This window comes from Pseudomonas sp. 210_17 TE3656 (genome assembly GCF_054821965.1).
Genome location: NZ_JBTRBC010000001.1, coordinates 1,177,358 through 1,235,028 on the forward strand (window position 1 = coordinate 1,177,358; position 57,671 = coordinate 1,235,028).

Here is a 57,671-nt window from a genome sequence, read left to right on the forward strand (position 1 = left end):
TGCAAGGCTGGCCAACCCTTATCGAGCGAGCGCTGGACAACCTGCTGCGCAATGCCCTGCGCTTCAATCCACCCGGGCAACCGATCGAAATCACTGCGGTACGGGACAACGAGCGCATCGTGCTTAGCGTGCGCGATCATGGGCCGGGGGTGGCTGAAGAACACCTGGCGCAATTGGGCAAGCCGTTCTTCCGAGCACCGGGACAGAGCGCTGCAGGCCATGGCCTGGGGCTGGCCATTGCGCGCAAGGCGGCGGAGCGCCATGGTGGGAGTCTGACGCTGGAGAATCACCCGCAGGGCGGGTTTGTTGCCAGGCTGGAGTTAATGAGTACCTGACCTGGAATCGCATCGCGGGGCAAGCCCGCTCCCACAGGGCGATGTAGAGCCGGTGGGAGCGGGCTTGCCCCGCGATAAGGCCGGTCAGCCCCAGGCCGTAACGAAATCAGCCGTGGCCAGCACCGGCGCCGTACGCGGCTCGTTCAGCGGCGTCCCCAGGTACAGGAAGGCAATGATCTCTTCGTTATCCGCCAGCCCCAAGCCCTTGGCCACATGCTTGCTGTATGCCAGATCCCCGGTACGCCAGACTGCACCGATGCCCTGGGCATGAGCCGCGAGCAGAATGCCATGCGCAGCACAGCCCGCAGCCAGACGCTGTTCCGAGGCTGGCACTTTGAAGTGATCCTGCAAACGCGCAATCACCACCACCAGCAACGGCGCACGCAATGGCATGGCCCGGGCCTTGTCCAGAGCCGCCTCACTGGCGTCACCTTCAATTTTCACCGCTTCGGCCAGCAGTGCGCCCAGCTTTTCACGCCCCTCACCCTCGACCGTCAAAAAGCGCCAAGGCCGCAACTGGCCATGATCTGGCGCCCGCAACGCGGCCTGAAACAGACCCTCGCGCTGTGCAGCATTGGGCGCGGGTTCCACCAGGCGTGGTACGGAAACACGGTTGAGCAATGCGTCGAGAGCCTCCATCGGCTACCCCCTAAAGAGAAATGTGCAGCTATTCTAGCGTTTACTTAAAAAGGTCCATAGGTAGAATGGCGCCCTTCGTTTACGAGTCAGAGCAGATCACATGGCGTTGCCGACCTTAAGGATCATTGGTTTCATCATCGGCATCTTCCTGATCACCCTGGCGATCAGCATGGTCGTGCCGATGGCCACCCTGGTGATCTTCGACCGTACCGGCGACCTGCCGTCGTTTCTCTGGGCCAGCATGATCACCTTTGTCGCCGGCCTGGCCCTGGTTATCCAGGGGCGCCCGGAACATGTGCACCTGCGCCCGCGGGACATGTACCTGCTGACGGTCAGCAGCTGGCTGGTGGTGTGCATCTTCGCGGCCCTGCCGTTTCTGCTGACCCAGCACATCAGCTACACCGACGCCTTCTTCGAAAGCATGTCCGGCATCACTGCGACCGGCGCTACGGTGCTCAGCGGCCTGGACAACATGTCGCCAGGTATCCTGATGTGGCGCTCGCTGCTGCACTGGCTCGGCGGCATTGGTTTTATCGCCATGGCCGTGGCGATTCTGCCGCTGCTGCGCATCGGTGGTATGCGCCTGTTCCAGACTGAATCCTCGGACCGCTCCGAAAAAGTCATGCCGCGTTCGCACATGGTCGCCAAGTCGATCGTTGCGGTGTACGTCGGCTTTACCGCCCTGGGCGGCGTGGCGTTCTGGCTGGCGGGCATGAACGTGTTCGACGCGATCAACCATGCCATGTCGGCAATCTCCACCGGTGGTTTCTCCACCTCCGACCAGTCCCTGGCCAAATGGGACCAGCCCGCGGTGCACTGGGTTGCGGTGGTGGTGATGATCCTCGGCAGTATGCCCTTCGCGCTCTACGTGGCCACCCTGCGGGGTAACCGCAAGGCATTGATCAAGGACCAGCAGGTCCAGGGCCTGCTGGCCATGCTACTGGCCACCTGGCTGGTGCTCGGCACCTGGTACTGGGCCACCACCGACCTGCACTGGCTGGATGCCTTGCGCCACGTGGCACTGAACGTCACCTCGGTAGTGACCACCACCGGCTTTGCCCTGGGCGACTACAGCCTGTGGGGCAACTTCTCGCTGATGCTGTTCTTCTACCTGGGCTTTGTCGGTGGGTGTTCCGGCTCGACTGCCGGCGGGATCAAGATCTTCCGCTTCCAGGTGGCTTACATCCTGCTCAAGGCCAACCTTAATCAGCTGATTCACCCGCGGGCGGTGATCAAGCAAAAATACAACGGCCACCGTCTGGATGAAGAAATTGTCCGCTCGATTCTGACGTTCTCGTTCTTCTTCGCCATCACCATCTGCATCATCGCCTTGCTGCTGTCGTTGCTGGGTGTGGACTGGATGACCGCGTTGACCGGCGCAGCCAGCACGGTCTCCGGCGTCGGCCCGGGCCTGGGTGAAACCATTGGCCCGGCCGGTAACTTCGCCACCCTGCCGGATGCGGCGAAGTGGATCCTGGCGGCCGGCATGCTGCTCGGACGCCTGGAGATCATTACGGTGCTGGTGCTGTGTATGCCGGCGTTCTGGCGTCACTGACCGAGGCTTCGTCGCCCTCTGCACACGACGGGGCCACTGCACTGGCCCCCATCCGTGTCCGGTACTCGCCGGGGGTGGCATCGAACCAGCGGCGAAACGCCCGGAAAAAGTTGCTCGGATCGGCAAACCCCAGCAAATACGCAGTTTCCAGCAGGGTCATGTTGGGCTGCGCCAGGTACTGCTCGGCAAGCTCCCGGCGGGTATCGTCGAGCAGGGTCTGAAAACTGGTGCCCTCTTCCTGCAGACGTCGCTGCAAGGTGCGCTGGGAAAGATGCAGGGCCTGAGCCACTGTCTCGCGTTTGGGTTCACCCTGGGGCAACACCCGACACAGCACCTGGCGGGCCCGATGGGTTACCCGGCTTTCGGAAAATCGCGCCAGGTACTCACCGGCAAAGCGATCATGCAAGGTGGCCATGGCTTCGTTGGCGGTCGGCAGTGGTGCTTCCATGTCGGCACGTTCGAACACCAGCGCATCGAAGGCAGCGCCAAACACCAGCGGCGCATGAAAGGCAGTTTTGTAGGGCGTCACATCCTGTGGCTGCGGCCCCTGGATCAACACCCGCCGAGGTTGTATCACCCGCCCGCTGAGCCAGCTGCACAACGACAACGCACACGCCAGCGAGGCTTCGGCGCTGTGCCGGGTGGGCGGTAGATGATCGCCGTGAACGGTGAGGATCAATGCGTAACCGTCCGGTTCCAGACGGAAGCTCAGATCGGAACTTTCGGCAATGATGCGCTGGTAGCGCACCAGGCGCTCGAACCCTTCGGCCAGGGTGCGGCTCGACATCAAGGCGTAACCGACCACATGGAATGACGCCGGACGGACTACCCGGGCCATGTTCAGGCCAATGGCCTGGTTGCCGGAAAGATCGACCGCCAATTGCCACAGACGGGTCATGGAGTCTTGGGTAAAGCGTGCGTCGGGGTCGTCCAGCGCGGCGAAATCCAGGCCGAGTTGTTTGAACATGGCACGGCAATCCAGCCCTTCCAGCTCGAGTGCCTTGACGATCCCTGATGCCCAGCTTGCTGACGTGGTTCTCTCGCTCATGGCTGGCTTCTTATGTTCGAACTGACCGCTCCTGCGGCGAACTCAAAGGATACTCAATTGGCGCTTATTGTCACTGTCTGACAATTTAACTCACTCTAGACTCAGTTCAGGCTCCACGCCGTCTATCTTCATCAGTATCGAGCGCTTCAGGAGCTGGGCCGTGAACAGAGATCAGCCATTTCGCAGTTTTTCCGAGTTCTACCCGTATTACCTGCAAGAGCACAGCAACCCGACGTGCCGACGCCTGCACTTCGTCGGTACCACCCTGGTCATCGCCCTGCTCGCCTACACCCTGGGCAGTGGCAAGTGGGCGGTATTGTTGGCGCTGCCGTTTGCCGGCTACGGATTTGCCTGGGTCGGCCATTTCTTTTACGAGAAAAACCGCCCCGCCACCTTCAAACACCCGCTCTACAGCCTCATTGGTGATTTCGCCATGTACCGCGACATGTTGCGCGGCAAAATAACGTTCTGATTTCGGCCTGCAAGGCCAGAAACGCGTCCTCAGCGGCCACTGCCCCGACAGACGGTAACGGTAGAGTGGGTTGCACAGCCCCTACACCCGGAACGCCGATGAACCAGCAGGCCCGCTTCACCCACATGCAGGATGGCACCCAGCAGGACTGGGCGATCATCGCCAGTGATTTTCGGGCCTACGCCAGCCAGCTTGCCGAACGGATCCTTGCTCACCTGCGCCTGCTCGATGGTGATTTCGGCGGTTTCCCCATCGATCGCCTCAGCCATTCGCTGCAAACCGCCACCCGCGCCTGGCGCGACGGACGTGACGAGGAATACGTGATCTGCGCCCTGCTTCACGATATCGGCGACACCCTGGGCAGCTACAACCACGCCGATATCGCTGCCGCCATCCTCAAGCCTTTCGTCAGCCCGGAAAACCTGTGGATGGTGGAAAAGCATGGTGTGTTCCAGGGCTACTATTTCTTCCACCACCTGGGCATGGACCGGCACCTGCGCGAGCAATTCCAGGCGCATCCGCAGTATCAGCAGACCATCGAATTCTGTGCCCGCTACGATGCCGCTGCCTTCGACCCCGGCTACGACAGCCTGCCGCTGAGTTTTTTCGAGCCCATGCTCAAGCGCTTGTTCGCCCAGCCGCGCCAGTCGATCTACAAGGCCGCACTGCAATCGTTGAGCGCGGACGCCTGAGTCAACGCGGCTCGAGCCATTGCACATCGGCCAGACGCTGCGCCTCGCGCGCCTGGGCGTCGGCCAGACGGTACAACTCGATGCTGCCGTCCCAATGCTCGATCAGCGCCGTGCATGACTCGACCCAGTCACCACAGTTCAAATAGTCGACTTCGCCGACCTTGCGGATTTCGGCATGGTGAATGTGCCCGCAGACCACGCCATGAAAGCCACGCTTGACGCACTCATGGGCAATCGCCTCTTCGAAATCACTGATGAAGCTGACTGCGGTCTTGACCTTGTGCTTGAGGTACGCCGACAACGACCAGTAACCATAGCCATAACGGGCACGCCAATGGTTGAGCCAGCGGTTGAGGGTCAGGGTGATTTCGTAGGCTGAATCGCCGAGAAAAGCCAGCCAGCGGTGGTAACGGGTGATCACATCGAACTGGTCGCCGTGAATCACCAGCAGGCGCCGGCCATCGGCGGTCAGGTGCTCGGCCTGATCGACCAGGCGGATATTGCCCAGCACCAGCTTGGAGTAACGCCGCAGGAATTCGTCGTGATTGCCGGTGACGTAGATCACCTCGGTGCCGCGCTTGCTCATGGTCAGCAAGCGGCGGATAACGTTGCTGTGCGCCTGCGGCCAGTACATGCCGCTGCGCAGCTTCCAACCATCGATGATGTCGCCGACCAAGTAGATCTGATCGGCCTGATAGCCCTTGAGGAACTGCGACAAGTGCTCGGCCTGGCAATCGCGCGTTCCCAGGTGCACGTCTGAAATCCATAAGGTGCGCACACGTTGCTTACGCGAGGGTTTGACTAGCTCGGCATGGCTCATGGGCTGGCTCCGGGGCAGTTTTGCCGAGCGTGCCAGCGGGCAATGAAACGAATGTGACGAAAACACGTCGATCTGATGACACCCCCGGCGCCTTGCCTGACCCTGTACACTGCGGCCACTGCCCGGAGGACACGGCAATGAGCAGCGGCTCGATTCTCTCCCTGCGTCACTACACACACGACCTGATAGCCCACAGCCATGAGCATCCGCAACTGGTGTTCGGCTTGCGTGGGCAACTGGACTTCGAACTTGACGGTCGCGGCGCGCGGATCGAGCGTCAGGGTTTGATTGTGGTGCCGGGTGGTGCCCACCATACCTGCGGCAGTGTCAGTGGCAGCCATTGCCTGGTCTTTGATGTGCCGGGTGACGCCTGGCTCGAACGCAGCCTGGGCGAACAGGCCGCGGCTAGCCAGCGGTTGCTGGAACACCGCGGTTCGCTGATGCTGAACAACCACCAGCAGCAACTGGTCGACTGGCTGGCGGCCGGCCCGGTGGACAACCCGCTGATTGCCCAACAGGGCGCAGTGTTGCTGCTGGCCAGCCTGAGCAACGCACCAGACCCGGTCTGCGTACAGAAGCAACTGCCCTTTGCCAGCTTCGACGCCTACATCGAGCAAAATGCCGCTTACCCGTTGCAGGTTGCCGACCTGGCCTGTCTGGCCGGGCTTTCCAGTGCTCGCTTGCATGCGCGCTTCATCGCCGAAGCGTCGATGACGCCCATGGACTACATCCGCCAACGCCGGTTGCTCAAAGCGCACAGGTTGCTGGCCGAGACGGACCTGGCCATCGGCGAAATCGCCAGCCGGGTCGGCTACAGCTCGCAGAGCGCCTTCTCCGCCGCCATGCTCAAAACGTTTGGCCGCGCGCCTCGGGCACTGCGCCGCGAGTCTGGCGACAACTGACGCGAGGAACGCGACAGACACCGAGGGCATTGTCCTCTTACACTTTTATCGCGGGGCAAGCCCGCTCCCACCGGCCTTACATCGACCTGTGGGAGCGGGCTTGCCCCGCGATATCATTGTCTCAAGGGATCACCATGAACCATCGCACCGCCCTCGGCGCCTTGCATATCGGCGCGCTGTTCTTCGGCCTGACTGGCGTCTTCGGCAAACTGGCCCAGGCGGCACCGTCGATCATCGTTTTCGGCCGCGCAGTCTTCGCCGTACTGGCGCTCGGCCTGTTTGCCCGTTTTGCGCAGAAAGCCTGGCAACCGCTGCAAGCTCAGGACTGGCGGCGTCTGCTGCTGGGAGGCGTGTTGCTGGCCGGGCACTGGGTGAGCTTTTTCATTGCCGTCAAAGTCGCCGGCGTGGCAATTGCCACCCTGGGCTTTGCCAGCTTTCCGGCCTTCACCGTAATCCTTGAAGGCCTGCTGTTTCGTGAGCGGGTTCGCAGCAACGAAATCATCCTGGTACTGCTGGTAAGCATCGGTCTGGTGTTGGTCACCCCCGACTTCGATCTGGCCAGCCAGGCCACCGGTGGCCTGCTCTGGTCCTTGCTGTCAGGCTTGCTGTTTTCGTTGTTGTCCTTGACCAACCGGGCGTCCAGCGCCCGCATTCCGGCCGTGCAAGCGGCGTTGTGCCAGAACGCGGTGGTCGCTTTGTGCCTGTTGCCGGCCGCTGCGCCGGCGCTGACCGAAGTCGCGGCAATGGACTGGCTGTGGATCGGCTTGCTCGGTGTGTTCTGCACCGGTGTTGCCCACAGCCTTTTCGTCGCCAGCCTGGCAGTGATCAAAGCGCGCACTGCGGCGGTGGTGTTCGCTCTGGAGCCGGTCTACGGCATTGCCCTGGCCTGGTTGATCTTCGCCGAAGCGCCGACCCCGCGCATGCTCTTCGGTGGCGCGCTGATCATCCTCGCCATCGTCATCTCCAGTCGCCTGGCCGCCAGCAACCAGGTCAGCAAGGCGGCTACCGCCGAAGGCTGAGGCCGATCACGGACGGTCGCTGTGACCCAGGTCGCGCTGCGGATCGATCTGGTCGCGTACGCGCTGCTTGAGCACCTTGGCTTCGGGGAAGCCACCATCGGCCTTGCGCTCCCAGATCTGCACACCGTCGCAAGTGATGCGGAAGGTTCCGCCTGTGGCGGGCTCAAGGGCCACCCGGGCGAGGTCGTCACTGAATGTGCTGAGCAGTTCCTGGGCCAGCCAGGCGGCACGCAGCAGCCACTGGCACTGGGTGCAATAGGTAATGACAACTTCGGCTTTATGGGCATTCATGGGTGACAGACTCCTGACAGGCGGGGGCGCTTATACTAGCGGTCTTTAGCCTTAGCTCCGAGAGCCAAGATGCACCGTTTGCTGTTGAGTCTGTTGCTGATCGTCGTTTCCTTCCCACTCCTGGCCGCCGAACCACCACGACCGAAAATCGGCCTGGTGCTGTCTGGCGGTGCCGCCCGTGGCCTGGCCCATATCGGTGTGCTCAAAGCCCTGGAAGAGCAAGGCATCAAGGTCGATGCCATAGCCGGCACCAGCATGGGTGCGGTGATCGGTGGCCTGTATGCCTCCGGCTACAAGGTCGACGAGCTGGAAAAGCTCGCCCTCGGCATCGACTGGCAACAGGCACTCTCCGATGCGCCACCGCGCAAGGACGTGCCGTTCCGGCGCAAGCAGGATGACCGCGACTTCCTGGTCAAGCAGAAGCTCAGTTTCCGCGACGACGGCAGCCTCGGCTTGCCGCTGGGGGTGATCCAGGGGCAGAACCTGGCCCTGTTGCTGGAAAGCCTGTTGGCCCACACCAGCGATACCCGCGACTTCGACAAGCTGCCGATCCCGTTCCGCGCGGTGGCCACCGACATCGCCAGTGGCGAAAAGGTCGTGTTCCGCCGCGGTCACCTGCCCCAGGTGATTCGCGCCAGCATGTCGATTCCCGCCGTATTCGCCCCGGTCGATCTGGATGGCCGGCTGCTGGTCGATGGCGGCATGGTCGACAACATCCCCCTTGATGTCGCCCGCGAGATGGGTGTGGATGTAGCGATTGTGGTCGACATTGGCTCACCGCTGCGTGATCGCAAGCAGTTGGCAACCGTGGTCGATGTACTCAACCAGTCGATCACCCTGATGACCCGACGCAACTCCGAGGAGCAACTGGCCCAACTGCACCGCGACGACATCCTGATCCAGCCGCCGCTGGCCAGTTTCGGCGTCACCGATTTTGGCCGTGCCGAGGAAATGATCGATGCCGGCTACCGCGCCGCCCGAGCCCTGGACCCGCGCCTGGCCGCACTCAAACGCCCCGACAGCAGCGATGCCGAACTGAATGTCGCGCGCTCGCCGAGCCAGCGCACGCCGGTCATTACTGCCATCAGGATCGAGAACGACTCGAAGGTCAGCGACGACGTTATCCGCTTCTACATTCGCCAGCCGATCGGCGAACCCCTGGAGCTGGGGCGCCTGCAGACCGACATGGGTACCCTGTACGGCCTGGACTACTTCGACCGGGTTCAATACCGGGTGGTGCACAAGGGCAGCGACAACACCCTGGTGATCAACGCGCGCGGTCGCCGCGGTGGCACCGACTACCTGCGCCTGGGCCTGAACCTGTCGGATGACTTGCGCGGCGACAGCGCCTTCAACATTGGCGCCAGCTATCGGGTCAACGGTATCAACGAGCTGGGCGGCGAGTGGTTGACCCGAGCACAGATCGGCGATCAGCAAGAGCTGTACAGCGAGTTCTATCAACCGCTGGATGCCGGCTCACGCTACTTCGTCGCGCCTTATCTGGACCTCGGTTCGCAGAACATCGAGTCCACGCTGGACGACGACCCGATTGCCGAATACCGCCTGGAACGTTACGGCTTCGGCCTGAACCTGGGGCGCCAGATCGGTAACAGCGGCGAAGTACGCTTCGGGGTCGGCCAGGCCTGGGGCAATGCCGAAGTACGTATTGGCGATCAGGATCTGCCGCACTTCAGTTTCAACGAAGGTTTCTATGAGCTGAAGTATTCGTTCGACACCCTGGACAACGTCTACTTCCCGCACAGCGGGGAAGACATCAGCCTGACCCTGCGCCAGTTCGAACCGGACCTGGGCTCCGACCAGCGTTACCGGCAGTGGAACTTCAAACTGGACAAAGCCCTGAGCAGCGGCGCCAATACTTGGGTGTTGGGCACCCAGTATGGCCGGACGCTGGATGACGCCGAGGTGGTGACCTCAAGCTTTGTGCTCGGTGGCGCCCGCCAGCTGTCAGGCTTTCGCCAGGACTCGGTGTCCGGGCAGAACATGAGCCTGATGCGCATGGTCTACTACCGCCGGCTGACACCACGTGCCTACCTGCCGCTGGACTTCCCGCTGTACGTGGGTGGCTCGCTGGAGCGCGGGCGGGCCTGGAACAATGACAACGAATTCGACAGCGGCTACATCAATGCCGCCAGTGTTTTCGTCGGTTTCGAGACGCCGCTGGGCCCCCTGAACTTCAGTTACGGGGCCAACAGTGAGAATCAGAAGGCGTTGTACCTGAACCTGGGTCACACCTTCTGAGGCAGGTCAGGACTTTTCCAGGTTGGCCAGGATGCGCGCGTGGACCTTCATGCACACGCGCAACTCCTCTTCGTCGACACCGGTGAAGAGTTCGACGCGCAAGGCATTGGCAATGGTTTCGATCTGCTCGATCAAGGGTTTGGCCGGAGGGCACAGGAGGATCTTTTTTGCCCGCCGATCTTCCACTACGGCCTGACGCCGCACCAGCCCCTGAGACTCGAGGCTGTCGAGCAAACGCGCCAGGGTTGGCCCCTCGACACCCACACTCTGGGCCAGTTCGCGCTGGGTCGGCGCCTCGTCGAATCGGGCCAGGTGCAGCAACACCAGCCAGCGGGCCTGGGACAGATTGAGGCCGGCCAGGCGGCGGTCCAGTTCGGCACGCCAGCCCCGCGACATCTGGGCCAGCTGCATTCCGAAGCGGTGGTGATCGGTCAACGGCATAGAAAACTCATCATCAGAACTAATTATTAGTCAGCTAACCATGCTCCTGCGCAACAGGCAAGGCTCCTCACGGTTCAATCTGTCTGACAATCGTTATAAAAGATGACAAAACACCGTCTACATCTCGAATTCAGCGGCTAACGCCGCTCGAACGCAGTATAGAACCCCTTCCGGTACACGGGCACCGAACTGCTCGGCAATCGCCGATACCGGGGGTAATTCGCCCTCGCCATCAAGGAAAGCATCCTGCACTTCGGCGAGCAGGTCTTCCGGCAAGTCCAGAGCCTGCTCCAGCGACAGCTGCTGACGGCCAATGGCCTCGGCGAGCATGCTGTAGACGTTCTTTTCACTGCAGTTCAACTGCCCGGCGATTTGCGCCGGGGTCATGCCGGCACGGGCCAGGCTGGTGAGCTCGTGGCGCAGGTCGGCAACCTGCGGTGGCGCCTCGGCGGCACCGCCCAGTACGTCGAGGAACGCCGCGCCGTAGCGCTCCAGCTTGCGCGCACCGACGCCACTGACCTGGGCCATTTCGCTGAGGCTGCCCGGCTGGCTGCGCAGCATCTCCAGCAAGGTCGAATCGGGGAAGATAACGTAAGGCGGCACGCCATGCTCCTCGGCCAGCTTACGCCGCAGCGCACGCAGCGCTTCCCATTGTTCGCGCTCCTCGCCACGCACCAGCTGACTGGCCGGGCTGCCGCCGCTACCGCTGCTTTTGCTGCTGGTCTGCGGCTTGAGGTCGCGGCGCAACTCCAGGCTCACTTCTCCTCGCAACAAAGGTCGGCAGCTGTCGGACAGGCGCAGGCCGCCATAACCTTCCAGGTCGATATCGGCCAGGCCGCGGGCGACCAGCTGGCGGAACAACGAGCGCCACTCGCCCTCGGAGCGGGCCTTGCCGACGCCGTAGACCGCCAGTTTTTCATGACCGAAGTTACGGATTTTTTCGTTGTCCTTGCCCAGCAAGACGTCTACCAGATGACCGACACCGTAGCGCTGACCGGTGCGGTACACCGCCGACAGGGCCTGGCGCGCAGGTTCCGTGGCGTCCCAGGTTTGCACGCCATCGATGCAGTTGTCGCAATGCCCGCAAGGCTGCGGCAGTTCTTCATCGAAATAGTTGAGCAGGATCTGACGGCGGCAGCGGGTTTCTTCACAAAGGGCGAGCATGGCGTCGAGCTTGTGTTGCTCGATGCGCTTGTGGCGCTCGTCACCCTCGGAGTTTTGCAGCATCTGCTTGAGCATCACCATGTCCTGCAGCCCGTAGGCCATCCAGGCATCGGCTGGCAGGCCATCGCGGCCGGCGCGACCGGTTTCCTGGTAGTAGGCTTCCAGCGACTTGGGCAGGTCCAGGTGGGCAACGAAGCGCACGTTGGGTTTATCGATGCCCATGCCGAAGGCGATGGTGGCGACCATGATCAGGCCTTCCTCATTGAGGAAGCGGCGCTGGTTCGACGCGCGGGTCTCGGCAGGCAGGCCGGCGTGATACGGCAGCGCCGGAAAACCCTGGTCGCACAGGTAGGCGGCGACATCGTCGACTTTCTTGCGTGACAGGCAATAGACAATACCGGCGTTGCCGCGACGCTCACTGAGGAACGCCAGCAACTGCTTGCGCGGCTGCTCCTTGGGCACGATACGGTAGAAGATGTTCGGCCGGTCGAAGCTCGACAGGAAACGCTCGGCATTCTGCAGGTGCAGGCGCGTGACGATTTCTTCGCGGGTGCGCATGTCCGCCGTGGCGGTCAGGGCAATACGTGGCACCTGCGGGAACAGCTCGGCCAGTTGCCCCAGTTGCAGGTACTCGGGACGGAAGTCGTGACCCCATTGCGATACACAGTGGGCTTCGTCGATCGCGAACAAGGCGATATCCAGGGTACGCAGGAAATCCAGCATGCGCGGCTGCACCAGGCGTTCCGGTGCCAGGTAGAGCATCTTCACTTCGCCACGGCGAATGCGCCCGGCAAGCTCACGCTGCTGCTCAGCGCTCAGGGTCGAGTTCAGCGAAGCGGCCGCCACACCCAGTTCATCGAGGGTTGCCACCTGGTCTTCCATCAGCGCGATCAGCGGTGACACCACCACTGCCAGGCCCGGGCGCAACAGCGCCGGTACCTGGAAGCACAGGGACTTGCCGCCCCCGGTGGGCATCAGTACCAGCGCATCGCCACCCTTGGCCACGCATTCGATGATCGCCCCCTGGCGTCCCCGAAAGCTGTCGTAGCCGAAGATGTCCTTGAGGACGCGCTGAGCCTGTTCGAGCATAAAAACTCCATAAATCGCAGAACCATCCTGGCCACAGGCTGGATGAAAACCTTCCCCGCCACACCTGAAAATGCGTAAGCGGCTTTTACCTGACCTGCCGTTCCAGCATGGCCAGATACAAAATCCGGGCATTATACCCGAGCGTCGCCTCGCACAGGGCGCTCTGCGATAGGCGTCATCTTTGCCTCGCAAGCGCCGCAAGATGCTAGAATTCGATCATCGTTTATTCCCAAGGTAGCCCTGTAATGTCCTTCGCCGAGCAATTGAACCGCCTGCAAGCCTTCCTCGACGCCGACGAGCTGCACGAAGAAGCGCTGGACTACGTTGCCGCCCACGGCTACCTGACTGCATTGTCGATTGGTACCGAGGTGGTTCCCGAGCGCGAATGGATCGACGCCCTGTTCGCCGAAGAGCCGCATTACAAGGACGCCGCCCAGCGTGAAGAGATCGAAGCCACGCTGATCCAGCTCAAGGCGCACATCGCCCGTCAGTTGGCCAGCGACGAGGAATTCGAACTGCCATGCGACCTGGACCTGGGCGATGAGCCGGACGATTCCGACCTGCGCGGCTGGTGCATCGGCTTCATGGAAGGCGTGTTCATGCGCGAAGAAGCCTGGTTCGAAACCGCCGAGGAAGAAGTCAGCGAGATGCTGCTGCCGATCATGGTCGGTTCCGGCCTGTTCGACGAACAGCCTGAATTCGCCGACATCGCCAGCGACGCCAACCTGATGGACGACATGATCGTGCAGATTCCAGAAGCGCTGACCGCGCTGTACCTGCTGCAGCACGCGCCTGACGAAAAACCTGCACCTGCATTGCTCAAGCCACGCCACCACTGAGTCGGCGTCAATGCGCTACCTGCTGCTGGCCACCGGCTGGCTCAGCGTCGCGCTGGGAGTGATCGGCATCTTCCTGCCGGTGTTGCCGACCACTCCTTTTCTGCTTCTGGCAGCGGCCTGTTTTGCCCGCAGCTCTCCGCGCTTTCACCATTGGCTGGTCAATCACCCGCGGCTTGGGCCGTGGATTCGTGACTACCTCAGTGGTGAAGGCATCCCGCTCAAAGGCAAGGTCTATGCGATTGCCTTGATGTGGCTGAGCATTGGCCTGTCCTGCTACCTGGTGCCGTTGATCTGGGCGCGCGGATTCATGCTGACCAGTGCGGTACTGGTCAGCATTTACATCCTGCGGCAGAAGACCCTGCGTCGACCGTCCTGATCTGCCCCGCCGTTACACCGTATCGACCTTCAACGAATGATCATTGAGCATCCCGTTGATGATGGTCGCGGTGTCCTGCCCGGCAGCAATCACACCGCCCGCTCCCGCCGTCACCCCATAGTGCTGAGCCAGGTTGACCCCCGCCAGGTCAATGATCTGGCTCGGCGCAGCCCCCGCCACCGCACTCACCTCGATGGTCGACACTACCCCGGCGCCACTGCCAGTGACCTTGAAGTGCAGATAATCATCCAGTGACGCCGATGTCGCGTTTTCTCCCTGAAGCAACTGCGACAGGTCGAGCCGATCTGTACCCGGGGTGAAATCAGTGACGACATCACGCCCGCTATTACCCTGTTGCCAGAGGAAAATATCGTTACCGTCGCCGCCCGTGAGGGTGTTGTTCCCCGACCCGCCGATCAGCACATCGTTACCGCCTCCCCCGTTCAACGCATCGTTGCCCAGGCCACCTCTGAGCAGGTTGGCATTGCCATCGCCGGTCAAGCTGTCGTTGTAGTCCGAGCCGATCAGGTTCTCGATTCCGCTCAAGGTATCGGTCCCCGCCCCGCCGGTATTCTGCGCGGCAAGGTTCGCCAGGCTTACGGTCACGCCGCTACTTGCACCGGCGTAACTGGCGGTATCGATACCGGCACCACCGTTGAGCTGGTCATTGCCGCTGCCGCCGATCAGCAAGTCATTGCCGTCACCGGCGTTGAGGATGTCGTTACCATCGCCACCGATCAGCACATCATTGCCGGCACCGGCATTGAGGGTGTCGCCGCCCGTCCCGCCCAGCAAGGTGTCATGACCATCGGTCCCGGTCAGGACATTACCTTGCTGATAAGTGATATCGACGTTGCCAGTGCCGGTACCGCCATGCCCGTCACTGACCGTATAGGTGCCGTTGTAGGTTTGATTCTGGGCGTCGGCGTAGTCGACGGTCATGGTCAAGGCATATCGTTCCAATCCGTCGGCATTGCCTCCGGCAGGATTGAGCAGGTTGACCACGTGGATGCTGTACACCCCGTCATGACCGGCGGTGAAGCTTTTGCCATCGGCAACGCTCTGATAAACGCCATTCTCATCCTTCCACTCCATCAGGATGTTGTCGACGGGGCGGCCGTGTTCCAGTTTGAGCGTCTCTCCTTTTTTCAGCGTGACCGTCAGAACGTCCTCGGCATTGGCACCACTGGAGAGCGCGCCCAGATAACCATTGACCAGCAGCGCTGCCGTGGTGGTGTTCGAAGCGGTGCGGAACGAACTGCGCGGCAAGTCCTTCAACTGGTTGGCCAAGTTACTGGACGATCCCGAGAAGCTGACTGAGGGCGTGCCATTGCCAACCGTGAACCCGGCCCCTTTGGCCGCCCAATTGGTCGTGAAGCTAATCGGTGATGCGCTGAGCAAATCGTTGTTGGCATCGCTGTCGTTGGCCAGCAGTGCTTCAGCCGGTACGGTAATGGTGCTGGAGAGGATGTTGGTGATGATATGGTCAGCGCCAGCCACCGGCGCGGCATTGGAGTAGACGTTAACCACCAGGTTGGCACTGCTCAGGTCGCCATCGTTGTCACTGGCAGTGAAGCCGAAATTCTCGGTCACGGTAGTACCGGTGTCTTTCGGCGGGGTGTAGGTGAACTCGCCGGTATCCATGTCAACCAGCAAGGTACCGCCCTTGATGGTTTTGATGTTGAAGGTATTGGTTGCGGTGTCGAAGGAACCGCGATCGACACCGCTGGCGCTGTAGCTGCCCTGGCCTTTGGGGTCATAGGTGTAAGTCGTACCATCGACCAGCAATGCTTTGATAAAACCGCCATCGGCGCCGAACGTGCCGCCACTCATCAGGCTGCCGGTGATGGGCGCACCTTGCACCGTACCGGACAACACCTGATTCAACGCATTCAGGTCGGTAACTACCACAGCGTTGGTATTGGTATGCGTGCTGCCGTCATACGCCAGCGGGTTGAGATTGCTGGCATTGACGCCGTCACCCAGCCCAATGGCGTAGGACTTGATCCCGTTGCTGTCGAGGAAGGACTTCCAGGCAGTCTCATCGTCAGTACCGATGCCTTGTGAGGTCGAGGACGGGTTGCCGTCGGAGAAGAAGTAGCCGATGTTCTGCGCGCCGGTCAAACTGCCACCGTTGGCGAAGGCCGACTTCGCCTCGGCCACCGCATTATCGTAGTTGGTGCCACCACCCGCCGACAGCCCGGCAACGATCTGCTTGGCCTGGGCGACCGATACCCAGACTTCGGATTGTTCAGATGCTGAGGAACTGAAGGTGACGATCTGGACTTTGACGTCGCCCATTTCGTCATACTTGTCCAGCAAAGCGCTGATGGCATCCTTGGCCAGTTGCAGACGGGTCTTACCCTCGACACCGGATTGATCGTTCATACTGCCGGATACGTCGACGATCAGCAGCAGGTTGGTATCGATCTGCCCCGGCGTCACCGAACGCTCTGCCCCCACCACCGCGGCTACATCGTCAACGATGTTTACATCCAGGGTTGCCTGGGCAGTGCTGCCGTCTTTATCGGTTGCCGTGACAGTGATGGGCTCGTTGAGGTTGTTGATGCCATTGGCATTCGCATGGCTTTCGCTGTCCAGCAAGGTGTAGGTGTAACTGACCACGCCGGTACTGGCGTTGTACCCGGTGATGGTCAACGAATTGCCAAAGGGCGTCGTACCCGTTTGCGGGAAGCCGGCAACATTGCCGCCGCTGACTACGGTGATGCCCCCTACAGTCAGGGTTTGCAGACCATCCGGGGCAGTCACGGTGAAGCTGCCCGTGTGGGTTAACGCTGGCGAATCCGGGCTGCTGCCGTCGCTGAGGTTTTTTTCGTAGACGGTCAGTTCGCCACCGTTGACACTCAGACCATCGATGACCACCGGATGGTCCACGCTGCTGACATCGATCTTCAAGGTCGCCGTGCTGCTGTCGCCGTCGGCATCCTTGAGGGTGTAGGTGAAGTTTTCGACACCACTAACGCCACCTTTCAGATTGATGAAATCCGGATCGTTGGTGTGCAGCGTGTAGGTGTAGCTGCCGTCGGCGGCCAGGACCAGGGTGCCGTAGGTGCCGGTGATGGTTTGCGGGGTGATGGGGCCGCTGGCGATGCGGTCGGCGCCCTGCACATCGTTGGTCAAAACGTTTCCGGTCAGGGTCTGCTGAGCTTCGGTCGCTGTGGTCGTGTTGGTGTCGTCGTACGCCTTGGGTGCGTCGTCGACGATATTGATATCGATGGTGGCACTGCCCTTACTGCCATCGGTATCGATCGCGACCACCTCGATTTGCTCGACCAGGGTGTTGCCGCTGGTGTGGCTTTCATTGTCCAGCAAAGTGAACGTGCCGACGATTACCCCGGTGCTAGGGTCGTAGCTGTGGATGGTCATCGAGTTGCCCAGCGGCGTGGTGCCGGTCAGCGGCAATGCGCTAACCACTCCGCCACTGACCAGGGTGAGGCCACCGATGGTCAGGGTTTGCAGACCGTCCGGTGCGACCACGGTAAAGGTGCCGCCCTTGGTCAGCGCCCACTGGTCCGGGCTGCTGCCGTCGCTGAGGTTTTTCTCGTAGAAGGTCAGCTCGCCGCCGCACAGGTCCAGACCATGGATCTCTACCGGATCGTTGAGGTTGCTGACATCGATCTTCAAGGTCGCCGTGCTGCTGTCGCCGTCGGCATCCTTGAGGGTGTAAGTGAAGTTTTCGACACCACTAACGCCGCCTTTCAGATTGATGAAGTCCGGATCGTTGGTGTGCAGCGTGTAGGTGTAGGAACCATCGGCGGCGAGCACCAGGGTGCCGTAAGTGCCGGTGATGGTTTGTGGGGTGATGGGGCCGCTGGCGATGCGGTCGGCGCCTTGCACATCGTTGGTCAAGACGTTGCCGGTCAGGGTCAGTTGAGCTTCCGTGGCGACGGTGGTGTTGGTGTCGTCGTACGCCTTGGGTGCATCGTCGACGATATTGATATCGATGGTGGCACTGCCCTTACTGCCATCGGTATCGATCGCGACCACCTCGATTTGCTCAACGAGAGTGTTGCCGCTGGTGTGGCTTTCATTGTCCACCAAGGTGAACGTGCCGACGATTACCCCCGTGCTCGGGTCGTAGCTGTGGATGGTCATCGAGTTGCCCAGCGGCGTGGTGCCGGTCAGCGGCAATGCGCTGACCACTCCGCCACTGACCAAAGTGAGGCCACCGATGGTCAGGGTTTGCAGACCGTCCGGGGCGACCACGGTGAAGGTGCCGCCCTTGGTCAGTGCCCACTGGTCCGGGCTGCTGCCGTCGCTGAGGTTTTTCTCGTAGAAGGTCAGCTCGCCGCCGCACAGGTCCAGACCATGGATCTCTACCGGATCGTTGAGGTTGCTGACATCGATCTTCAAGGTCGCCGTGCTGCTGTCGCCGTCGGCATCCTTGAGGGTGTAAGTGAAGTTTTCGACACCACTAACGCCGCCTTTCAGATTGATGAAGTCCGGATCGTTGGTGTGCAGCGTGTAGGTGTAGGAACCATCGGCGGCGAGCACCAGGGTGCCGTAAGTGCCGGTGATGGTTTGTGGGGTGATGGGGCCGCTGGCGATGCGGTCGGCGCCCTGCACATCGTTGGTCAAAACGTTTCCGGTCAGGGTCTGCTGAGCTTCGGTCGCTGTGGTCGTGTTGGTGTCGTCGTACGCCTTGGGTGCGTCGTCGACGATATTGATATCGATGGTGGCACTGCCCTTACTGCCATCGGTATCGATCGCGACCACCTCGATTTGCTCGACCAGGGTATTGCCGCTCGTGTGGCTTTCATTGTCCAGCAAAGTGAACGTACCGACGATTACCCCGGTGCTCGGGTCGTAGCTGTGGATGGTCATCGAGTTGCCCAGCGGCGTGGTGCCGGTCAGCGGCAATGCGCTGACCACTCCGCCACTGACCAAAGTGAGGCCACCGATGGTCAGGGTTTGCAGGCCGTCCGGTGCGACCACGGTAAAGGTGCCGCCCTTGGTCAGTGCCCACTGGTCCGGGCTGCTGCCGTCGCTGAGGTTTTTCTCATAGAAGGTCAGCTCGCCGCCGCACAGGTCCAGGCCGTGGATCTCTACCGGATCGTTGAGGTTGCTGACATCGATCTTCAAGTTCGCCGTACTGCTGTCGCCGTCGGCATCCTTGAGGGTGTAGGTGAAGTTCTCGACACCCGTACCGCCGCCTTTCAGATTGACGAAGTCCGGGTCCTGGGCGTTCAGCGTGTAGGTGTAGGAACCATCGGCGGCCAGTACCAGGGTGCCGTAGGTACCAGTGATGGTTTGCGGGGTGATCGGTCCGCTGGCGATGCGGTCGGCGCCTTGCACATCGTTGGTCAAGACGTTGCCGGTCAGGGTCAGTTGAGCTTCCGTGGCGACGGTGGTGTTGGTGTCGTCGTACGCCTTGGGTGCATCGTCGACGATATTGATATCGATGGTGGCACTGCCCTTACTGCCATCGGTATCGATCGCGACCACCTCGATTTGCTCGACGAGAGTGTTGCCGCTGGTGTGGCTTTCATTGTCCAGCAAGGTGAACGTGCCGACGATTACCCCGGTGCTCGGGTCGTAGCTATGGATGGTCATCGAGTTGCCCAGCGGCGTGGTGCCGGTCAACGGCAATGCGCTGACCACTCCGCCACTGACCAGGGTGAGGCCACCGATGGTCAGGGTTTGCAGACCGTCCGGGGCGACCACGGTGAAGGTGCCGCCCTTGGTCAGTGCCCACTGGTCCGGGCTGCTGCCGTCGCTGAGGTTTTTCTCATAGAAGGTCAGCTCGCCGCCGCACAGGTCCAGGCCGTGGATCTCTACCGGATCGTTGAGGTTGCTGACATCGATCTTCAAGTTCGCCGTGCTGCTGTCGCCGTCGACATCCTTGAGGGTGTAGGTGAAGTTCTCGACACCCGTACCGCCGCCTTTCAGGTTGATGAAGTCAGGGTCGCTGGTGTTCAGCGTGTAGGTGTAGGAACCATCGGCGGCCAGGACCAGGGTGCCGTAGGTACCAGTGATGGTTTGCGGGGTGATCGGTCCGCTGGCGATGCGGTCGGCGCCTTGCACATCGTTGCTCAGCACGTTGCCGGTCAGGGTCAGTTGAGTTTCCGTGGCGATAGTGGTGTTGATGTCGTCGTTCGCATCGGGCGCGTCGTCGACGATGTTCACATCAATCGAACCGCTGGCGCCGCTGCCATCGCTATCAGTGGCTACCACCGTGAAGCTTTCGCTCAAGCTGGTGCCGTTACCGCTGCTATGCGCTTCGTTGTCGAGCAGCGTGTAGGTGTAAGTCACCACCCCGGTGCTGGCGTTGTAGCCCGTGATGGTCAGGGTGTTGCCTTGCGGCGTGGTAGCCGATTGCGGGAAGCCGACCGCATTGCCGCCAGCGACCACAGTGATACCGCCGACAGTCAGGGTTTGCAGGCCATCCGGGGCACTGACGGTGAAACTGCCGCCCTGGGTCAGGGCCGAGCCGTTCGGGTTGCTGCCGTCACTGAGGTTTTTCTCGTAGACGGTCAGTTCGCCGCCTTCGATATTCAGGCCGTTCAGGGTTACCGGGTCGTTGAGGTTGCTGACATCGATCTTCAACGTCGCGGTGCTGCTGTCGCCATCGGCGTCCTTGAGGGTGTAGGTGAAGTTTTCGACACCCGTACCGCCGCCTTTCAGGTTGATGAAGCCCGGGTCGCTGGTGTTCAGCGTGTAGGTGTAGGAACCATCGGCGGCGAGCACCAGGGTGCCGTAGGTGCCAGTGATGGTCTGCGGGGTGATGGGGCCGCTGGCGATGCGGTCAGCGCCTTGCACATCGTTGGTCAGTACGTTGCCGGTCAGGGTCAGCTGAGTTTCCGTGGCGGTAGTGGTGTTGATGTCGTCGTTCGCATCGGGCGCGTCGTCGACGATGTTCACATCGATCGAACCGCTGGCGCTGCTGCCATCGCTATCAGTGGCTACCACCGTGAAGCTTTCGCTCAAGCTGGTGCCGTTACCACTGCTGTGCGCCTCGTTGTCGAGCAGCGTGTAGGTGTAAGTCACCACCCCGGTGCTGGCGTTGTAGCCGGTGATGGTCAGGGTGTTGCCTTGCGGCGTGGTAGCCGATTGCGGGAAGCCGACCGCATTGCCGCCAGCGACCACGGTGATACCGCCAACAGTCAGGGTTTGCAGGCCATCCGGGGCACCGACGGTGAAGCTGCCGCCCTGGGTCAGGGCCGAGCCGTTCGGACTGCTGCCGTCGCCGAGGTTTTTCTCGTGGACGGTCAATTCGCCGCCTTCGACATTCAGGCCGTTGAGGGTTACCGGGTCGTTGAGATTGCTGACATCGATCTTCAAGGTCGCGGTGCTGCTGTCGCCGTCGGCATCCTTGAGGGTGTAGGTGAAGTTTTCGACACCCGTACCGCCGCCTTTCAGGTTGATGAAATCCGGGTCGCTGGTGTTCAACGTGTAGGTGTAGGAACCATCGGCGGCCAGGACCAGGGTGCCGTAGGTGCCAGTAATGGTCTGCGGGGTGATGGGGCCGCTGGCGATACGGTCGGCGCCTTGCACATCGTTGGTCAAGACGTTGCCGGTCAGGGTCAGCTGGCTCTCGGTGGCTGTCACCGCATTGCTGTCCGCTACCGCATGCGGCATATCATCGATGACGTTGACATCCAGCGAACCACTGGCCACATCGCCATCGGTGTCGCTGACCAGGACGCTGATACTCTCGCCCTGTGCATTGGCTCCAGCGCCGTCCGGATGTGTCTCGGTGTTGCTCAAGGTGTAGCTGTAACTGACCACACCGGTAGCAGCATCGTAACCGGTGATGGTCAACACGTTGCCCAACGCGGTAGTGATGGATTGCCCCACACCGGTCACAGCGCCAGCCGTGACGACGTTGATGCCACCGACATTCAGGTTGAACACACCATCCGGCGCCACCACAGTAAAGCTGCCGGCCCGGGTCAAGGCGGCGGGATCACTTGCCGAGCCTTGGGCCAGACTGGCTTCGTTGAGGTTCAGCTCGCCCCCGTCAACCTGCAAACCTTCGATAGTGACCGGGTTGTTGACCACCGGTGGCAGTGGCGATGGCAGCAGCGCGTCATTGTTGTTATTGAGATCGCCGACATCCAGCTCTGGTACTTCGACAAAGCCGTTGAAACCCGCTGTCGGGAATCCGATGACCGGGTCAACCCGACCGCCCACTTCGTTGAGCATGACAAAGGAATGACCACCGCCGAGCGCACCCGACGAGCCCCCACTCCCAGGACCGGCCGCCGTCGGATCGGCATCCTGGCTCGGGTCGGCGCCCGAGGCGATTGCTTGCTGGAGTTTTTCCACATCGGTGAGTTGCGCCTGACTTGGCGCCGGCGCCTGCGGCGCATCGACTTGAGGCGCCTGGTTAACCAGCAACTGCGGGGACATCGCCAGACTGCTGTCACGGCCCAAGGTCAATTCGGCACCATTTTGCAGATCCACGGCCACCGCACCGGCTGCCCCCGTCTGCAACTGCTCGCCGGCAAACAGCCGGTCACCTTCGGCCAGCACCCGACGTGTCCCGTCATTGGCGACGGCGAAGACCTCACCGACTACTTTGCTGACAATACCGATTAACTTGGCCATGAGCGCTCTCCTCCGCTGCGGAACGGTTTTTCGCAGAAAAGCACCCTGAATCTCGCGTGGTCGGCCTACGGCACCTGCCCTGGACCAACACCTGGAAAGCGCTGAAGGCGAAGGTCGATTTCAATGAAATCAACACCTTCGCCTGCCAGACACTTTGTGAACGTGGAAAAGCGAGCTGGCGATTTGGCATCTGCCAAAAAATTGTCGCCAACAACTGATCTTCCTCCATCCCCTCCGCTACATCCGTGCCCTTTGCCGCAAAAAAAAACTGAACTTTCTCTGGCGCCCGAAAAATGGACTCTAGCGCCGTATCAACGGGTCGCCTGATATGAACAATGTCGTGGATTCCTTAGACCGCATAAGTTTTTTTTCGCATAACCCTTATGAAAAATTCTTCTTAGCTCGCCTTATAAATGTTCTTAGCTCTGTTGTTACAAGCCTGAAACGGTTTGACCTTAAAAGTTCGTCAAAAATATGACGGCAGCTACACCCAAATTTGAGATCAGGGAGAAGTACCCCATGCGCGTTTTGACCCCCATCACCGGCGCAATTCTATTGGCCATGGCATGTGCCAATGCTCAGGCGATGTCGCTTACGGAAGCTGTGCAAAGCGCCGTGGACCAACATCCGGAAATCAACGCCAGCCGCAACAATCGCTTATCCGCAGACGAAGACGTCAAGGTTGCCAAAGGCGGTTGGTATCCCCGCGTTGACCTGGTTGCCGGCTACGGTCGGCAAAAGTCGGATAACACCAACACTCGCTTCACCAACCCCGACGGCACATCCAATCACAACAAGGAAACCCTGAACTACACCCAGTCCGACCTGCGCTTGCGGCAGATGCTGTTCGACGGTTTCAACACCTCGAACGAAGTCGGCCGTACCGAAGCGGTGGTCAACTCCCGCGCCTACTACACCCAAGCAACCGCCCAAAGCATCAGCCTGCGCGCTGTCGAGGTATACCTGGAGGTGCTCAAGCGCCGGGAGCTGGTGACCCTGGCCAAGAACAACCTGCAGGCTCACCTGCGCGTCAACGACCAGATCGGTTTGCGTAGCGAACGGGGTGTAGGCAGCACCGCCGACCTTGACCAGTCCACCGCCCGTCGCGCCCTGGCGGAAAACAACCTGTACACCGCCGAAGTCGACCTGGCCGATGCCGAAGCCAATTTCTACAGTGTCATCGGCCGCGTCCCCGATGAGCTGGAAACGCCGGTCACCATCAAGGGCGAGATGCCTGCCAGCCTGCTCGACGCACGTCAGGACATGCTTGAGCACAACCCCTACCTGAAGTCGGCCCAGGCTGATGTACAAGCCGCCGAGCAGCAGTACGAAGTCGCCAAATCACCGTTCTATCCGCGCCTGGATGCGGTGTTGGCCACCGGTGCCAACAACAACACCGCAGGCCAGGTCGGTCACGACAACAACGACTGGCAGGCCGGTGTCGAGCTCAGCTACAACCTGTTTCGCGGCGGCAGCGACAAGGCCCGCCTGCAGTCGGATGCGCACAAGATCAACCAGGCCATGGACATCCGCAACAATGCCTTGCGCACCCTCAACGAGGACCTGGCACTGTCCTGGAACGCCATGACCAATGCCCGCAAGCAAACCCCGACCGCCCGCGAGTACGCTGACACCACTACCCGGGTGCGCGCGGCTTACCAGGATCAGTTCGGTCTCGGCCAACGGACCCTGCTCGACCTGCTCGACAGTGAAAACGAGCTGTACAACGCCAACCGTCGCTACACCGAGGTGCGCTATATCGAGGAATTCTCGATGTACCGGGTGTTGGCCAACATGGGTGAACTGCTGAACAAGCAACGCATCTCGCTGCCACCTGAGGCGATTGCCCAGAGTGAAGTGAAGAGCGAAGCACGTCTGCCCGACATGCGCTAAGCCGCAATCTGCTGCAGGAGTAGGCCATTGTGACCAGCATGCAACCTGCGAGCTCGGCGGCGGATCCGCGCCTGAGTTTCGATGACCCGTTACTCGATGGTTTGCTGATTCTCTGCAAGCTGCACGGTTGCACGCTCAGCCGTGCCGGCCTGAGTGCCGGCCTGCCCTTGGCCCAGCAGCGTTTGAGCCTCGACCTGCTGCCACGCGCCGCCGCCCGCGCCGGTTTACAGGCGCGCGTGCTGCGCCGGGAACTGGACGCTATTTCGGCGCTCAACCTGCCTGTGCTATTGCTGCTCAAACAGGGCCGCTGCGCCGTGCTGCGGCGCTGGGGCGATGATGGCAAGGCGTTGATCCTGCCCAGCGAGGCGGAAGGTGGCGAACAATGGGTCAGCCGCGAGGAACTGGCCGAGGCCTATAGCGGCGAAGCGCTGTTCGCCCGCCCCCGGCATGAGCTCGAAGACCTGCGCGCGCCGTTGATGCCGCGGGTCAACGCCTGGTTTCGCGACACCCTGAAACTGTCACGCTGGCTTTACAGCGATGCGCTGCTGGCCAGTTTGCTGATCAACCTGCTCGGCCTGATGGTGCCGTTGTTCGTCATGCAGACCTACGACCGGGTCGTGCCCAACCAGGCCATCTCGACCCTCTGGGTGCTGGTGGTCGGCCTGTTGATCGGCACCCTGTTCGAATTGATTCTGCGCGTGGTGCGCGCCCACCTGCTGGATCAGGCCGGGAAAAAGACTGACCTGATTCTTTCGGCAACATTGTTCGAGCGCATCACCGGCATGTCGATGAAGGCCCGCCCGGCCACCATCGGTGGTTTTGCACAAAGCATCCATGACTTCCAGGGCCTGCGCGAATTTCTCACCGCCGTGACTCTGACCAGCATCATCGACCTGCCCTTCGTGGTGCTGATGCTCCTGGTGATCGGCCTGCTCGGCGGCTGGCTGGTGGTGATTCCGCTGGTTGCCTTTCCCGTCACCATTATCTTCGCCCTGCTGATTCAGGTACGTCTGCGCGACACCGTGCAAAAGAGCCTGGCCCTGGGGGCGGTGCGCCAGGCCCTGCTGATCGAAACCCTCGGCGGCCTGGAAACCCTTAAAGCCTGCAGTGCCGAGAGTGAGCGTCAGTACCAATGGGAAAGCACCCACGGCGCCCTGACCCGCCTCGACGCCCATGCCCGAAATCTGTCGGCGCTGGCCACCAACGGTACGTTGTTCATCCAGCAATTCTGCGGCATGGCGACCATTGTTGCCGGGGTCTACAGCATCATTGCCGGCAACCTCAGTGTCGGCGCCCTGGTCGCCAGCTACATGCTCGGCAGCCGGGTACTGGCCCCGCTGGGCCAGATCGCTGGGCTGATTACCCGTTATCAGCAAGCGCAGCTGACCATGCGCAGTACCGACGCGTTGATGGCCCTGCCGCAAGAGCGTCAGGCAGGGCAGCAACCGCTGGAGCGCACCCAGCTGCACGGCGCCCTTGAGGTCAGCCATGTCAGCTTTCGCTATACCGGGCAGAACGCCGCCGCGCTCAATGCCGTGAATTTCAGCGTCAAACCCGGCGAGCGCATCGGCATCATCGGCCGTAGCGGTTCGGGCAAAAGCACCCTGGCCCGCCTGCTGATGGGCTTTTATGCGCCGGACGAAGGACAGATCCTGCTCGACAACCTCGACCTGCGCCAACTCGATATCGCCGACCTGCGCAACCAGATCGGCTATGTCGCCCATGACCTGCCGCTGCTGGCCGGCAGTCTGCGCGACAACCTCACCCTCGGCGCGCGCTATGTGAGTGATGCACGCATGCTGGAAGTCGCCGAGCTGACTGGCGTCAGTGAACTGGCGCGCCAGCATCCGCAAGGTTTCGATCGCCCGGTCGGTGAACGCGGCCAGTTGCTGTCCGGTGGCCAGCGCCAGTCTGTGCTGCTGGCCCGGGCGATGCTGCTGGAGCCGCCGATCATGATCCTCGACGAACCCACCAGCCATATGGACAACGCCAGCGAAGACCAGTTGCGCCAACGCCTACATGGCTGGGTCCAGGGCAAGACCCTGCTGCTGGTCACCCACCGTACCTCGATGCTCAGCCTGGTCGACCGCCTGCTGGTGCTGGACAACGGCAAGGTGGTGGCCGACGGGCCGAAGGAAGCGGTTATCGATGCACTGCGCAAAGGCCGGGTTGGTTCGGCCATCTAGGGGATCTCGTCATGTCCATCAGCCAAGGCTTGCGCAGTTATTTCCAGAGCTTCGGCAAAACCGCCGAACGCGACTACATGCCGGACGTGGCCGGCGCAACATTGCAGGACTCGCCGCGCCTGTCGCGCATCACCGTATGGCTGGCCGCCGCCTTGTTGCTGGTGGCCCTGACCTGGGCCTGGTTCGCGGTGCTGGATGAGGTCACCATGGGCGAAGGCAAGGCGATACCGTCGAGTAAGGTGCAGGTGATCCAGAACCTGGAAGGCGGCATCGTCACCGAAATCTTTGTTCGCGAAGGGCAGATGGTCAACAAGGGCGATACCTTGCTGCGCCTGGACGACACGCGCTTTCTGTCCAACAAAGGCGAGAGCGAAGCGGATCGCTATGCCCTCACCGCCCAGGTCGAACGCCTGTCGGCCGAGGCTGAGGGGCGCCCCTTTGAAGTTTCTGAAGAAGTACGCAGCAAAGCGCCGCAGGTGGCCGAGGACGAGCTGTCGTTGTACCAGTCCCGGCAACGCCGCCTGACCAGCGAGAAGCAGACCCTCAGCGAGCAGCTACGGCAGAAGACCCAGGAGCTGGCCGAGTTCCGCTCCAAGGCCGAGCAGTACCGCTCGGCGCTGGCCCTGCTGCAGCAAGAACTGAACATGTCGACGCCGCTGGTGGGCACCGGGGCGATTTCCCCCGTGGAGATCTTGCGCCTCAAGCGCAGCACCGTGGAAGCCCGTGGTTCGCTGAACGCCACCACCCTGGCGATTCCCCGCGCCGAGGCGGCGGTGGCGGAGATCAAGAGCAAGATCGAAGAGTCGGAAGCCGGTTTCCGTTCGGAAGCGGCCAAGGAGCTCAACGAGAAACGCACCGACCTGTCGAAAATCACTGCATCAAGCATCGCCATCGACGACCGGGTCACGCGCACCACGGTGGTTTCGCCGGTGCATGGCATCATCAAGCTGCTCAAGGTCAACACCATCGGTGGCGTGGTCCAGCCGGGCAGCGATCTGCTGGAGATCGTGCCACTGGAAGACAATCTGCTGATCGAAGCCAAGGTGCGCCCGCAGGACGTTGCCTTCCTGCACCCGGGGCAGTCGGCCATGGTCAAGTTCAGCGCCTACGACTACACCATCTATGGCGGTCTGAAGGCCAAGCTGGAACTGATCAGCGCCGACACCGTCACCGATGACAAGGGCAATTCGTTCTACCTGATTCAGGTGCGCACCGACAAAAACCACCTGGGTGGTGATAACAAACCTTTGCTGATCATTCCCGGGATGACTGCCACGGTGGACATCATCACCGGCCAGAAAAGCGTGCTGGATTATCTGCTCAAGCCGGTGCTCAAGGCGCGCACTGAAGCCATGCGCGAGCGTTGAGCATCGCGGGGCAAGCCCGCTCCCACCGGAGGGGCTCTGTGGGAGCGGGCTTGCCCCGCGATAATCAACGCAAATGATTACGCTCGTACGTCTCGCGCCCCATCGCCTCGATCTGCCCTTCGATCAAGGCTTCGAAAGGCTTGAGCAGCGCATCGAAAGACAGCGGCGCCTCCAGCACATTCAACGCCTGCACCACTGCTTCCAAGGTCGACAGTGCTCCGTCAGCCGGCGCTTTGCGCAAGCGGTAGCGCGAAGGCAGGACCTGGGCCAGCGTCACCCGCGGCAAGGCTGCCAGCGACGGATTCATGTGCAGCAGCTTGCTCACCTTGCGCCAGGTGCCATCGGGCACCACCAGCAGCCATGGGCGTTGATCCTGATCGTCGGCATAAGCAGCCAGAGGCTGAGCCTGATCGCCGGGAAACAGCAACGCACTGCGGTACCCCGGCACCTCGATCAGCGCGGCCAGATTCTCGAACGCCTCACCTACCCGCAATTCACTGTTACGCAAACCCAGTGCCGCCAGTTTCGCGGTATTGAGGGCATGACGTACTTCACTCGGATGCTGCAACACCAGCACACGGGTGCGGCTATCAAGGGACGGGATCAACGGGCAAAGGCAATGGGCTTGTGGGCGCAGGCAGCGCTCGCACTGGATTCTGGACATCGGGTTCTCCTGGACGGGCAAAGTGTGCCACAGCAGTCCCGGAAAAAGCCCACTTCCCTGTGGGAGAGATAAAAGGTGTCAGCGGTTGAAACGCTCGGCCAGGCTGTACAGGTATTCGGCCATGCGCTCCAGGTCCTGGCTAATCTCGGCGCCCTGCTTGGCCTGTCCGGCACTGTGATCACAGAGTTGGGCGATGCGGGTGATTTGCTGATTGATATCTTCAGCGACATGACTCTGCTGTTCAGAGGCCGTGGCCATCTGCTGACTCATGCCGGTAATACGGCTGACCGCCTGGGTTATCCCCACCAATGCCGACTGCACCGCTTCGACACGCTGCACGCTGTCTCTGGAGATCTGCTCGCCCTTGCTCGCCGTGGACACCGCCCGCTGTGCACCATCACGCAACGACGCAATGATCTGGTGGATTTCCTCGGTGGAGGTGCGGGTACGCTGGGCCAACGAACGAACTTCGTCAGCCACCACCGCAAATCCGCGCCCCTGCTCACCAGCCCGCGCCGCTTCAATCGCTGCATTCAGGGCAAGCAGATTGGTCTGCTCGGCAATTGAAGTGATCACATCCACCACACTGCCAATCGACTGAGTCTGCTCGGCCAGGGCGTTGACCGCCTGACCGATGTCATTGACCGCTTCACTCATGCTGCCCATGGCCCGCAGGCTTTGCTGCGCCAGGTCACTACCCTGCTGGGCCAGCTGATCGGCATCGGCGGCGGCCGAGGCGGTATTCTGGACGTTGTGAGTGACCTCCTGGATGGTCGCGGCCATCTGCGCGATGGCCGTGGCCGACTGATCGGTTTCGCTGCGCTGGCGGTCGAGCATCTGCGCCTGGGCACCAGACAGGTCCGAGGATTGCGCGGCCCGCGCCTTGACCCCGACACCGGCGTCGACCAAGCGGGTCAGCGCGGTCTGCAGCCGCGCTTCCTCGCTGAGGATGGCCAGGTCCAGTTGCCCTTGCAGGCCTTTGTTGTCGCTGTAGGTCAGGGCTACAAGCGGGCTGGTGAACGCTTTCGGATGCTCGGACAGGGTGCGCTTGAGCACGCGGTTCTGCCGCGATTCGATCAGGTACCAGGCGCTGAGCAGGCTGCTCATCAGCACGCCAAGCGCTGCGTATTGTGGCAGCCACAGGTAACCTGCCACTGACAGCAAACCGGCGCCAACCAATGGCCAGCCATACTCGAGCACTTCCCCGACGCGCGCAGCCCAGGGCACCGCTGCCCGCCCCTGGCGCAAGCGCGCATACAGCGCCGTGGCACGGCGGATCTGCTCGCGGCTCGGCACTGAGCGCACCGACTCATAACCGCTGATCCGACCGTTCTCGTAGATCGCCGTTACATAGGCGCTGACCCAGTAGAAGTCCCCGTTTTTGGCGCGGTTCTTGACCACGCCCATCCACGGCTTGCCTTGCTTGATGGTTTCCCACATATGAGCGAACACCGCAGGCGGCATATCCGGATGGCGTACCAGGTTGTGCGTCTGATCGATCAACTCTTCGTATGTGAAGCCACTGATGGCAACAAAGGCGTCGTTGCAGTAGGTGATCCGACTATTGAGATCGGTGGTGGAAATCAGTCGTTGTTCGCTGGGGAAGGTTCTTTCGTGCTCAGTGACGGGCAAATTCATACGCATCTGTGCGATACCTGCCGAAGGATGATGGGGAAATGACATCAACGCAGTACAGGTTTAGCAGAGCATTTACTGGAAAGTAGCCCGTTTACCGAGGAAATCTCCGGTTCCATATGAATTTTTCAGAGGTCATTTCGGTCAGGCCGGGGTGAGCTGCGCCTTGAGCAAATCGCGGAAGGTCTGAATCAAGGGTTCGCGGCTGCGACCGCGACGGATGATCATGGAAAACGGCGCCTGATAGCCAAAGGTCGCGGGTGACAATACGCGCAAATCGCCCTTGTCAGCCCAGGCCTGGGCATAGTGCTCCGGCAAGTAGCCAATGTAGGCCCCGGACAGCACCAGAATCAGTTGTGCCTCCATACTTTCCACCGTCGCCGCACTGTGTTTGAAACCGTGACGGGCCAGTTCCGCCTGGCTCCAGTAGCCGCGCCCGACCATGCGCTGCTGGGTGATGACCTGTTCAGGAATGCGCCGCTCGTGAAACAGCGGGTGGCGGTTACTGCAGTACAGCCAGTGCTGCTCACGGTACAGCGGTTGATAGACCAGTCCACTCATGCGCGTCGAAAACGCACCGATGGCCAGGTCCAGGCGGTTGTCCTGCACGCCCAGCTGCAACTCGTAGGGGCTGGACACCGACAGGTGCAGGTGCACCGCCGGGTGTTCCTGGCTGTAGGCCCCGATCGCTTCGGCCAGCGGCAAAGCGCGATCACCGACGGTCGAGTCGATCACCCCCAGGTTCAACGTACCGCGCAACTCGCCCTTGAGCGCTGCGGCGTATTGCTCGAAGCCGTCCATTTCGGCCAGCAGGCGCAGGGTTTCCTGATGAAACAGTTCGCCTTTGCTGGTCAGGCTGAAGCCCCCGCGCCCACGGTGACACAGGACGATCCCCAGAGCCGCCTCCAGCTGGCTCATGTAGGTGCTGATAGCCGAGGTCGAAAGGTTGAGTTCGCGTTGGGCATTGGCGAAGCCCTGATGGCGTACGACGCTGACGAAGATGCGCAGGAGTTTCAGATCTGGCAGTGCAGAAGCCATGGCTTACGGGTCCGAAAAGGCAGTGATTGGCAAAAGTCTAACCAGATTCCCGCCGATAGTTTAGAAAAACCTGAACTAAGTATTTGCCTGTAGCGATTCTTTTTGCCCACTACCTTTTGCAGACTCTGCCGCAATGCACCTGCTTGCCAGCACTTCAGGGTTACTAGCCGACCCACAAGACAGGTTCCAACAACTAAAACAATCGAATCGATGAGGCCCGACCGTGGACAAGATTCTGCACCAACCACTGGGCGGCAACGAAATGCCGCGTTTCGGCGGCATCGCCACCATGCTCCGTCTCCCTCACCTGCAAAGCGCCGAAGGCCTTGATGCTGCCTTCATCGGCATCCCCCTGGACATCGGTACTTCGCTGCGCTCCGGCACCCGTTTCGGCCCACGGCAGATCCGTGCCGAGTCGGTGATGATCCGTCCTTACAACATGGCCACTGGCGCTGCTCCCTTCGATTCGATGTCAGTAGCCGATATCGGTGACGTGGCGATCAACACCTTCAACCTGCTTGAAGCTGTGCGCATCATCGAAGAAGCCTACGACGAAATCCTCGAGCACAATGTCATCCCCATGACCATGGGTGGCGACCACACCATCACCCTGCCGATCCTGCGCGCGATCCACAAGAAGCACGGCAAGGTAGGCCTGGTGCATATCGATGCCCACGCTGATGTCAACGATCACATGTTCGGCGAGAAGATCGCCCACGGCACCACCTTCCGCCGCGCTGTGGAAGAAGGTCTGCTCGATTGCGACCGCGTGGTGCAGATCGGTCTGCGCGCCCAGGGCTATACCGCCGAAGACTTCAACTGGAGCCGCAAACAGGGCTTCCGCGTGGTCCAGGCCGAAGAATGCTGGCACAAATCCCTGGCACCACTGATGGCTGAAGTCCGTGAGAAAGTCGGCGGTGGCCCGGTGTACCTGAGCTTCGACATCGACGGCATCGACCCGGCCTGGGCCCCAGGTACCGGCACCCCGGAAATCGGTGGCCTGACCACCATCCAGGCCATGGAAATCATCCGTGGTTGCCAGGGCCTTGACCTGATTGGCTGCGATCTGGTGGAAGTCTCGCCACCTTACGACACCACCGGCAACACCTCGTTGCTCGGCGCCAACCTGCTCTACGAAATGCTCTGTGTCTTGCCGGGCGTTGCTCGCCGCTGACCGACAGGCACCAGGAGCTACAACGAGGCAGGAGCCATGATCGCCGGATCGCACCAGCGGCCGGTGAAGTAGACGAATGACCGGCGCCGGGCTTGCCTGGCGCCAGGATCGATCTCACCATAATAAAGATAATCGGAGACACCCATGGCCTTAGACTTATTCGTTGTCTTGATCTATGCGGCCGGCATGCTCGGGCTTGGCTGGTATGGCATGCGCAAAGCAAAAACCCATGAAGATTACCTGGTAGCGGGACGTAACCTCGGCCCTAGCCTGTACATGGGCACCATGGCCGCCACCGTACTGGGCGGCGCCTCGACGGTCGGTACCGTGAAACTCGGTTACGTCCACGGTATCTCGGGCTTCTGGCTGTGTGCGGCCCTGGGCCTGGGCATCATTGCCCTGAACCTGTTCCTGGCCAAACCGCTGCTGCGCCTGAAGATCTTCACCGTGACCCAGGTGCTGGAACAGCGCTACAACCCCATGGCCCGTCAGGCCAGTGCTGTGATCATGCTCGCCTACGCGCTGATGATCGCCGTGACCTCGACCCTGGCTATCGGCACCGTTCTGCAAGTGCTGTTCGATATGCATTTCTGGGCCGCGATTCTGCTCGGCGGCGGTGTGGTTGTGGTGTATTCCACCATCGGCGGCATGTGGTCGCTGACCCTGACCGACATCGTTCAGTTCGTGATCAAGACCGTTGGCCTGATGTTTGTCCTGCTGCCGATCTGCCTGTATCGCGTGGGCGGTTGGGACGAACTGGTCGCCAAGCTGCCAAGTGCCAGCTTCAGCCTGACCACCATCGGTTGGGACACCATCATCACCTACTTCCTGATCTACTTCTTCGGCATCCTGATCGGTCAGGACATCTGGCAGCGGGTGTTCACCGCCCGTGACGAGAAAGTCGCCAAGCGTGCCGGTACCGTTGCCGGTGTCTATTGCGTGATCTACGGTCTGGTGTGTGCGGTGATCGGCATGGCGGCCCATGTGCTGCTGCCGGACCTGGCCAACGCCAACAACGCCTTTGCCGCGATCGTCAAATCCGCCCTGCCTGACGGCATCCGCGGCCTGGTGATTGCAGCAGCGCTGGCGGCGATGATGTCCACGGCCAGTGCTGGCCTGCTGGCAGCCTCGACCGTACTGACCGAAGACCTGCTGCCCAAGCTGCGCGGTGGCAAGCAATCGAGCCTGGCCATCAACCGCCTGTTCACCCTGCTCACCGGCATTGCCGTGCTGGGTATCGCCCTGGTGGTCGAAGACGTGATCAGTGCCCTGACCCTGGCCTACAACCTGTTGGTCGGCGGTATGCTGGTGCCACTGATCGGTGCGATCTTCTGGAAACGCGCAACCACTGCCGGTGCAATCACCAGCATGACCCTGGGCTTTGTCACTGCCCTGGCGTTCATGATCAAGGATGGGATGGATGCCAACACGCCGATCTACTACAGCCTGGCGATCGCGCTGGTGAGCTTTGTGGTAGTGAGTTTGATGTCCCGCCGTCCGGTGGGTGCGGTAAACCTGGCCTGATCCAGGCCAACGGTGGCCGTCGCATCACCCTGATGCGGCGGCCCTGCCAGGCGCCTAGCGACGCGGCTGGCGCTTGCGCTGCTCCTCGTCGGTAGGGATCGGCACCGGCTGCAACGGCGGTGGAATCAAACCCAGAGCCGCAGCCAGGTCATGAAGCCAGTTGAACAGATTGTTTCTCATAACTCCCCCTCACGGGTCCGCCTGCACGGCGTTTCAATCCTGCGATGCTTCATACAGATCATAGCCCTATGTCTTGGATTGCGCATGCTCTAGGACTACAAGTTGGGTCAAGTTTGATCTTAATCAAGCCCTGACCGCCACCTCGGCCGTCTGAGCAACTGTTTCCCCTTGTTGCAGATCGATCCAGGCACTCAAATTCGCGCCGCGCATGCCTTTGCGCCACATCAACCAGGTCGTGGCCAGATCGAAAGGTGCTTGCAAGCGATGCACCGCTACCCGTTCACGCCCCGGCAAGCTGTCGAGCATCGACTGCGCCATCAACGCCACCCCCGCCCCGGCAATCACACAGGCAAGCATGCTCGGGTACGACTCGATTTCCATCACCCGGCCCATGGCCGCATGGTCATGGGCATACCAGGCCTCCAGGCGCATACGGTAGGAACACCCCTGGCGGAAGGTAAACACCGCCCGCCCGGCTACGTCCCGGGCGCTGTGCACCGGCGGATGATCGGGCTCGGTGATCAACACCAGGGTTTCATCGCACAGCGGCACACCGTCCAGCCCGGCCAGGGCCAGTGGCCCATCCACCAGGGCAGCGTCCAGACGACCGCTGAGCAGGCCTTCGAGCAGCTCACCGCTGGGCGCCGCCTGCACCTGCAGGTTCACCGCCGGATAAGCCTTGTGATAGCGCGCCAGCAGTGCCGGCAGGTGAATGGCGGCAGTGCTGTACATGGTGCCAAGGGCAAAGTCCCCCGCCGGTTGCCCGCCCTGCACCGCCGCGAAAGCTTCATCGCGAAGTGCCAGCATGCGCCCGGCGTAATCGAGCAGTACCTTGCCTGCGGGCGACAGCTGCAAACGCTGACGCTCGCGGCGAAACAACTCGACGCCCAGCTGCTCTTCCAGCTGGCGCAGGCGTGTCGACAGGTTCGACGGTACCCGGTGCAAGCGCTCGGCGGCCCGGGTGATCGAGCCTTCCTCGGCGACCGCCTGGAAGATGCGCAGCTGACTGAGCTCCATTAGATATTCTCCATAACTGAACAACTTCCTCATCATTATTCAATTTTACTGAAAGTCAATCGCCTTTAGCCTGACGGTCATTGATCCCCTTTCAGGAGCTTGAGCATGTCCCCGTCCATTCGTCTGCTTGCCTGTGCCGTGGCCCTGATGATGGCCATGGGTATTGGCCGCTTTGCCCTCACCCCGCAACTGCCGCACCTGATCGCTGAAGGTCAGATCAGCCTGACCGCCGCCGGCCTGATCGCCGCCGCCAACTACCTGGGTTACCTGCTCGGCGCGCTGGACGCCATGTTTGCCAGTCGCCCGGGCCAGGTCAGCGCGCGTCTGCACGCAGGCTTGTGGCTCTGCGCAGGGCTGACCCTGGCCTCGTTCTGGGCCCACGGTTTCTGGAGTCACATGCTGTTGCGCTTCGGTACCGGCGTGGCCAGTGCCTGGGTGCTGGTGATGCTCACCAGCCTCAGCCAGCAACTGGCGGCAGCAAGCAATCGGCCCCGGCTCGGGGCTCTGGTGTTCGCCGGGCCAGGCGTCGGTATCATGCTCACCGGCCTGCTGGCGTTGTTCTCCAACCTGTACGGCCTGGGCTCGGCTTCACTGTGGCTGATCTATGCCGCTGGCGCGCTGGTGATGCTGCTGGCAGTGCTACCCTTTCTGCCCCGGCCACAGTCCTCTGCGCCTGCCGGTGGATCTTCGGCGATGCAAGGGCCAACCCAAGGAATCGCACGCTTGGGCTTGATCTACGCGCTGTACGGCATCGGCTACATCATCCCGGCCACATTCATGTCACAGATGGCCAGCGCCCGCTTCCACGGACACTGGCTGGCGGACCTGTTCTGGCCAGGGTTCGGCCTGGCGGCGGCAGTGGGTGTGATAGTGGCCAGCTATCGCCGTCCACACTGGGGCAGCACCTCGCGCTGGTTGATGACGACGCTTTGGTTGCAGGCTGCCGGGGTGTTCGCCTGCTTGCTGGGCAATGGTCCGGGACTGGCCCTGGGGGTGTTGTTGTGCGGCACGCCGTTCCTGGCCTGCATGCAACTGATGATGCAACGCCTGCGCGAACTGTCACCCGATGCCTACCAGCGCAACGCAGGCTTGCTCACCGCCTGTTTCGCCCTTGGCCAGCTCAGCGGGCCGTTGCTGGCCGCACTGAGCAATCAGTTCGCCGCCAGCCTGCAACCGGCACTGGTCATCGCCGGCTGCGGCCTACTGCTGGGCGGTGCACTGCTCTGGCGGCCGCAGCCTAGCCGAGCAGGCTGCGCAACCGTCGGCGCACCCACTGCTCAGCACTGACCAGCGTGACGCCGAGCAGGACCATGATGGCCCCGAGCACGAAGTTCAGGCTCAGTGGTTCGCCCAGCAGCAGCACACCAAAGGTCACCCCGAACAGCGGAGTGATGAAGGAAAACACCGCCAGGTTCGACGCCAGGTAACGACGCAGCAGCCAGAACCAGGTCAGGTAGCTGAAGAACGACACGATCAGCCCCTGGAACAACAGGCTGCCAATAGACAGAGGCGTGAATTGCACCTGGGTGACCTGGCCACTGACGGCGGCAATCAGCAACAAGCCGACAAAACCGACCGCCAGTTGATAGAACAAGGTCAGGGTCGCAGGTGCCTCCGACAGCCGGGAAGCGCGCACCACCACGGTGGTCGCGCCCCAGGCCAGACCTGCCAGCACGCCGAAGGCATCGCCCAACAGCATGCGCCCGTCCATCTCAGACAGCGACACGCCACCGGCAAAGGCATAGGCAATACCGGCGAAGGCCAGGACGATGCCCAACCACTGCAGGGGCCGTAGACGCTCGCTCGGCAGCAGCCAGTGCAGGCCAAGAGCAGTGAACACCGGCGCGGTGTAGAGGAACACCGACATGTGCGCCGCCGAGGTCAGCTTCAGGCCTTCGGCAATGAACAAAAACTCCACCCCGAACAGCGCACCGGCCAGCAGCCCGCCGCGCCAGGTGTGCGCGACCTGGTCCCAGCCGCCGCGAAAACAGATCAGCAGGCCGACCAGTACCGCCGCCATGCCCGAACGCAGGGCCTGTTGCATCACTGGCGCAATATCTGGCGCGGCCAGCTTGATCATTACCTGCTGAATGCCCCAGATCAGGCACAGCACCAGCATTACTTGCAGGGCAAAGGCATCGGTATTGCGACGGGTGGCGCTCATTGCGGGCACCCGCTATCGGCTAACGGCATGGCAGAGTCTCGGCAACTGTGGATCCAGCGCCGATTATCAGCGGCTGCAGGCGTTGATTGCCAGCCTTGTGTTGCGCTTCGACTGAACTTTGCGCGCCGCTTGCGGCTCAACCGCAAGACCAAGCCAAGGGAGCTCTGCCCATGAAAAGCCTGTTGAACATCGCTGCCGCCGCCAGCTTGCTGTTGGCCTTGCCGAGTTGGGCGTGCACGCTTGAAGAAGCTACGGAAAAACGCGAGGAGCTGGCCAAGGAGGTAACGCGACTGACGGAGCAGAATCCGCAGAAGGCCAAGGAGATCAATGACGAGTTGAAAGGTATGAAGCTTGAAAGTGCCAGCAAGGACCTGCCGGACAAGTGCCAGCTGATCGACAAGCGGTTGCAGGAATTGAAGTCGGCGGAGAAGAACGTGTGAGCTTTCGCGGGGCAAGCCCGCTCCCACAGGTAGACATTCAGCCCTGTGGGAGCGGGCTTGCCCCGCGATAAATGGCTTTACTCTGCAGTAGGGGCCGGCTTGCGACGCTTGAGCGGCGCCAGACCGTCGGCGCTGGCCAGCGGTGCATTAGGCTTCGGCTTGGCGGTCGGCTTGCGCTTGGCCACGACCTTCTTGTCGCCCTTCTTGTCAGTCTTTTTCTTCTTCACGCCAGCAGCCTTGCCCGAGGCCTTGACCTTCTTCGGCCCGCTGTAAGTGCCTTTGACTTCCTTGATGACACGGCGTTCGAAGCTCTGCTTCAGGTAACGCTCGATGCTCGACATCAGGTTCCAGTCGCCATGGCAGATCAACGAAACCGCCAGGCCTTCGTTGCCGGCACGACCGGTACGACCGATACGGTGCACGTACTCGTCGCCGCTGCGCGGCATGTCGAAGTTGATCACCAGGTCCAGGCCGTCAACGTCCAGGCCACGGGCCGCGACGTCGGTCGCCACCAGCACCTTGGCACCGCCCTGCTTCAGGCGCTCGATGGCCAGTTTGCGGTCTTTCTGGTCCTTGTCGCCATGCAGGACGAAGGCTTTGACGTCCTTGGCCACCAAGTGACCGTAGATGCGGTCGGCCATGACCCGGGTGTTGGTGAAGATGATCGCCTTCTGATACGTCTCGTTGGCCAGCAGCCACTGAACGATCTGCTCTTTATGCTGGTTGTGGTCGGCGGTGATGATCTGCTGACGGGTACCGTCGTTGAGCTGGCTGACGGTGTTGAGCATCAGGTGCTCAGGGTCTTTGAGCACTTTGCCGATCATGTCGCGCAGACCGGCACCGCCGGTGGTGGCGGAGAACAGCAGGGTCTGTTCGCGGTTCGGGCACTCGCCGCACAGGCGCTCGACGTCTTCGGAGAAGCCCATGTCGAGCATGCGGTCGGCTTCGTCGAGAACGACGACCTGCACATGCTCAAGCTTGAGGTTGCCGGCGTTCAGTTGCTCGAGCATACGGCCCGGGGTACCGACGAGGATATCCGGCACCTTGCGCAGCATGGCGGCCTGTTCCTTGAAGTCTTCACCACCGGTGATCATGCCGGCCTTGATGAAGGTGAACTGGGCGAAACGCTCGATTTCCTTGAGGGTCTGCTGGGCCAGCTCACGGGTGGGCAGCAGTACCAGGGCACGGATCTCGACACGCTTTTGCTTGAGGTCGACCAGGCGGTTGAGCACCGGCAGTACGAAGGCTGCAGTCTTGCCGCTACCGGTTTTCGCCGTCACCCGCAGGTCACGCCCCTGCAAAGCCAGGGGAATGGCGGCCGCCTGCACCGGAGTCGGCTCTTCGAAGTTCAGTGCAGCAACGGCTTTGAGCAGGCGTTCGTGCAGGGCGAATTGGGAAAACACGGGTGTACCTCGGGCATGTGCAGAAATTCAGCCGTATAGGGTAACGTTTTCCAGCGCCTACGCCGAATTTCTTTTGGCATTGATGCACCGTTCCGGGCTCTAATAACCCCTCATTTTCACTTCGGACACGTCAACTACCGCATGGCTATTGAACAGTTCTGGCAAAACGCCCTCGATCTCTGGGGCACTCTTGATCAACATCCCGTGATACACGCGGGCCTCGGCCTGGGTGTGCTGCTGGTCATCGCCCTGGTGCTGGGCCGGGTGGCACGCTTCCTGATACTTCACGCCGTCAAGCTGCTGGGCCGACAGCCGGCACTGCACTGGGTCAATGATCTGCTGCAAAACAAGGTGTTCCACCGCCTGGCGCAGATGACACCATCGTTGGTGGTGCAGTTCGGCCTGAAACTGGTGCCGGAGCTCAATGCCACCAGCCAGCATTTCCTCGGCAACGTCGCGCTGGCCTTCACCATTCTGTTCCTGATGCTGGCCATCAGTGCCCTGCTCGACGCCCTGCTGGACATCTACGCGCGTACCGAACACGCCCGCACACGCTCGATCAAGGGTTATGTGCAATTGGCGAAGATGGTGCTCTACGTCTTTGGCGCGATCATTATTGTCGCCACGCTGATCGACCGTTCGCCGCTGTTGCTGCTGTCGGGCCTGGGTGCGATGTCGGCGGTAATCCTGTTGGTGTACAAGGACACCCTGCTGTCGTTCGTGGCCAGCGTGCAGCTGACCAGCAACGACATGCTGCGGGTTGGCGACTGGATCGAGATGCCCCAGGTCGGCGCCGACGGCGATGTGGTGGATATCACCCTGCACACGGTCAAGGTGCAGAACTTCGACAAGACCATCGTCTCCATTCCGACCTGGAGGCTGATGTCCGAATCGTTCAAGAACTGGCGCGGCATGCAGCAGTCGGGCGGGCGGCGGATCAAGCGCAGCCTGTTCATCGATGCCGGCGGAGTACGTTTCCTGCGCAACGATGAGGAACAGCGCCTGGGCGAAGTGCGCCTGCTGACCGACTACATCGCCCGCAAGCGCAGCGAGCTCAAGGCCTGGAACGAGGCTCAGGGCAACGTCGCCGAGCTTTCCGCCAACCGTCGGCGCATGACCAACATCGGCACCTTCCGCGCCTATGCCCTGGCCTACCTGAAGAGCCACCCGGAAATCCAGCCGAACATGACCTGCATGGTCCGCCAGATGCAGACCACCGCCCAGGGTGTGCCGCTGGAGATCTACTGCTTCACCCGCACCACCGCGTGGGCCGACTATGAGCGCATCCAGGGCGACATCTTCGACTACCTGCTGGCGGTGATGCCGGAGTTCGGCCTGAGCCTGTATCAGCAGCCCAGCGGCAATGACCTGCGCGCCGGCCTGCTACCGGCGGGCCTGCCCCACCAGCAACGGACGCTGACTGCCGAGTCGACCGAGCCATAGCGAAGCCAGAATCACCGCCCCGCCGATGAACAACCTACCCAGGGGCTCGTGCTGATTCCAGATCAACAAGTTGAGCAGCAGCCCCACCGGTACGTGCAGGTTGTTCATCACCGCCAAGGTCGCGCCGGAAACCAGGCATGCGCCCTTGTTCCACCAGTACAACCCCAGCGCCGTCGGGCACAGCCCGAGAAACAGCAGCACCAGCCACTGCACATCGGTGCTGGGCAGGTGTTGGCTGTTGCCGAACGCCAGGAACGCCGGCAATACCACCAGCAAGGCACCCAGGTAGAAATAGCCAAAACGCCGGTAATGCGGCAGGTCGCTGGGATTGCGCGCGATCAGGTGACGGTACAGCACCTGGCCGGCGGCATAGGTGAAGTTGGCCAGTTGCAGCAGCAGGAAGCCGATGAAGAAGTCCGGGCTGATGCTTTCGAAGCGGATCACTGCCGCGCCCGCCACCGCCACCAGGGCCGCCACCAGCGCCCAGGGATTGAAGCGCCGGTTCAGGGCATCCTCGATCAGGGTCACATGCAGGGGCGTGAGGATAGTGAACAGCAGCACTTCCGGCACGGTCAGCACCCTGAAGCTCAGGTACAGACAGACATAAGTAATGCCGTATTGCAGGGCGCCAATCAGCAGCATCGAGCGCATGAAACGCGGCTCGACCTGACGCCAGCGGGTCAGCGGCAAAAACACCAGCCCGGCCAGCACTACCCGCGCCAGCACGGCGAAATAGCTGTCGACATGACCTGCCAGGTACTCGCCGATCAGGCTGAAGGAAAACGCCTGGATCAGTGCGACGATCAATAAATAGCCCATGGTTGCCCCTTGCTGTGGAGGCGGCGACCTTAGCGGTTCACCGATCGCGGGGCAAGCCCGCTCCCACCGGTGGGAGCGGGCTTGCCCCGCGATTGCAACAGACAAAAAAGCCCGGTCATGCACAAGGCAATGACCGGGCAGGTACACCCAAAGGAGCAACAGGTGTCAGGCGGGAAAATTCAGTGCAATCACGCCACCGCGGCCAGCTGGGCCTTGGCCTGGTTCAAGCCCTTCTCATGGAAGTCACCGCCCATGTTCAGGCCTTCAGCATGGATGAAGGTCACATCGTGGATACCGATGAAGGCCATCACCTGGCGCAGGTACGGTTCCTGATGGTCGCTCGAGGCGCCAGCATGGATGCCGCCGCGGGCCGTGAGAATGTAGGCCTTCTTGCCGGTCAGCAGCCCCTGCGGGCCGGTTTCGGTGTACTTGAAGGTGATGCCGGCACGCAGTACGTGGTCCAGCCAGGCCTTCAAGGTGCTAGGGATGGTGAAGTTGTACATCGGCGCAGCCAGTACCAGTACATCAGCGGCCAGCACTTCGTCTGTCAGTTCGTTGGAGCGGGCCAGCGCCTGCAGCTCGTCGCTGTTGCGCTGCTCTTCGGGCTTCATCCAGCCACCGAGCAGGTTGGCATCCAGGTGCGGCACCGGGTTGAGGGCCAGGTCGCGCAGGGTGACCTGGTCGCCAGGATGGGCGGCTTGCCACTGGCTGACGAAGTCACTGGTCAGCTGCCGGGAGATCGAACCCTGCTGGCGGGCGCTGCTTTCGATTACGAGTACACGGGACATGGGTTGCCTCCATCGGCGAATGTGGTAAGTCGATGGAGGTAAGACTAAACAGTGACCGATCGATTAAAAAGCGTAAAATCTGGGTGCAATCTATCAGTTTATTTGTTTTATTGTGCCGGTGCGCTAGCCTCACTTATTGCGGCTTGCAGTCCAGGCTGATGCGCAGCTTGATGATCTCGCGGTTGAATTTAGCGGTGACATCCTTGCTCTGCCTGGCCGGCACCTGTACCCGGCGCACCCTGGGGGCTTCCGGGCCGTTACGGAACAGCACCTTGCACTGGGCGGCCACCTCACCGTAGTTGTTCAGGGTGATCGACCCGATGTCACGGTCGGTGTCGTAGGTGGTGTAGTCGAGCTTGACGCCATCGAGGTTTTTTTCCACATCGATGGGATAAGCCAAGGCTGTGAGCGGAAGCAGGGCCAGCAGTACAGCACAACATTTTTTCATACGACGCTCTCCATGAAAGAGCGCCAGCTTAGGACAACAGGAGCCGAAGATGAAAGCGCCGCGCGTTACCCTGGATCAGTGGCGGACCCTGCAAGCGGTGGTCGATCACGGTGGTTTTGCCCAGGCGGCCGAAGCGCTGCACCGTTCGCAATCCTCGGTAAGCTACACCGTGGCGCGCATGCAGGACCAACTGGGGGTGCCGCTGCTGCGCATCGACGGACGCAAGGCGGTGCTGACCGAAGCCGGCAACGTGCTGCTGCGCCGCTCCCGGCAACTGGTCAAGCAGGCCAGTCAGCTGGAAGATCTGGCGCACCACATGGAACAAGGCTGGGAGGCCGAAGTGCGCCTGGTGGTCGATGCCGCCTATCCCAATGCCCGCCTGGTCCGTGCCTTGAGCGCCTTCATGCCGCAAAGCCGCGGTTGCCGCGTGCGCCTGCGTGAAGAAGTGCTGTCCGGGGTCGAAGAGGTGCTGCATGAAGGCATCGCCGACCTGGCGATCAGCGGCTTCAATATTTCCGGCTACCTGGGTACCGAGCTCAGTTCGGTTGAGTTCGTCGCCGTGGCCCATCCCGATCACAGCCTGCATCGACTGGGTCGCGAGCTGAACTTCCAGGATCTGGAAAGCCAGCTGCAAGTGGTGATCCGCGACTCGGGCCGTGCGCAACCGCGCGATGTCGGCTGGCTCGGCGCCGAACAGCGCTGGACCGTGGGCAGCTTGGCGACTGCGGCGACTTTTGTCAGCAGTGGCCTGGGCTTTGCGTGGCTGCCACGCCACCTGATCGAACGGGAATTGCGCGAAGGCGTGCTCAAGCCCTTGCCGCTGGATCAGGGTGGCAGTCGCCATCCACTGTTCTACCTTTACTCCAACAAGGACAAACCCTTGGGCCCGGCCACGCAGATCCTCATCGAATTGCTGCGCAACTTCGATACCGCGCCGCTGGACGTGCCCTTCGCCGCTCCCGCCCAAGCCTGACAGGAATCATGCCCATGGCCTATTTCGAACATGAAGGTTGTTCGCTGCACTACGAGGAATACGGCCAGGGCGATCCGCTGGTATTGCTGCATGGCCTGGGCTCCAGCTGTCAGGACTGGGAGATGCAAATACCGGCACTTGCCCGTCACTACCGGGTGATCCTGATGGACATCCGTGGCCACGGTCGCTCCGACAAACCTCGCGAGCGCTACAGCATCCAGAGCTTCAGCGCCGATCTGCTGGCCTTGCTCGAACAGCTGCAGACCGGCCCTGTGCACCTGGTCGGCCTGTCGATGGGCGGCATGGTCGGCTTTCAGTTCGCGGTCGATCACCCGCAGTGGCTACGCAGCCTGTGCATCGTCAACAGCGCCCCGGAGGTCAAGCGCCGCACCCGCCAGGACTGGATCTGGTGGGCCAAGCGCTGGGCCCTGGCCCGCGCGCTGAGCCTGGAGGCCATCGGCAAGGGCCTGGCTGCGCGGCTGTTCCCTGAACCGCACCAGGCCGACCTGCGCCGCAAGATGGCCGAACGCTGGGCGAAAAACGACAAGCGCGCTTACCTTGCCAGCTTCGATGCCATTGTCGGTTGGGGCGTCAGCGAACGCCTGGGGCAGATCCGCTGTCCTACGCTGGTCATCAGTGCTGATCAGGATTACACCCCGGTAGCCCTGAAAGAGCGCTATGTGGCCCTGATTCCCCAGGCGCGACTGGCGGTCATCGAAAATTCCCGGCACGCTACACCCCTGGATCAACCGCACATTTTCAATCAGACGCTGCTGCGGTTTCTGGCGGCGTCCACCACCTCTCAAGGAACATTGAGCCCATGCTGAAAAAACTCCTGCTCGCCACTTGCTCGGTCGTCTTCGCCACCAGCCTGATGGCTGCCGAGAAGGCGCCCCATGTATTGCTCGACACCAGCTTCGGCCAGATCGAAGTGGAACTGGACCCGGTCAAAGCGCCGATCAGCACCAAGAACTTCCTGCAATACGTGGATAGCGGTTTCTACACCAACACCATTTTCCACCGGGTGATCCCTGGTTTTATGGTGCAGGGCGGTGGTTTCACCGAGCAGATGATGCAAAAAGAAACCAAGGCTCCGATCCTCAACGAAGCCAGCAACGGCCTGCACAACACCCGTGGCACGCTGTCGATGGCGCGCACCTCGAACCCCAACTCGGCCACCAGCCAGTTCTTCATCAACGTAGCCGACAACGCCTTCCTTGACCCGGGTCGTGACGCCGGTTACGCGGTATTCGCCAAGGTGGTCAAAGGCATGGACGTCGTCGATCAGATCGTCAACTCGCCGACCACCGTCAAGAAAGGCATGCGTGACGTGCCGGTCGATCCGGTACTGATCAAGTCGGCCAAACGCCTCGACTGACCCCGGGCTTCACAGGGACGTGAGCCAAGGCCTGAGGGTCTGACTGAACAGGAGTTACCTTCTTCATGCTGTTTCGCCGGTTCGAAAAGCTGATCGATATCTTTCGTGAAGCCCCCAGCGCCTCGCCGCCAAGTACGGTACTGCCGTTTTATCTGTACTACTTGCGCCAGGTCTGGCCCAGCTTTGCTGCGCTGCTGGTGGTCGGCCTGATCGGCGCGCTGATCGAAGTGGCACTGTTCAGTTACCTGAGCCGGATCATCGATCTGGCCCAGGGCACCCCCAACATCAACTTTTTCAGCGAACACGCCGCTGAGCTGACCTGGATGCTGGTGGTAGCACTGCTGCTGCGCCCGGTGTTCGTCGGCCTGCACGACCTGCTGGTGCACCAGACCATCAGCCCCGGCATGACCAGCATGATTCGCTGGCAAAACCACACCTATGTGCTCAAGCAGAGCCTGAATTTCTTCCAGAGCGACTTTGCCGGACGCATTGCCCAGCGCATCATGCAAACCGGCAACTCGCTGCGCGACTCGGCCGTGCAGGCGGTGGACGCCCTGTGGCACGTGCTGATCTATGCAATCAGCTCACTGGTGCTGTTTGCCGAGGCAGACTGGCGCTTGATGCTGCCGCTGATCAGCTGGATCCTCTGTTACATCGGCGCGCTCTACTACTTTGTGCCGCGGGTCAAAGCCCGTGCGGTGATTTCTTCCGATGCCCGCTCCAAACTCATGGGCCGCATCGTCGATGGCTACACCAACATCACCACCCTGAAACTCTTCGCCCACACCGACTTTGAGCAGCAATACGCACGCGAAGCGATCAGCGAACAGACTGAAAAAACCCAACTGGCCGCCCGCGTGGTCACCAGCATGGACGTGGTCATCACCAGCCTCAACGGCCTGCTGATCGTCACCACCACGGGCCTGGCCCTGTGGCTGTGGACCCAGTCACTGATCAGCGTCGGCGCCATCGCCCTGGCCACCGGCCTGGTGATACGTATCGTCAACATGTCCGGCTGGATCATGTGGGTGGTCAACGGCATCTTCGAGAACATCGGCATGGTTCAGGATGGCCTGCAGACCATCGCCCAGCCGGTCACCGTCACCGACCCACCGAAAGCCCCGGCGCTTAAAGTCGATCGCGGTGCGGTGAAGTTCGAGAATGTCTGCTTTCACTACGGCAAAGGTGCCCGGATTATCGATGGCCTGAACCTGGACATTCGTCCTGGCGAGAAAATCGGCCTGATCGGCCCCTCCGGCGCGGGTAAATCAACCCTGGTCAACCTGCTGCTGCGTTTGTATGACCTGGAAAGCGGACGCATCCTGATCGATGGCCAGGACATTGCCCTGGTGACCCAGGCCAGCCTGCGCGCGCAGATCGGCATGATCACCCAGGACACCTCGCTGCTGCACCGTTCGATCCGCGAAAACCTGCTGTACGGACGCCCCGACGCCAGTGACGAAGCGGTCTGGGAAGCGGTCCGTCAAGCCCGCGCCGATGAATTCATCCCGCTGCTGTCCGATGCCCAGGGCCGCACCGGCTTCGATGCCCATGTCGGTGAGCGCGGGGTCAAGCTCTCCGGTGGCCAGCGCCAGCGCATCGCCATTGCCCGGGTGCTGCTCAAGAACGCGCCGATCCTGATCATGGACGAGGCCACTTCCGCGCTGGACTCGGAAGTCGAAGCAGCGATTCAGGAAAGCCTCGAGACCCTGATGCAGGGCAAGACCGTGATCGCCATCGCCCACAGGCTGTCGACCATTGCCCGCATGGACCGCCTGGTGGTGCTGGAAAAAGGCCGGATTGCCGAGATGGGCAGCCATGCCGAACTGCTCGCACAGCAAGGGTTGTACGCGCGCTTGTGGCATCACCAGACCGGTGGGTTTGTCGGCATCGACTGATGGTGGGAGCGGGCTTGTCCCGCGATTGCGGTTTACCGGTTACATCGCATCGCGGGGCAAGCCCGCTCCCACCATCAGCATTGCCGATAGGGCAATGCCGTGCGTGCCTCTTCGGCATAGGCCAGCACCCCTGCCCGTTCCTGCTGCAAAAACTCCACCACGGCCCGGCGCAGTCCCGGATGCAGCAGGTAATGCCAGGAGCGGGTGATCACCGGCTCAAAGCCACGAATCAATTTGTGCTCGCCTTGTGCACCGGCATCAAAGCGCTGCAGCCCCTCAGCAATGGCAAAGTCCATGCCCTGATAAAAACAGGTCTCGAAATGCAGCCGGTCGAACTCATCCAGGCATCCCCAGTAGCGCCCGTACAGACTGTCACCGCCTACCAGGCTGAAGGCCATGGCCACCTCACGCCCGGCCTGGCGCGCCATCACCACGCGGATCGCCGTCGGCATGCGCTCGGCCAGCAGGCTGAAGAACGAGCGGGTCAGGTACGGTGCCCGACGACGTACTGCATAAGTGTTGGCGTAGCAGGCAAAAACGAAATCCCATTGCGCCTCGCTCAGTTCATCACCACGGTACCAGCGAAAATCGATGCCATGCCCCGCCACCTGCTCACGTTCTTTGCGCATCTGCTTGCGCTTGCGTGAGCTGAGGTTGTCGAGAAAATCCTGAAAGTCCCGATAGCCCTGATTGCGCCAGTGAAACTGGCACCCCAGGCGTTCCATCCAGCCTTCGCGACCGCGCATTAGTGCGTCAGCAAACTCATCGGTGAAATTGACATGCGCCCCCGACAAGCCCTGCTCCGCCAAGTCCTCGGTAAGCCGATCCATCAATTGCGCAGCAGCTTCGGGCTGCCCCAATAGCCGTGGGCCACAGACCGGGGAAAACGGCACCGCGCAGAGCAGCTTCGGGTAATAGGCAACCCCCGCACGCTCGCAAGCGTCGGCCCAACCATGATCGAAGACGTATTCACCAAAGGAGTGGGTTTTCACATAGGCCGGCAGGGCAGCCTGAAGCTGCCCGTCAGCATCCGTCAGTGCGCGATGCGCAGGCGTCCAGCCAGTGCGTTTACTGACGCTGCCGCTATCTTCCAGGCTGCTCAGAAACGCGTGACGCAAAAACGGTTGCTCTGCTGGCACCAGGGCATCCCAGGCTGCAGGTGTGAGTTCGGCAAGGTGTGACAGGATAAGGTTAGGCATTGGCGCAGTCTGCCTCGTCGCGCAGACGAAAAAAAGCCCCGCAAAGCGGGGCTGAAGATCTAACGGATGAGGAGCGGTGTTACTTAGAACACGTACTGCGCGCGCATGACGAAGCCGTCGCCGCTGTCGTCGCCGGCAGCGTTCTCGGCATTGTCGACCTTGGTTTTGACGTACACGCCGCTGAGCTTGATCGACTCGTTGGCGTACCAGTTCACACCGACGTTGTGCACTTTGGCTTCCACATCGCCAATATCAGCAAATGCGCCATTGTCATCGTCAGTGCTCAGGTGGTCGTAACGGTAGAAGAGTTCCCAGGCACCGATCTGCTTGTTCTGCGGTTTGATGCTGTCGAATTTGCCCAGCTTGTAGCCGCGCGCTTCACCGGTAAGGGTGTAGGCCAGTTGGCCGTAGTAACCTTCGGACTTGATGTCGGAGAACGCATCATCGTCAGCTTGCGTGTCACGCTTGATGTACTCACCCTGCACCGAGAACGGGCCCATGGCCCAGGCCGCTTCCAGGTTCCAGGCCTTGTCGGTGTCGTAGGCACCGGCCGGGGTGTTGTTGGCGCCACCGAGAACCAGGCGGTTGCCATTGTCACCGGCATCCTGGCCACCGTCGGTGCTCACGCCACGCATGCCCAGACGGCTGCGGATACGGCCATCGAATGCAGTGTCGGAGAGGTCGCGCTGGGCGTAGTTGATACCAAAGTGCAGGACATTACCCGCCTCGTGCATAGGTGCGAAGACGCCGCGCAGGTTGAACTGCTTGGTGCTGTCGCCGTCTTTGTCCTGGTTGGTCGCGTCTTTGGCAAACACACCCACCGAACCGTACAGCGAGTCGCCGGCGTTACCGGATGCCTGCAGACCCATGCCGCCGTTGTGCGAGTTGGTCCAGTCGACCAGATCGTAAGCTGCGGTACGTTCCTGAGCCGTTACCCACTTGGAGCTGGTGGCTTTTTCCAGACCGAACTCAGGGTCGAAACGGCCCACCTTGATCGACACCGGCTTGAAGCCGTTGTAAGCCAGGGAGGCTTCGTCGAAGTAGCCATCTTCGGAACGGTTGTCACCGCCGGAGTTGTGCGAGAAGTCGTAAGCAATCTGGTAGGCCCAGTCGGTGTACATCACCCCGCCCAGTTCCAGGTAAGCACGACGGAAGTAACCGGCGTCGGCAGTGTTGCCGTTCTTGGTGTAGAAACCGTCAAAACGGCTGTAGTCAGCCTGAACACGACCGCCCAGCTTGAAGCTGAATTCCTTGTCGGTGGTAGCGACCTCGAGGCCACCCTTGGTCTTGACTACGATATCGGCGCCGTCGGTGGTCACGGTACCCGCAAAAGCCTGGGCGGTAACGGCCATGGCCAAGGCGCTGGCTGCGAAACCTGCGAAGTGCTTACGGATCATCGAAGAAGCTCCCCTACTTTATGGTCTTGATAATGTTGGAAAAACACGCGGCTTGAGCCACTTGTGCTGGGGAGGAATCTTGGCGGGGGGTTATGTCAGATCAGTGGCTTTTATATAAATGTTTTGTTACAGGGGAACTTTTTACTTCTAATGGGAATAAGCAGGAAAGCCCCGTTGCAGGGCCTTCCGGCGCGATTTTCAGGGTTTGTCTTGAGTTCGCCTGGCGTCTGTCATGCGCTGGACGATTTCGTCAATGTCGTCTACCGGCGCCTCCGGCAGCGCCTTGATCGTCGCCTGGGTCAAACGCATCTGCTTGATGAACCGTCGACAGCTTTTGCAAAACAACAGGTGCTGGCGAGCCAGCAGTTTTTCACCCAGGGGAAGTTCTCCATCCAGGTAATCGCTTGAGCGGGCGACAAGTTCCTTGCAGGTCAGCATTGGCCGGTTTCCTCGAAATGTTCCAGGGTCGCGAAGACCTTCAGCCGTGCCCGGTGCAGCAGCACGCGGACATTGGAGAGCGAAATATCGAGAAGATTACAGATTTGCTCCAGCTCCAGTCCCTGGCGTTCGCGCAGCACCAGGACGCTGCTCTGCAGCTCGGACAGGCTGAGCAAAGTATGCTCAAGGCACTCGCGCAACTCATCCTGGCTGAGCAAGGCTTCAGGCGAGTCTTCATGCCAGGCCGAAGGCGCTAACAACCAATGGCCATCGCTGGCGAATCGCTCATCGCCGATGGTGCCATGTGGCGCAGGCAGGTCGTCGAGCAGCACTTCCCGGCGATTCTGTTTGTAGCGGTTTTTTGCCGTGTTGGCCGTGATGGTCAGCAGCCAGGTCTTGAGACTGGAACGCTGCTGGAACCCTGCCAGGTTGCGTACCACCGCCAGCCAGGCATCCTGCACCACCTCGTCGGCATTGCGGCTACCGACAATGGCATACGCCACTGCGCGCATGGCGCCCTGATAGGTGTCTACCAGTTCCTTGAAAGCCGGTTGCTCGCCTGCGAGCAGCCGTTCGAGCAAGCGGCCTTGTTCTTCGCCCATCATCGCCATCCATCCGTCGTTGTGTCGGTAGAGTTCGATTAGACGGTTTTGTTACAAATGCAGCCAGCAACAAAAGGGACGCCCGCTGCGGAGCGCGTCCTTTTGTTTCAAGGCAGAACCGTCTTACTGTTGTCAGACGGTTCGCAGGCTTCAGCGCTTGCGCAGAATCACGCTACCGATGGAATAGCCGGCACCGAAGGAGCTCAGTACGCCCAGAGCGCCTTTTGCCAGATCGTCCTGATGTTTGTGCAAGGCGATCACCGAGCCCGCCGAGCTGGTGTTGGCGTAGCTGTCGAGAATCACCGGTGCCTCTTCTTCCAGGGCATCGCGACCGAGCAGCTTCTTGACGATCAGGTGGTTCATGCTCAGGTTGGCCTGGTGCAGCCAGAAGCGCTTGACGTCACTGACACTGATGTTGTTTTCAGCCAGGTGCTGAGCGATCAGCTCGGCCACCATCGGGCAGACCTCACGGAACACCTTGCGGCCTTCCTGGACGAAGAGTTTGTCCGGGGCGCCGATGCCCTCCTCGGCCGCACGGTTGAGGAAGCCGAAGTTGTTGCGGATATTGTTGGAGAACTGGGTCAGCAGCTTGGTGCTGACGATGTCGAACTGATGCGCCGAGGTGGCCAGGTCGGCACGCTCGACCAGTACTGCGGTGGCGGCGTCACCGAAGATGAAGTGGCTGTCGCGGTCACGGAAGTTCAGGTGGCCGGTACAGATTTCCGGGCTGATCACCAGAATCGCGCGGGCCTGACCCAGTTGCACGCTGTTGCAAGCAGTCTGGATGCCGAAGGTGGCCGAAGAGCAGGCGACGTTCATGTCGAAGCCAAAGCCGTTGATACCCAGGGCCTGTTGCACTTCGATGGCAATCGCCGGGTACGGGCGCTGCAGGTTGGAGCAGGCGACGATCACCGCATCGACATCGGCAGCGGTACGGCCAGCGCGTTGCAGAGCCTGTTCGGCAGCCGCAACGGCCATCTGGCAGAGAATCGACGGTTCGTCGTTGGTGCGCTCCGGCAAGCGTGGCTTCATGCGTTGCGGATCGAGGATGCCGTCCTTGTCCATGACAAAGCGGCTCTTGATCCCCGAGGCCTTTTCGATGAAGGCGGCGCTGGATTCGGCCAGGGCCTGCACTTCGCCAAGCTCGATAGCCTCGGCATTGTCAGCGTTGAACTGCTGCACATAGGCGTTGAAAGACTCCACCAGCTCTTCGTTGGAGATGCTGTTGGCCGGGGTGTACAGGCCGGTGCCGCTGATGACGACGTTATGCACGGTCGTTCCTCTGTTCAGGGGCCGATGCCGATCGGGCAACGGCCTGTTCGATTCGGTCAGCTGGCACGAACGTACCAACTTTTACACGTAATAACCCCGTCAGCGCGAGCGCTGCCGGGCACTTCATTCGGTAAGCGCTGCTGCCGCCAGGATGGGCGCGGCAGCGGCGAATATCGGTCAAGTGTGCCACAACTGCAGCCGTTTAGGCTTCTACCTGACTCCACTGCTTGCTGAGTCGTTTGTCCGAAACCGGCACCTTGGTGCCGAGCTGCTGAGCGAACAGCGATACCCGGTATTCTTCCAGCCACCAGCGGTACAGGGTCAGTTGTTCGTCACGCTTGCCCTCTTGGGCATGTTTGTCAGCGCGGGTCTTGTACTGGGTCCACAGATTGCCCAGCTCACCGCTCCAGACCCGGTCCTTCTGCACCTGGGAGCCGAGCTTCTCCAGGCGCAATTCGATGGCCTTGAGGTAGCGCGGCAGCTCCTTGAGCCACAGCCCCGGGGTTTCGCGGACAAAGCCCGGATAGACCAGATTGCCGAGCTGCTGTTTGACGTCATTGAGCGCCACGGCCTGAGCCAGGTCGATCTTGCCCTTGAAGCGTTTTTGCAGGCCGTGCCAAAGCTTGAGGATCTCCAGGGTCAGGCGGGCCAGGCGTTCGGCATGCTCGGTCCAGCTGCCGCGCTTGCGCTCGGCCAGGGAAGCCAGGCCGGCACCATCGCGAGGCAGATGCTCTTCACCTTCGAGAATGCAGCTATCGAGGCTGGCCAGGAGGATATCCTCGACCAAGGCATCGATACGCCCCAGCTCGCGGTACAGCAAACCCAGTTCAGTCAGCCCCGGAAGCTTGCCGCGCAGGAACTTGGCCGGTTCGGCCAGCTGTTGCAGGAGCAGACGCTGCAAGGCGCGGCGGTGCTGGAACTCGGCCTCGGCCTGGGTCGAGAAACGCCCTTCCTTGACCGTACCGTTTTCTTCCACTAAAGCCGGGTACACGGTCATCGATAGCCCAGCGATCTTCTGCTGGGCGGTCTCGGCAACTTGGGCAAAGGCCTTGGCCTGTACTGGCTGCTGGCTTTTCTCGGTCTGCGGCACAGCCAGTGCGGCCTGGCTGGCGGCGACAAAGCGTGCGGTCAGCTCGGTCAGGTCGCGGCCCTCACCAAGAAACTTGCCCTGACCATCGACCACTTCCAGGTTCATCTTCAGGTGGTTGTCCACCTGCCCGGCCGCTTCGGCCCAGGCTTCATCGCTGACCCGCGCGCCGGTCATGCGCAACAATTCACGCCCCAGGGCCTGCGGCAACGAGCCTTCGGCGAAGGTCATGCGCTGCAACGCCGCTTTGACGAAGTCCGGTACCGGCACGAAGTTCTTGCGCAAGGCCTTGGGCAGGTTGCGTACCAGGGCAATGCATTTGGCTTCGAGCAAACCTGGCACCAGCCACTCCAGGCGCTCACCCGGCAAGCTTGGCAACAATGGCGCCGGCACCCGCACGGTGACACCGTCGCGCGGATGGTTGGGCTCGAAGTGATAACTCAAGGCCAGGCTCAGGTCACCCAGGCGCAAGGTGTCGGGATACTGCGCCGCCGTAACTTCGCTGGCTTCGCGCGCCAACACATCTTCTTCGCGCATGATCAGCAGTTGCGGGTCTTTCTGGCTGTTGACCCGGTACCAGCTGTCGAAGGTCGCGGTCTGATGGATCTCAGCCGGCAAACGTGCTTCATAGAAGCCGTACAGGGTCTCGTCATCGGCGAGAATATCCCGGCGCCGGGCCTTGGCCTCCAGCTCGTCGAGCTGCTCAAGCAGACGCCGGTTGGCGCTCAGGCACTTGGCCTTCGACTGGATCTCGCCGCCCACCAGCGCTTCGCGGATGAACAGCTCGCGAGACATCACCGGATCAATCGGCCCGAAGTGCACCGGGCGGCGGCCGACCACGATCAGGCCGTACAGGGTGACCTGCTCATAAGCCACCACCTGGCCGCGCTTCTTCTCCCAGTGCGGCTCGAAATGGTTCTTCTTGATCAGGTGAGTGGCCAGTGGCTCGATCCAGTCCGGTTCGATCTTGGCCACCATGCGCGCATACAGCTTGGTGGTTTCGACCAGCTCGGCGGTCATGATCCACTGCGGACGCTTCTTGCCCAGCCCCGACGACGGATGCACCCAGAAACGCCGCTGACGGGCGCCCAGGTAGTCGCCGTCTTCGGTCTTCTGGCCGATCTGGCTAAGCAGGCCGGAAAGAATTGCCTTGTGCAGTTTCGGGTAGTCGGCCGGCTCTTTGTTGATGCTCAGCTGCAAGTCACGGCAAATCAGGCTCAACTGCCGATGGGCATCGCGCCATTCACGCAGGCGCAGGTAGTTGAGGAAGTTCTTCCGGCACCAGTTGCGCAGCGGGCTGGCGGTCAGCGCCTGGCGCTGTTCTTCGAAACCACGCCACAGACTGACCAGCGCGGCAAAGTCCGAGTCGGCATCTTTCCACTGTGCATGCGCCTGGTCGGCGGCTTGCTGACGCTCCGGCGGACGCTCGCGCGGGTCTTGCACCGACAAGGCGCTGGCAACGATCAGCAGTTCACTGAGACTGCCCTGCTTGGCACCTTCGAGCAGCATGCGCCCCAGCCGCGGGTCGACCGGCAGGCGCGCCAGCTGACGCCCAAGCGGGGTGAGCTGGTTCTCGCGGTTGACCGCCGAGAGCTCCTGCAACAGGTTGAAGCCGTCGCTGATGGCCTTGCCATCCGGTGGCTCGATAAACGGGAAGGCGTCGATCTCACCCAGGCGCAGGTGCAGCATCTGCAGGATTACCGCCGCGAGGTTGGTACGCAGGATCTCGGGATCGGTAAACGCTGGCCGTGCATTGAAGTCTTCTTCGCTGTACAGCCGCACGCAGATGCCCGGTTCGACCCGGCCACAGCGGCCTTTACGCTGGTTGGCACTGGCCTGTGACACCGCCTCGATCGGCAAACGCTGAACCTTGGCGCGGTAGCTGTAACGGCTGATCCGCGCCGTGCCGCTGTCGATCACATAGCGGATACCCGGCACCGTCAACGAGGTTTCGGCGACGTTGGTCGCCAGCACCACTCGCCGACCGGGGTGGGACTGGAAAATCTTCTGCTGCTCGGCTGGCGACAGCCGCGCATACAAAGGCAGGATCTCGGTGTGACGCAACTGCGCCTTGCGCAGCATTTCCGCAGCGTCGCGAATCTCGCGCTCGCCAGGCAGGAACACCAGCACGTCGCCCGGGCCTTTGCCCTGGCTGCGCTCATGGGCGGCAATCTCGTCGAGGGTGGCGAGAATCGCCTGATCAACCGTGAGGTCGTCCTCGACACGGTTGCCCTCCTCGTCCTGTTCGCTGGTCAATGGCCGGTACCAGGTTTCCACCGGGTAGGTGCGGCCGGAGACTTCGATGATCGGCGCGTCGTTGAAGTGCTTGGAGAAACGCTCCAGATCAATCGTCGCCGAGGTAATGATTACCTTGAGGTCCGGGCGCCGCGGCAACAGGGTTTTCAGATAACCGAGCAGGAAGTCGATGTTCAGGCTGCGCTCGTGAGCTTCGTCGACGATGATGGTGTCGTAGCGCTCGAGAAAACGGTCGTGCTGGGTTTCGGCCAGGAGAATACCGTCGGTCATCAGCTTGACCAGGGTATTGGCGTCGCTCTGGTCTTCAAAACGCACTTGATAACCGACCAGCGCCCCCAATGGCGTGCCCAGTTCTTCGGCCACCCGGGTGGCAACACTGCGCGCCGCGATCCGCCGCGGCTGGGTGTGAGCAATCAGACCATGCTGGCCACGCCCCAGCTCCAGGCAGATCTTTGGCAACTGGGTGGTTTTACCCGAGCCGGTTTCACCGGCAATGATCAGCACTTGATGCGCGGCGAGGACTTTTTTGATTTCGTCACGCTTGGCGGCGATCGGCAGGCTGTCGTCGTAACGAATGCTCGGCACGCTGGCCTTGCGCGCAGTGACCTGGGCACAGGACGCCTGGACCTTGTCGACCCACTGGGCCAGCTTCGCCTCGTCCGGGCGCTTGCGCAATTCATGCAGTTGCCGGCGCAAGCGATGGCGCTCGGCAATCATGGCGTGGTCGAGGTTTTTCAGCAGTTGATCGATAGCGTGGTCAGTCATGGGGGCTTTATTAGTCGTGCAGGTGAGCCTGCTTTTTCATGATCGGCATAGGAAGGGCTGCGATTGTCGCAGATTTGCCCCCGCTCGGCACGGTTGCGGGTAGCCGGATGATTGTTTAGTGATGGACAACCTGAAGGTATACAAAGGCTGATTTAATGAACCTTCAAGGGCATGGGAGTATCAGCGCATGACTTCGCCCCTGAGCTTGCCCCACCCGCTGTTGCGCCCTTCGTTCCCGAAGGTGCGGGCTCGCTCCGGGGAAAACCCGCTGGTTCATATCATCCTCGCCTTCTGGGCGTTGTGGCATTGCCGCCATGCCCGCCCACCAGATGTTTTTCTCGCCCTAGACTGAATATATCGGCCAACCTTTGGCCTACCTGTCCATGACTGTCGCCCCTTGGCGAAGACAGTCCTGTGCGCCTGACGGCGCGAGCGAGAACCGCATGCAATTTGCCCCCATCGAACAGGCCCGAACATTCCTGGCTGACAATCCTGATATCGAGATGATCGAGCTGTTCATCCTCGATGCCAACGGCGTGCCCCGCGGCAAGCTGTTGCACCGCGAGGAACTGCTGGCGGTATATGAAAGCGGTCGCCCCCTGCCCAGCACCATTCTCGGCCTGACCCTCAATGGCGACGATGTAGAAAACTCGGGACTGGTGTGGGACGTCGGTGATATCGACTGCCGCGCCTATCCGCTGGAAAACAGCCTGGTGCGCTTGCCCTGGCGGCAGATTCCGACCGCAGCAGTGCAGGTCAGCATGCACCCCAGCGAAGGCCTGCCAGCCACCATCGCCGATCCGCGCCACCTGCTGGTCAAGGTGATCGATGCGCTGAAGGCCGAAGGCTATCATCCGGTCATGGCCTGCGAGCTGGAGTTCTACCTGCTCGACCAGAAGCGTGACCACCAGGGTCGCCCGCAAGCGGCACTGGATAGCGATGGCGGACGTCCGCGTGGCACCCAGGTCTATGGCCTGCGCGAGCTGGAGCAGATCGAGCCGTTCCTCGCCGACCTCTACGGCGCCTGCAAGGCCCAGGGCATCCCGGCACGCACGGCGATTTCCGAATACGCCCCGGGCCAGGTCGAAATCACCCTTGAACATGGCGATGCACTGCTGGCCATGGACCAGGCCGTGCGCTACAAGCGTCTGGTCAAAGGCGTGGCACACAAGCACGGCATGCAGGCCTGCTTCATGGCCAAACCTTTCGATCACCTGGCCGGCACCGGCATGCACATGCATGTAAGCCTGGCTGATGCCCACGGCAACAATCTGTTCGCCAGCGAAGACAAGGCCGGCACACCGCTGCTGCGTCAATCAGTGGCCGGCATGCTCAAGCACCTGCTCGACTCGTTGCTGCTGTTCTGCCCCAACGCCAACTCCTACCGCCGCTTCCAGGCCAACAGCTATGCACCGCTGGCGCCGACCTGGGGTGTCGACAACCGCACCGTGAGCCTGCGCGTTCCCGGCGGCCCGGCCAACAGCCGGCACATCGAACATCGCATCTGTGGCGCCGACGCCAACCCTTACCTGGCTGCCGCCGCGATCCTCGCCAGCCTGCACCAGGGCATCCGCCAGCAGCTCGATCCGGGCGCTCCGGTCGAAGGCAACGGCTATGCCCAGGCCAAGGAACTGCTGCCCACCGACTGGCTCACTTCGCTCAAGGCCCTGGAGGCCTCGGACTGGGCTCGTGAGGCATTCGGCGAAGCCTT

44 protein-coding genes and 2 pseudogenes (2 of these 46 running past the window's edge) are annotated in these 57,671 nt (G+C 61.5%); 22 read left to right on the forward strand and 24 right to left on the reverse strand.

Translation table 11 applies throughout. The annotated features are described in order from the left end of the window. Positions 1-335: the final stretch of a sensor histidine kinase gene (locus tag ACVI9W_RS05580; RefSeq protein WP_461529422.1), read on the forward strand. 985 nt of this gene lie to the left of the window's left edge; the window shows 335 of its 1,320 coding nt (coding positions 986-1,320); its start codon lies beyond the left edge, outside the window; its stop codon occupies positions 333-335. 84 nt (positions 336-419) lie between these two features. On the opposite strand, the gene ACVI9W_RS05585 is transcribed toward ACVI9W_RS05580, so the two are convergent. Next, positions 420-974, reverse strand: a complete 555-nt coding sequence (locus ACVI9W_RS05585) for an NAD(P)H nitroreductase (protein ID WP_461529423.1) — start codon at positions 972-974, stop codon at positions 420-422. Between the two features lie 100 nt (positions 975-1,074). On the opposite strand from ACVI9W_RS05585, the gene ACVI9W_RS05590 reads away from it, so the two are divergent. Continuing rightward, the gene (locus ACVI9W_RS05590; protein ID WP_038613522.1) at positions 1,075-2,529 is read left to right on the forward strand and encodes a TrkH family potassium uptake protein; all 1,455 of its coding nucleotides are present in this window, start codon (positions 1,075-1,077) and stop codon (positions 2,527-2,529) included. Here ACVI9W_RS05590 and ACVI9W_RS05595 read toward each other — a convergent pair. Then, positions 2,486-3,577: an AraC family transcriptional regulator gene (locus ACVI9W_RS05595; RefSeq protein WP_461529424.1), complete on the reverse strand. Its 1,092-nt coding sequence runs from the start codon at positions 3,575-3,577 to the stop codon at positions 2,486-2,488. The genes ACVI9W_RS05590 and ACVI9W_RS05595 overlap by 44 nt on opposite strands. Positions 3,578-3,737: 160 nt before the next feature. Here ACVI9W_RS05595 and ACVI9W_RS05600 point away from each other — a divergent pair, with 160 nt between their 5' ends. Together ACVI9W_RS05600 and ACVI9W_RS05605 are read left to right on the forward strand one after the other, a co-directional pair. Continuing rightward, positions 3,738-4,049: an Mpo1-like protein gene (locus tag ACVI9W_RS05600; RefSeq protein ID WP_038613526.1), complete on the forward strand. Its 312-nt coding sequence runs from the start codon at positions 3,738-3,740 to the stop codon at positions 4,047-4,049. Positions 4,050-4,147: 98 nt separating this feature from the next. Next, positions 4,148-4,741, forward strand: coding sequence for an HD domain-containing protein (locus ACVI9W_RS05605; protein ID WP_038613528.1), 594 nt, complete (start codon positions 4,148-4,150; stop codon positions 4,739-4,741). 1 nt (position 4,742) lies between these two features. Here the strand turns inward: ACVI9W_RS05605 and ACVI9W_RS05610 are convergent, their stop codons facing one another. Further along, the gene (locus tag ACVI9W_RS05610) at positions 4,743-5,561 is read right to left on the reverse strand and encodes a UDP-2,3-diacylglucosamine diphosphatase (RefSeq protein WP_461529425.1); all 819 of its coding nucleotides are present in this window, start codon (positions 5,559-5,561) and stop codon (positions 4,743-4,745) included. A 137-nt stretch (positions 5,562-5,698) separates the two neighbouring features. Here ACVI9W_RS05610 and ACVI9W_RS05615 point away from each other — a divergent pair, with 137 nt between their 5' ends. Together ACVI9W_RS05615 and ACVI9W_RS05620 are read left to right on the forward strand one after the other, a co-directional pair. Next, complete coding sequence (locus ACVI9W_RS05615; RefSeq protein WP_461529426.1) at positions 5,699-6,463, forward strand: AraC family transcriptional regulator; 765 nt, start codon at positions 5,699-5,701, stop codon at positions 6,461-6,463. A 134-nt stretch (positions 6,464-6,597) separates the two neighbouring features. Then, entirely contained in the window at positions 6,598-7,482 is an 885-nt protein-coding gene (locus ACVI9W_RS05620) for a DMT family transporter (RefSeq protein WP_461529427.1), read from the forward strand. A 6-nt stretch (positions 7,483-7,488) separates the two neighbouring features. Here the strand turns inward: ACVI9W_RS05620 and ACVI9W_RS05625 are convergent, their stop codons facing one another. Beyond that, positions 7,489-7,773 carry an Rdx family protein gene (locus ACVI9W_RS05625; protein WP_191833054.1) on the reverse strand — a complete coding sequence of 95 codons (285 nt, stop codon included), beginning with the start codon at positions 7,771-7,773 and terminating at the stop codon, positions 7,489-7,491. Positions 7,774-7,842: 69 nt separating this feature from the next. Here ACVI9W_RS05625 and ACVI9W_RS05630 point away from each other — a divergent pair, with 69 nt between their 5' ends. Then, on the forward strand, positions 7,843-10,032 hold the full coding sequence (locus ACVI9W_RS05630) for a patatin-like phospholipase family protein (protein ID WP_461529428.1): 2,190 nt from the start codon (positions 7,843-7,845) through the stop codon (positions 10,030-10,032). 6 nt (positions 10,033-10,038) lie between these two features. Here the strand turns inward: ACVI9W_RS05630 and ACVI9W_RS05635 are convergent, their stop codons facing one another. Both ACVI9W_RS05635 and recQ read right to left on the reverse strand, forming a co-directional pair. Beyond that, positions 10,039-10,473 (reverse strand): MarR family transcriptional regulator, encoded by a 435-nt coding sequence (locus ACVI9W_RS05635; protein WP_038613540.1) that lies wholly within the window; start codon positions 10,471-10,473, stop codon positions 10,039-10,041. Positions 10,474-10,590: 117 nt separating this feature from the next. After that, a complete protein-coding gene (recQ, locus tag ACVI9W_RS05640) occupies positions 10,591-12,726 on the reverse strand; it encodes a DNA helicase RecQ (protein WP_461529429.1) in 2,136 nt (711 codons plus the stop codon). Between the two features lie 245 nt (positions 12,727-12,971). Between recQ and ACVI9W_RS05645 the strand changes: the two genes are divergently transcribed. Next, positions 12,972-13,565 (forward strand): UPF0149 family protein, encoded by a 594-nt coding sequence (locus ACVI9W_RS05645; RefSeq protein WP_038613545.1) that lies wholly within the window; start codon positions 12,972-12,974, stop codon positions 13,563-13,565. Positions 13,566-13,575: 10 nt separating this feature from the next. Beyond that, positions 13,576-13,941 carry a YbaN family protein gene (locus tag ACVI9W_RS05650; protein WP_038613547.1) on the forward strand — a complete coding sequence of 122 codons (366 nt, stop codon included), beginning with the start codon at positions 13,576-13,578 and terminating at the stop codon, positions 13,939-13,941. A gap of 12 nt (positions 13,942-13,953) precedes the next feature. Here ACVI9W_RS05650 and ACVI9W_RS05655 read toward each other — a convergent pair whose 3' ends face one another. Continuing rightward, positions 13,954-22,512 carry a retention module-containing protein gene (locus tag ACVI9W_RS05655; RefSeq protein WP_461529430.1) on the reverse strand — a complete coding sequence of 2,853 codons (8,559 nt, stop codon included), beginning with the start codon at positions 22,510-22,512 and terminating at the stop codon, positions 13,954-13,956. Positions 22,513-23,031: 519 nt separating this feature from the next. Between ACVI9W_RS05655 and ACVI9W_RS05660 the strand changes: the two genes are divergently transcribed. From ACVI9W_RS05660 to ACVI9W_RS05670, 3 genes are read left to right on the forward strand one after another with little or no spacing between them, the layout of a single operon-like run. After that, positions 23,032-24,405 carry a TolC family outer membrane protein gene (locus ACVI9W_RS05660; RefSeq protein ID WP_038613551.1) on the forward strand — a complete coding sequence of 458 codons (1,374 nt, stop codon included), beginning with the start codon at positions 23,032-23,034 and terminating at the stop codon, positions 24,403-24,405. Between the two features lie 38 nt (positions 24,406-24,443). After that, positions 24,444-26,591: a type I secretion system permease/ATPase gene (locus ACVI9W_RS05665; RefSeq protein WP_371262006.1), complete on the forward strand. Its 2,148-nt coding sequence runs from the start codon at positions 24,444-24,446 to the stop codon at positions 26,589-26,591. An 11-nt stretch (positions 26,592-26,602) separates the two neighbouring features. Further along, positions 26,603-27,958 carry an HlyD family type I secretion periplasmic adaptor subunit gene (locus ACVI9W_RS05670; RefSeq protein ID WP_461529431.1) on the forward strand — a complete coding sequence of 452 codons (1,356 nt, stop codon included), beginning with the start codon at positions 26,603-26,605 and terminating at the stop codon, positions 27,956-27,958. 64 nt (positions 27,959-28,022) lie between these two features. On the opposite strand, the gene ACVI9W_RS05675 is transcribed toward ACVI9W_RS05670, so the two are convergent. The 4 genes and pseudogenes from ACVI9W_RS05675 to ACVI9W_RS05690 all read right to left on the reverse strand — a co-directional run bounded on the left by ACVI9W_RS05675 (position 28,023) and on the right by ACVI9W_RS05690 (position 31,295). After that, positions 28,023-28,622 (reverse strand): tRNA-uridine aminocarboxypropyltransferase, encoded by a 600-nt coding sequence (locus ACVI9W_RS05675; RefSeq protein ID WP_461529432.1) that lies wholly within the window; start codon positions 28,620-28,622, stop codon positions 28,023-28,025. A 78-nt stretch (positions 28,623-28,700) separates the two neighbouring features. Continuing rightward, positions 28,701-29,666 (reverse strand): annotated as a pseudogene (locus ACVI9W_RS05680) (methyl-accepting chemotaxis protein); the annotation flags it as partial. Positions 29,667-29,954: 288 nt separating this feature from the next. Beyond that, positions 29,955-30,305 (reverse strand): annotated as a pseudogene (locus ACVI9W_RS05685) (PAS domain-containing protein); the annotation flags it as partial. Positions 30,306-30,401: 96 nt separating this feature from the next. Beyond that, positions 30,402-31,295 (reverse strand): LysR family transcriptional regulator, encoded by an 894-nt coding sequence (locus tag ACVI9W_RS05690; protein WP_038613562.1) that lies wholly within the window; start codon positions 31,293-31,295, stop codon positions 30,402-30,404. Positions 31,296-31,518: 223 nt separating this feature from the next. Here ACVI9W_RS05690 and speB point away from each other — a divergent pair, with 223 nt between their 5' ends. Continuing rightward, complete coding sequence (speB, locus tag ACVI9W_RS05695) at positions 31,519-32,469, forward strand: agmatinase (RefSeq protein WP_038613564.1); 951 nt, start codon at positions 31,519-31,521, stop codon at positions 32,467-32,469. 144 nt (positions 32,470-32,613) lie between these two features. Beyond that, a complete protein-coding gene (locus ACVI9W_RS05700) occupies positions 32,614-33,993 on the forward strand; it encodes a sodium:solute symporter family protein (protein WP_038613566.1) in 1,380 nt (459 codons plus the stop codon). A 54-nt stretch (positions 33,994-34,047) separates the two neighbouring features. On the opposite strand, the gene ACVI9W_RS05705 is transcribed toward ACVI9W_RS05700, so the two are convergent. Then, positions 34,048-34,173 (reverse strand): PA1414 family protein, encoded by a 126-nt coding sequence (locus ACVI9W_RS05705; protein WP_256205393.1) that lies wholly within the window; start codon positions 34,171-34,173, stop codon positions 34,048-34,050. A gap of 123 nt (positions 34,174-34,296) precedes the next feature. Then, positions 34,297-35,190: a putrescine utilization regulator PtrR gene (ptrR, locus tag ACVI9W_RS05710; RefSeq protein WP_157193585.1), complete on the reverse strand. Its 894-nt coding sequence runs from the start codon at positions 35,188-35,190 to the stop codon at positions 34,297-34,299. 105 nt (positions 35,191-35,295) lie between these two features. Here ptrR and ACVI9W_RS05715 point away from each other — a divergent pair, with 105 nt between their 5' ends. Beyond that, entirely contained in the window at positions 35,296-36,477 is a 1,182-nt protein-coding gene (locus tag ACVI9W_RS05715) for an MFS transporter (RefSeq protein ID WP_461529433.1), read from the forward strand. Here the strand turns inward: ACVI9W_RS05715 and ACVI9W_RS05720 are convergent. Continuing rightward, positions 36,428-37,354, reverse strand: coding sequence for a DMT family transporter (locus ACVI9W_RS05720; protein WP_038613568.1), 927 nt, complete (start codon positions 37,352-37,354; stop codon positions 36,428-36,430). The genes ACVI9W_RS05715 and ACVI9W_RS05720 overlap by 50 nt on opposite strands. Before the next feature lie 170 nt (positions 37,355-37,524). Here ACVI9W_RS05720 and ACVI9W_RS05725 point away from each other — a divergent pair, with 170 nt between their 5' ends. Further along, a complete protein-coding gene (locus tag ACVI9W_RS05725; protein ID WP_461529434.1) occupies positions 37,525-37,794 on the forward strand; it encodes a hypothetical protein in 270 nt (89 codons plus the stop codon). 77 nt (positions 37,795-37,871) lie between these two features. On the opposite strand, the gene ACVI9W_RS05730 is transcribed toward ACVI9W_RS05725, so the two are convergent. Continuing rightward, complete coding sequence (locus ACVI9W_RS05730; protein WP_461529435.1) at positions 37,872-39,197, reverse strand: DEAD/DEAH box helicase; 1,326 nt, start codon at positions 39,195-39,197, stop codon at positions 37,872-37,874. Between the two features lie 141 nt (positions 39,198-39,338). Here ACVI9W_RS05730 and ACVI9W_RS05735 point away from each other — a divergent pair, with 141 nt between their 5' ends. Further along, on the forward strand, positions 39,339-40,640 hold the full coding sequence (locus tag ACVI9W_RS05735) for a mechanosensitive ion channel family protein (protein WP_461529436.1): 1,302 nt from the start codon (positions 39,339-39,341) through the stop codon (positions 40,638-40,640). Here the strand turns inward: ACVI9W_RS05735 and ACVI9W_RS05740 are convergent. From ACVI9W_RS05740 to ACVI9W_RS05750, 3 genes are all read right to left on the reverse strand, one after another. After that, on the reverse strand, positions 40,581-41,459 hold the full coding sequence (locus ACVI9W_RS05740) for a carboxylate/amino acid/amine transporter (protein ID WP_461529437.1): 879 nt from the start codon (positions 41,457-41,459) through the stop codon (positions 40,581-40,583). The genes ACVI9W_RS05735 and ACVI9W_RS05740 overlap by 60 nt on opposite strands. A 188-nt stretch (positions 41,460-41,647) precedes the next feature. Continuing rightward, complete coding sequence (locus ACVI9W_RS05745) at positions 41,648-42,247, reverse strand: FMN-dependent NADH-azoreductase (RefSeq protein ID WP_461529438.1); 600 nt, start codon at positions 42,245-42,247, stop codon at positions 41,648-41,650. 133 nt (positions 42,248-42,380) lie between these two features. Next, a complete protein-coding gene (locus ACVI9W_RS05750) occupies positions 42,381-42,695 on the reverse strand; it encodes a 3-phosphoglycerate kinase (RefSeq protein ID WP_157193589.1) in 315 nt (104 codons plus the stop codon). Positions 42,696-42,744: 49 nt separating this feature from the next. Between ACVI9W_RS05750 and ACVI9W_RS05755 the strand changes: the two genes are divergently transcribed. The 4 genes from ACVI9W_RS05755 (at position 42,745) to ACVI9W_RS05770 (ending at position 46,944) form a co-directional block, all read left to right on the forward strand. Further along, the gene (locus tag ACVI9W_RS05755; RefSeq protein WP_191833041.1) at positions 42,745-43,668 is read left to right on the forward strand and encodes a LysR family transcriptional regulator; all 924 of its coding nucleotides are present in this window, start codon (positions 42,745-42,747) and stop codon (positions 43,666-43,668) included. Between the two features lie 14 nt (positions 43,669-43,682). Further along, positions 43,683-44,495, forward strand: coding sequence for an alpha/beta fold hydrolase (locus ACVI9W_RS05760; RefSeq protein ID WP_461529439.1), 813 nt, complete (start codon positions 43,683-43,685; stop codon positions 44,493-44,495). Continuing rightward, the gene (locus ACVI9W_RS05765) at positions 44,489-45,046 is read left to right on the forward strand and encodes a peptidylprolyl isomerase (RefSeq protein ID WP_422421179.1); all 558 of its coding nucleotides are present in this window, start codon (positions 44,489-44,491) and stop codon (positions 45,044-45,046) included. The genes ACVI9W_RS05760 and ACVI9W_RS05765 overlap by 7 nt, the downstream gene beginning before the upstream one ends. Before the next feature lie 65 nt (positions 45,047-45,111). Beyond that, positions 45,112-46,944 carry an ABC transporter ATP-binding protein gene (locus ACVI9W_RS05770; RefSeq protein WP_461529440.1) on the forward strand — a complete coding sequence of 611 codons (1,833 nt, stop codon included), beginning with the start codon at positions 45,112-45,114 and terminating at the stop codon, positions 46,942-46,944. Between the two features lie 74 nt (positions 46,945-47,018). On the opposite strand, the gene ACVI9W_RS05775 is transcribed toward ACVI9W_RS05770, so the two are convergent. From ACVI9W_RS05775 to hrpA, 6 genes are all read right to left on the reverse strand, one after another. After that, positions 47,019-48,143, reverse strand: a complete 1,125-nt coding sequence (locus tag ACVI9W_RS05775; protein ID WP_461529441.1) for a GNAT family N-acetyltransferase — start codon at positions 48,141-48,143, stop codon at positions 47,019-47,021. 83 nt (positions 48,144-48,226) lie between these two features. After that, a complete protein-coding gene (locus ACVI9W_RS05780; RefSeq protein ID WP_157193593.1) occupies positions 48,227-49,540 on the reverse strand; it encodes an OprO/OprP family phosphate-selective porin in 1,314 nt (437 codons plus the stop codon). 198 nt (positions 49,541-49,738) lie between these two features. Then, positions 49,739-49,978, reverse strand: coding sequence for an anti-sigma factor family protein (locus ACVI9W_RS05785; protein ID WP_461529442.1), 240 nt, complete (start codon positions 49,976-49,978; stop codon positions 49,739-49,741). After that, entirely contained in the window at positions 49,972-50,583 is a 612-nt protein-coding gene (locus tag ACVI9W_RS05790; RefSeq protein WP_461529443.1) for an RNA polymerase sigma factor, read from the reverse strand. The genes ACVI9W_RS05785 and ACVI9W_RS05790 overlap by 7 nt, the downstream gene beginning before the upstream one ends. Before the next feature lie 147 nt (positions 50,584-50,730). After that, the gene (locus tag ACVI9W_RS05795) at positions 50,731-51,852 is read right to left on the reverse strand and encodes a beta-ketoacyl-ACP synthase III (protein WP_461529444.1); all 1,122 of its coding nucleotides are present in this window, start codon (positions 51,850-51,852) and stop codon (positions 50,731-50,733) included. Positions 51,853-52,054: 202 nt separating this feature from the next. Further along, a complete protein-coding gene (gene hrpA, locus ACVI9W_RS05800) occupies positions 52,055-55,960 on the reverse strand; it encodes an ATP-dependent RNA helicase HrpA (RefSeq protein WP_461529445.1) in 3,906 nt (1,301 codons plus the stop codon). A 443-nt stretch (positions 55,961-56,403) separates the two neighbouring features. On the opposite strand from hrpA, the gene ACVI9W_RS05805 reads away from it, so the two are divergent. Next, positions 56,404-57,671: the 5' portion of a glutamine synthetase family protein gene (locus ACVI9W_RS05805; RefSeq protein WP_461529446.1), read on the forward strand. It continues 97 nt past the right edge of the window; 1,268 of the gene's 1,365 nt are visible here — the first part of the coding sequence; its start codon is at positions 56,404-56,406; the stop codon falls past the right edge of the window.

Coding starts and splice junctions, on each gene's coding strand:
- ACVI9W_RS05750 (WP_157193589.1), bottom strand. CDS start 42,695: ATGAAAAAATGTTGTGCTGTACTGCTGGCCCTGCTTCCGCTCACAGCC.
- ptrR (WP_157193585.1), bottom strand. CDS start 35,190: ATGGAGCTCAGTCAGCTGCGCATCTTCCAGGCGGTCGCCGAGGAAGGC.
- ACVI9W_RS05665 (WP_371262006.1), top strand. CDS start 24,444: ATGCAACCTGCGAGCTCGGCGGCGGATCCGCGCCTGAGTTTCGATGAC.
- ACVI9W_RS05690 (WP_038613562.1), bottom strand. CDS start 31,295: ATGGCTTCTGCACTGCCAGATCTGAAACTCCTGCGCATCTTCGTCAGC.
- ACVI9W_RS05595 (WP_461529424.1), bottom strand. CDS start 3,577: ATGAGCGAGAGAACCACGTCAGCAAGCTGGGCATCAGGGATCGTCAAG.
- ACVI9W_RS05625 (WP_191833054.1), bottom strand. CDS start 7,773: ATGAATGCCCATAAAGCCGAAGTTGTCATTACCTATTGCACCCAGTGC.
- ACVI9W_RS05660 (WP_038613551.1), top strand. CDS start 23,032: ATGCGCGTTTTGACCCCCATCACCGGCGCAATTCTATTGGCCATGGCA.
- ACVI9W_RS05585 (WP_461529423.1), bottom strand. CDS start 974: ATGGAGGCTCTCGACGCATTGCTCAACCGTGTTTCCGTACCACGCCTG.
- ACVI9W_RS05590 (WP_038613522.1), top strand. CDS start 1,075: ATGGCGTTGCCGACCTTAAGGATCATTGGTTTCATCATCGGCATCTTC.
- ACVI9W_RS05720 (WP_038613568.1), bottom strand. CDS start 37,354: ATGAGCGCCACCCGTCGCAATACCGATGCCTTTGCCCTGCAAGTAATG.
- ACVI9W_RS05630 (WP_461529428.1), top strand. CDS start 7,843: ATGCACCGTTTGCTGTTGAGTCTGTTGCTGATCGTCGTTTCCTTCCCA.
- ACVI9W_RS05670 (WP_461529431.1), top strand. CDS start 26,603: ATGTCCATCAGCCAAGGCTTGCGCAGTTATTTCCAGAGCTTCGGCAAA.
- ACVI9W_RS05620 (WP_461529427.1), top strand. CDS start 6,598: ATGAACCATCGCACCGCCCTCGGCGCCTTGCATATCGGCGCGCTGTTC.
- ACVI9W_RS05605 (WP_038613528.1), top strand. CDS start 4,148: ATGAACCAGCAGGCCCGCTTCACCCACATGCAGGATGGCACCCAGCAG.
- ACVI9W_RS05650 (WP_038613547.1), top strand. CDS start 13,576: ATGCGCTACCTGCTGCTGGCCACCGGCTGGCTCAGCGTCGCGCTGGGA.
- ACVI9W_RS05725 (WP_461529434.1), top strand. CDS start 37,525: ATGAAAAGCCTGTTGAACATCGCTGCCGCCGCCAGCTTGCTGTTGGCC.
- recQ (WP_461529429.1), bottom strand. CDS start 12,726: ATGCTCGAACAGGCTCAGCGCGTCCTCAAGGACATCTTCGGCTACGAC.
- ACVI9W_RS05735 (WP_461529436.1), top strand. CDS start 39,339: ATGGCTATTGAACAGTTCTGGCAAAACGCCCTCGATCTCTGGGGCACT.
- ACVI9W_RS05615 (WP_461529426.1), top strand. CDS start 5,699: ATGAGCAGCGGCTCGATTCTCTCCCTGCGTCACTACACACACGACCTG.
- hrpA (WP_461529445.1), bottom strand. CDS start 55,960: ATGACTGACCACGCTATCGATCAACTGCTGAAAAACCTCGACCACGCC.
- ACVI9W_RS05745 (WP_461529438.1), bottom strand. CDS start 42,247: ATGTCCCGTGTACTCGTAATCGAAAGCAGCGCCCGCCAGCAGGGTTCG.
- ACVI9W_RS05675 (WP_461529432.1), bottom strand. CDS start 28,622: ATGTCCAGAATCCAGTGCGAGCGCTGCCTGCGCCCACAAGCCCATTGC.
- ACVI9W_RS05780 (WP_157193593.1), bottom strand. CDS start 49,540: ATGATCCGTAAGCACTTCGCAGGTTTCGCAGCCAGCGCCTTGGCCATG.
- ACVI9W_RS05715 (WP_461529433.1), top strand. CDS start 35,296: ATGTCCCCGTCCATTCGTCTGCTTGCCTGTGCCGTGGCCCTGATGATG.
- ACVI9W_RS05760 (WP_461529439.1), top strand. CDS start 43,683: ATGGCCTATTTCGAACATGAAGGTTGTTCGCTGCACTACGAGGAATAC.
- ACVI9W_RS05765 (WP_422421179.1), top strand. CDS start 44,489: ATGCTGAAAAAACTCCTGCTCGCCACTTGCTCGGTCGTCTTCGCCACC.
- ACVI9W_RS05635 (WP_038613540.1), bottom strand. CDS start 10,473: ATGCCGTTGACCGATCACCACCGCTTCGGAATGCAGCTGGCCCAGATG.
- ACVI9W_RS05740 (WP_461529437.1), bottom strand. CDS start 41,459: ATGGGCTATTTATTGATCGTCGCACTGATCCAGGCGTTTTCCTTCAGC.
- ACVI9W_RS05655 (WP_461529430.1), bottom strand. CDS start 22,512: ATGGCCAAGTTAATCGGTATTGTCAGCAAAGTAGTCGGTGAGGTCTTC.
- ACVI9W_RS05775 (WP_461529441.1), bottom strand. CDS start 48,143: ATGCCTAACCTTATCCTGTCACACCTTGCCGAACTCACACCTGCAGCC.
- ACVI9W_RS05770 (WP_461529440.1), top strand. CDS start 45,112: ATGCTGTTTCGCCGGTTCGAAAAGCTGATCGATATCTTTCGTGAAGCC.
- ACVI9W_RS05610 (WP_461529425.1), bottom strand. CDS start 5,561: ATGAGCCATGCCGAGCTAGTCAAACCCTCGCGTAAGCAACGTGTGCGC.
- ACVI9W_RS05790 (WP_461529443.1), bottom strand. CDS start 50,583: ATGATGGGCGAAGAACAAGGCCGCTTGCTCGAACGGCTGCTCGCAGGC.
- ACVI9W_RS05645 (WP_038613545.1), top strand. CDS start 12,972: ATGTCCTTCGCCGAGCAATTGAACCGCCTGCAAGCCTTCCTCGACGCC.
- ACVI9W_RS05700 (WP_038613566.1), top strand. CDS start 32,614: ATGGCCTTAGACTTATTCGTTGTCTTGATCTATGCGGCCGGCATGCTC.
- ACVI9W_RS05705 (WP_256205393.1), bottom strand. CDS start 34,173: ATGAGAAACAATCTGTTCAACTGGCTTCATGACCTGGCTGCGGCTCTG.
- ACVI9W_RS05785 (WP_461529442.1), bottom strand. CDS start 49,978: ATGCTGACCTGCAAGGAACTTGTCGCCCGCTCAAGCGATTACCTGGAT.
- ACVI9W_RS05755 (WP_191833041.1), top strand. CDS start 42,745: ATGAAAGCGCCGCGCGTTACCCTGGATCAGTGGCGGACCCTGCAAGCG.